The following is a 55,608-nucleotide window of genomic DNA, read 5'->3' on the forward strand; positions in this document are numbered from 1 at the left end:
TTGTCGCCTGCCTGACCCTGGTCGAGCAGCTTGCGGAACATTTCCACGCCGGTGACGGTGGTCTTCTGGACCGGACGAATACCGACGATTTCGATTTCTTCGCCGACCTTGATCACGCCGCGTTCGATACGACCGGTCACCACGGTGCCGCGGCCGGAGATCGAGAACACGTCTTCCACCGGCATCAGGAACGGCTTGTCGATATCGCGCTCCGGGGTCGGGATCCAGCTGTCGAGAGCCTCGACCAGCTTGATCACGGCCGGCACGCCGATTTCGCTCTGGTCGCCTTCCAGCGCCAGACGGGCCGAGCCCGAGATGATCGGGGTGTCATCGCCCGGGAAGTCGTACTTGCTGAGCAGCTCGCGGACTTCCATCTCCACCAGCTCGAGCAGCTCGGCATCGTCCACCATGTCGGCCTTGTTCAGGAACACAACGATGTACGGCACGCCGACCTGACGCGACAGCAGGATGTGCTCGCGGGTCTGCGGCATCGGGCCGTCAGCAGCCGAACAGACCAGGATCGCGCCATCCATCTGCGCGGCACCGGTGATCATGTTCTTGACGTAGTCGGCATGGCCCGGGCAATCGACGTGGGCGTAATGACGGTTCTCGGATTCGTATTCGACGTGCGCGGTCGAGATCGTGATGCCACGAGCCTTCTCTTCCGGCGCGGCGTCGATCGCCGAGTAATCCTTGAACTCGCCACCAAAGCGCTCGGCACCGATCTTGGTCAGTGCGGCGGTCAGCGTGGTCTTGCCGTGGTCGACGTGACCGATGGTGCCGACGTTGACGTGCGGCTTGGTGCGCTCGAACTTACCCTTGGCCATGGCTGCTTATCTCGAATCGTCTGAAGTGTGGTGCACTAGATGGTGCTCACGAAAGGAATCGAACCTTCGACCTCCTCCTTACCAAGGAGGTGCTCTACCGACTGAGCTACGTGAGCGAGTTTTGAATTATGGCATGAATTTGAATATATTCAAACTCATTCAATGGAGCGGGAGACGGGGATCGAACCCGCACCATCAGCTTGGAAGGCTGAGGTTCTACCATTGAACTACTCCCGCATCGGAAGCCTTGCCACAATCTGAAACTGGTGGAGGGAGGTGGATTCGAACCACCGAAGGCGTAAGCCAGCAGATTTACAGTCTGCCCCCGTTGGCCGCTTGGGTATCCCTCCTTACCACCCTGTCCCGTCGTGCCGAAGCGTTTTCGGTCTGGGGTGGAAGAGCCGTGAATTTTGGGGGTGAACGCGGGTTCTGTCAACAGCCTTTTTGAAATATTTCACGTCGGCCGGCAATTGCCCCGCAGCGACGGGCTATTGGCCGGGCAACGGCAGGGGTTCGTCGGCGAAGATCGCCAGGTGCGGCACGCCATCGGCACCGATCCAGCCGCGATACATGCCCTGGGTGTTGAATGGCGTGGCCGCGCGGCCATCGGCGGACAGCACGATCGCTCCGCCATTGCCGCCCAGTGCCGGGATGCGCTCGTTGATCACCGCGCGCCCGGCCTGTTCGGGCCCCTGCCGCAGGTACTGCATGCGCGCGCAGATGTCGTGGGCCGCCGCGGTGCGGATGTAGAACTCGCCCCATCCTGTGCCGGACACCGCGCAGCTGGCGTTGGCGTAGGTGCCCGCCCCGATGATCGGCGAATCGCCCACCCGCCCGTAGCGCTTGTTGGTCATGCCGCCGGTGGAGGTGCCGGCGGCGAGGCGACCCTGCGCATCCAGCGCGACCGCGCCGACGGTGCCGAAGTGGCGCGCGGTCTCCAGGTCGGCATGGGCCTGGCCGGCGGCCTCTTCCTTCAGCGCCTTCTGCAGCTGCTGCCAGCGCTTTTCGGTACGGAAATAGCCAGGATCGACCAGCGCGATGCCCTGGCTGGCGGCGAAGCTCTCCGCCCCCTGCCCCACCATCATCACGTGCGGCGAATGCTGCATCACCGCCTGTGCCAGCAGGATCGGATTGCGTACCCGCTGCACACCGGCCACCGCGCCGGCGGCCAGCGTGGAACCATCCATCAGCGAGGCGTCCAGCTCGTTGCGCCCGTCATGGGTGAACACCGCGCCCTTGCCGGCGTTGAAGCTGGGATCGTCCTCCAGCACGGTGATCGCCGTGGTCACCGCCTCCAGCGCCGGCTTGCCCGCGGCCAGTGCCTGGTGGCCCTTCAGCAGGGCCTGGCGCAGGGCGGCGCGCGCGGCCTTTTCCTCGGCCGCGGACAGATCCCCGCGCTCGACCCCGGCACCGCCATGGATGACCAGCACCGGGTCGGCCGCCTGGGCCAGCGGGATGGACAGGCACAGCGACAGCAGCAACGCAGCGGATCGGGACATCGACGGGCTCCAGCATGAACGGCCCCCCATCATGCCGCGAAAGGCGGGCAGCGGCAGGCCACGCTGTCCACTGCCGGAGGGCCCCCGCCCAAGGAATGCGCGCCGCCGGGCTGCCAGATACTGCCCTTGGCGGACCCTACTACCGGGGGGGGGTGGAATCGATTTCACGCCCTGCCAGAGAACCTGCCAGTGGTCAACCCTGTAAAAAAGGCGTTAAATGCGCGCCGACCATTCACGAAAAGTGAATGGGGGACGGGCCTCCCCTGAGGCCGACTCTTTCTTCTTGAGAATTCTCATGCGTAAACAGGCGATGGCGTGGTCGATCCAGCTGGCGTTGATGGGTGTGGCCGCAGCAGCGGGCGCGCAAACCCCGGCAACGACAGGTGTGCAGCAGCTGGACACGGTCCAGGTCACCGGCTCGCGCATTCCGCGCGCCCAGGTCGAGGGGCCGGCCCCGGTCACGGTGATCACCGCCGAGCAGATCCAGGCCAGCGGCTTCACCAGCGTGCCCGACGTACTGCGCTCGATGACCCAGAACGGCGGTGAGACCCAGAGCCAGCAGTCCGCCGGCGGCGCCGACTTCTCGCCCGGTGCTCAGCAGGTGGACCTGCGCGGGCTGGGCCCGAACCACACCCTGGTGCTGGTCAACGGCCGCCGCATCGCCGACTTCCCCATGCCGTTCCAGGGCCGCAGCAACTTCAGCGACGTGTCCAACATCCCGATCGGGATGATCGAGCGGATCGAAGTACTGACCGGCAGCGCCTCGGCGATCTACGGCTCGGACGCGATCGCCGGGGTGGTCAACTTCATCCTCAAGAAGCGCGTCGATGGCACCACCGTCGATGTGCGCATGGGTACCACCAGCGAAGGCGGCGGCGAGTCGTTCAATGCGAGCATCGCCAGTGGCGTTGACGCCGGCCGCTTCAGTGCGGTGTACAGCCTGGAGCTGCAGTCGCAGACACCGCTGTGGGCCTACCAGCGCGGCCAGCAGGACTCCACCCTGGACGCACCGACCGAAGGCGCCCGCGCCGCCAGGCGCGCCTACCTGCGCACCGACTACAACGACGACTACCTGGACCCGGGCCAGCAGACCTGCGACGCACTGGCCGACCAGAACCGCGGCAGCACCGGCTATGCCGAGCGCCCGCGCTATGGCTTCTACTGCGGCAGCGACCGCTCGATCGGCTATGGCACGATCCTGGGCAAGCGTCGTGGCGTGAACGGCTACGCCTCGCTGAACTACGCCTTCGACAACGGCACCAGCTGGTTCGCCGACGTGCAGATGGGCTACCACGACATCGCGCTGATGCGCGATGTGACCCAGTGGGGGCGGATGGCCGCCGATGGCAACGAAGACGGCTATTTCTACAACCAGGCCACCGACCAGGTCGAGTTCTGGCAGCGCCAGTTCTCGCCGGAGGAAATGGGCGGGCTGCGCAACGGCATGATCCGCAGCACCCAGAAGACCTTCAGCGTCACCACCGGTTTCAAGGGCAGCCTGGACGCGAACTGGGACTACGAGGCCTCGTTGAGCCACTCGCAGTACCAGTCCTCGATCCGCTGGCCGCAGATCATCGCCTCCAGGGCCAACGCGCTGTTCCTGGGCGAGCAGCTGGGCGAGTACACCGATGACGACGACAACGTGTTCCCGGTCTTCAATGCCGACCCGGCGCGCCTGTACCGGCCGCTGAGCCGCAGCGAGTACGATTCGATCGCCGCCCGGACCACCTACACCCCGAAATCGCGCACCGACACCGCCGCGCTGACCCTGACCAATGGCGAGCTGTTCGAGCTGCCCGGCGGCAAGGCCGGTTTCGCCGCCACCGCCGAGTTCGGCAACCAGTCCTACGCGCTCAACCCCGATCCGCTGGCGACCGGGTACTACTACTACAGCTGGAAGGATTCCAATGGCCACGGCAGCCGCAACCGCTGGGCCACCGCCGCCGAGCTGCGCCTGCCGCTGCACGACACCCTGAACGTCAGCGTGGCCGGCCGCTACGACCAGTACCGCTATTCGGGCAACACCATCGGCAAGGCGACCTGGAGCGGCGGCATCGAATGGCGCCCGATCGACACCCTGCTGGTGCGTGGCTCCTACGGCACCGCGTTCCGCGCCCCGGACCTGCACTACGTCTATGCCGGCCCCGGCAATGACGAGACCAGCGCCAACGACTATTACGCCTGCGCCGTGGATGGCGCCGAGGATTGCTCGGATTACGAGGAGAACCTGATCCGCACCCGCGAGGGCAACCGCAGGCTGGATCCGGAAACCAGCACCTCCTGGAGTGCCGGCCTGGTGTGGTCGCCGGCGATCGGGCTGGACCTGTCGGTGGACTGGTTCGACATCGACATGCGCGACCAGGTGCAGGACATGGACGTGGGCACCATCCTGCGCGATGAGGCCGCCTGCCGCCTGGGCGGCGCCGATGCGGGCTCGCCGACCTGCATGGATGCGATCAGCCGGGTCACCCGCACCAGCGATGGCCGCCTCTATGGCGTGCATGTGAGCCCGATCAACATCGCGCGCGAGACCACCCGCGGCATCGACGTGGGCCTGCGCTACCGGCTGGCCACCGGGATCGGCGACTTCATCCTCAGCGGCAACCACACCTGGGTGAAAACGCACGACTTCCAGCAGTTCGACGGCGACGTGATGGAGGACAAGTTCGCGGTCAACAGCGGCTTCGACATTCCGCGCACCAAGACCAGCGCCAGCATCACCTGGGAGAACGCCGCCTGGTCGGCCACCGTGTACGGCTCGCGCCTGGGCAGGCTGCCCACCTACGACAGCTACGACCAGAGCTTCGATCCGGACAGCGGCGACAGCCCGTGGATCGGCGCCACCTACCGTTACAACGTGTCGCTGCAGTATCGCTTCGACGATCATTCGCGGCTGTCGCTGTCGGTGGTCAACGTGGGCAACAAGATGCCGCCGAAGGACGTGACCTACACCGCCTACCCGTACTACGACGTGTCCTGGTTCGATACGGTAGGCCGGACGATCAACCTGCAGTACACGCACAAGTTTGGCGGTTCGGCGCTGTAAGCGTCGCTCCGTGGGTCCCGGTGGGGCCGGCCACTGGCCGGCTCCTCATGTCCCGGTAGTGCCGGCCGCTGGCCGGCTCCTCGCGTTGCGGGTGCGCCCCTCTTGTTTTCCACACGCCCCGTGGAAACCCATGGGGGTTTGGTGTGGACAAGTGCGTGCAAGCTATGCAGCGCAACGCTTTCAGTGCGTGGCGATATTTTGCCCAGCCGTGGATCGCGGTTTTCCACACACACCGTGGAAAGCGATGGGGGTTTGCTGTGGACAACCTATGGTGAGCGATGCACTGCAACGGACTTCAGTGGTGGTCATAAATTGACCACGCCGCTTGCGGGCGGGTGCGTCGGGGTGCCGGCCAGCGGCCGGCACTACCGCGCAGGGGTTTTCCACACGGTGCGTGGAGAGGCGTGGGGGTTTGCTGTGGACAAGTGAGGCGGAGACATACCAGGCAAGGGTTTCGATGCCTGGTCATTTTTTATCCAGCCCACTCCGGTATGGAATGTGCGCGGCACAAACGCAAACGCCCCGCGCGAGGCGGGGCGTTCGGGCATCAACGCTCGCTGCAATCAGACGTTGAAGCGGAAGTGCAGGATGTCGCCTTCCTGCACGCGGTATTCCTTGCCTTCCAGGCGCAGGCGCCCGGCTTCCTTGGCCCCGGCTTCGCCCTTGTACTTGATGAAGTCGTCATAGGCGATGGTTTCAGCGCGGATGAAGCCCTTCTCGAAATCGGTGTGGATCACTGCGGCCGCCTGCGGGGCGGTGGCGCCCTTGCGCACGGTCCAGGCGCGGACTTCCTTCACCCCGGCGGTGAAGTAGGTCTGCAGGCCCAGCAGCTGGTAGGCCGCGTAGATCACCCGGTTCAAGCCCGGCTCGGACAGGCCCAGGTCGGCCAGGAAGGTGTCGCGGTCTTCGTCGTCGAGCTGGGACAGCTCTTCTTCGATCGCCGCCGACACCGGCACCACCTGCGCGCCTTCGGTGGCGGCGCGGGCGCGCACGGCGTCCAGGTGCGGGTTGTTCTCGAAGCCGTCTTCCAGCACGTTGGCGATGTACATCACCGGCTTGAGGGTGAGCAGGAACAGGTCGCGGACCAGCGCCTTCTCTTCCTCGTCCAGGCCGACCGAACGCCCGGCCTTGCCGTCGGCCAGCGCGGCCTGCAGCCTGGCCAGCACCGGCTTGCGTGCGGCCGCGTCCTTGTCGCCGCCCTTGGCGGCGCGCTCGGCGCGGTTCAACGCCTTCTCGACGCTGTCCAGGTCGGCCAGGGCCAGTTCGGTATCGATGGTGTCGATGTCCGACAGCGGGTCGACCTTGTTGTTGACGTGGATGACGTCGGCGTTCTCGAAGCAGCGCACTACGTGGGTGATCGCATCCACTTCGCGGATGTGGGCCAGGAACTTGTTGCCCAGGCCTTCACCGCTGGCCGCGCCGGCAACCAGGCCGGCGATGTCGACGAACTCGACCGCGGTCGGGATGACCTTCTGCGGGTTGATGATCGCCGCCAGCTCGTTCAGGCGCGGATCGGGCACCGGCACGATGCCGACGTTCGGTTCGATCGTGCAGAACGGGAAGTTGGCCGCAGCGATGCCCGCCTTGGTCAGCGCATTGAACAGGGTCGACTTGCCGACGTTGGGCAGGCCGACGATGCCGCATTTGATACCCATCTTTGACAACCTCTGGGGTGAAAGTGATTGGAGAAGCAGCGGCGTTGGGGCTGCTTTTCCAATCAATCTCCGTATCCACCAACGGTGGGTGCCTACCGGTCGTTTTCCGTATCCACCAACGGTGGATACCTACCGATCGTTTTCCGTATCCACCAACGGTGGATACCTGCCGGTCGTTTTCCGTATCCACCAACGGTGGATACCTACCGGTCGTTTTCCGTACCCACCAATGGTGGATACCCGCCGATCGTTTTCCGTATCCACCAACGGTGGATACCTACCGTCGTGCCGGGTCATTTCGGAGTGTGCAACCGCTTCATCGCCTCGCTGAAATCGCCCTGCACTGCCAGCGGCAGGATGTCGATCGCATCGTCGATGGCGTGGCCGATCAGTACATCGTCGTCCTTGTTGGCGCGGCCCAGCACCCAGCCCACCACGCGGTCCTTGTGACCGGGATGGCCGATGCCGATGCGCAGGCGGTGGAACCTGCCATGCCCCAGCAGGGCGATGGTGTCGCGCAGGCCGTTCTGGCCGCCATGGCCACCGTCGAACTTGAGCCGTGCCACGCCGGGCGGCAGGTCCAGTTCGTCGTGCGCCAACAGGGTCTGTTCCGGTTCGATCTTCCAGAAACGCTGCGCGGCGGTGACCGACTTGCCGCTGAGGTTCATGAAAGTGGCCGGCTTGAGCAGCCATACCGGTTGCCCGGCGATGTCGACCTTGGCGGTCTGCCCGAACAGCTTGCTGTCCACGCTCCAGCGCGCGCCGGCCTGTTCGGCCAGGGCGTCAATGAAACGAAACCCGGCATTGTGCCGGGTCTGGGCGTGCTCGGGCCCGGGATTGCCCAGACCAACGATCAATCGCAATCCTGTCATCACTCTTCTTCGTCGGTACCGGCGCTGTGCCGGCACATACAGAAGCGGCGCCTGCCCCGAGGGACAGGCGCCGCAAACACTTACTCGGCAGCCGCGGCTTCGCCGGCAACGTCTTCCTTGCCGTGCTTGGCGGTCACGATGGCGTCATCGTGGTCCTTGCCCTGGGCCAGGGCCGGGATCTCCACGCCCTTGGGCAGCTTGATGTCCGACAGGTAGATCACGTCGCCAGCCTTCAGCTCGCCCAGGTCGACGTCGATCGACTCCGGCAGGTCGCCCGGCAGGCACGACACGGTCACTTCCTTCAGTTCGTGGGTGACCACGACGTCGGCAGCCTTGCCGGCCGGCGAGGTGTCTTCGTTGATGAAGTGCAGCGGGACGTTGGCGGTCAGGGCCTCGTTCTCGTTCACGCGCAGGAAATCCAGGTGCAGGATCAGCTGCTTGAACGGGTGGCGCTGCATGTCACGCAGCAGCACCTTGGTGACCTGGCCGTCCAGGTTCAGGTCCAGGATGGACGAGTAGAACCACTCGTTCTGCTGGGCCAGCCAGATTTCGTTGTGGTTGAGCTGGATCACGCTCGGCTCGGCGTCGCCGCCGTAGACGATCGCCGGGATCTGGCCAGCACCACGCAGGCGGCGGCTCGCACCCTTGCCTTGCAGTTCGCGCTGGACGACCTTGATTTCATGACTCTTGGCCATTGCTGTTTACTACCTTCGTTGGTTGCCCCGCCCTGCGGCGAAGCGATGAGGGGAACCCCGCGACCAGAGCCCCCCGGGAAACCGCCTGCCGTTGCCGGCGGGCGGGAAAAATCAATCCACGTACAGCGAGCTGACCGATTCGCCGAAGGCGATGCGGCGCATCGTTTCGGCCAGCATTTCCGCCACGCTGAGCTGGCGGATCTTGCTGCACACCCGCGCTTCTTCACGCAGCGGGATGGTGTCGGTCACCACCAGCTCATCGAGCTGGGAGTTGTTGATGTTGTCCACCGCCGGGCCGGAAAGCACGGCGTGGGTGCAGTACGCGGCCACCTTGAGGGCGCCGCGCGCCTTCAGCGCCGCGGCGGCCGCACACAGGGTGCCGGCGGTATCGACGATGTCATCGACCATCACGCAGGTCTTGCCTTCGACGTCACCGATGATGTTCATCACGGTGGAGACGTTGGCGCGCGGGCGGCGCTTGTCGATGATCGCCAGGTCGGCATCGTCCAGGCGCTTGGCGACGGCGCGCGCGCGCACCACACCACCCACGTCCGGGGACACCACGATCAGGTTCTCCGTGCCGTAGGCGCGCCAGATATCGGCGAGCAGCAGCGGCGAGGCGTACACGTTGTCCACCGGCATGTCGAAGAAGCCCTGGATCTGGTCGGCATGCAGGTCCACCGTCAGTACCCGGTCGGCGCCGACGGCGCTGAACATCTTGGCGGCCACCTTGGCGGTGATCGGCACGCGCGAGGAGCGCATGCGGCGATCCTGGCGCGAGTAGCCGAAGTACGGCACCACCGCGGTGACGCTGTTGACCGAGGCGCGCTTGAGCGCATCGATCAGCACCAGCAGTTCCATCAGGTTCTCGGCGCTGGGCGCGCAGGTCGGCTGGATCACGAACACGTCCTGCTTGCGGACGTTCTCCTCGATTTCCACCTGCACTTCGCCATCGGAGAAGCGCGACACCAATGCCTTGCCCGGCCGCACCCCCAATTCCTTGCAGATGCTCTGCGCAAGGCGCTTGTTGGCGTTGCCGGAAAATACCAGCAGGTTGGGGTGTTCTTGCATCATGACGGTCTCGGGCGGGAGCGATTGGCGGAGAACTCTGCCGCCGGCACCCTGGAGTGTCTGCGGTGACAACACCGCGGAACATCGGCCGGGCCCGCGCAGGAATGCGCATGGGAACGCGGCTGAAATCCGCTAGTGGCAGGGGCGGGAGGATTCGAACCTCCGAATGCCAGGATCAAAACCTGGTGCCTTGGGCCTCTTGGCGACGCCCCTGCATCAAAATCAATAACGCTCGAGTACATCAAGCAGTGGCGAGCACTCCACGCCCGCTGCCACCCATGCCCGCAGTTCCTTCGGCAACCGCGCCAGGCCCTGCTGTGCGGCAGTGCGCGTGGCGAACTCGACAAAGCAACCGCTTCCCGACCCGGTGAGTCGTGCCCGGCCGATACTGCTCAACGCTGCAAGCACCGCCTCGACGGCAGGCTCGCGGCGGCGCAGGACCGGCTCGAACGCATTCCCGAGCAAAGACCCGGAAGCGAAGTCCGCTATTTTCGCCTTTGGGGCGTCGCGCGTCAAATCGGGGCCGGCAAAAAGTGCAGCGGTGGGTACGTGCACGCCCGGATCGGCCAGCACGTACCAGGCCGGCGGCAGCGCCAGCGCGGTGAGCTGCTCGCCCACCCCCTCGGCCCAGGCACTGTGGCCACGCACGAACACCGGCACGTCCGCGCCCAGCTGCAGACCCAGCGCGGCCAACGCGTCCACGTCCAGGCCGGCCTTCCAGAGCCGGTTCAGGGCGACCAGCACGGTCGCCGCGTCGGACGAGCCGCCGCCGAACCCGCCCCCGGCAGGAATACTCTTTTCGACGCCGATGTCGGCACCTTGGGCGATCTTTGCCGTATTTTTGAGCAATACCGCAGCGCGCACGGCCAGGTCGTCGGCCTCGGCCACGCCGGCCACCGAGGCACCGTCACGGCGGATCCGGCCGTCCTGGCGCACCCGCAGGCGGATCGTATCGCCCCAGTCCAGCAGCCGGAACACGGTCTGCAGCTGGTGGTAACCATCGTCGCGACGGCCGGTGATGTGCAGGAACAGATTCAACTTGGCCGGTGCCGGCCAGTGCGACCAGCCGCCGTTCAGCTCCGGCGCGCTCATGGCCCGCCCAGCACCCAGCTGTCGACCACCAGGCGCACCTTGGCGTCGCCATTGACCGCTTCGATCCGGCGCGGCAGCACCGGACGGCCGCCTTCGGCCGGGTACCAGTCCAGGTACTGGATGTCCCAGCCCATCTGCCGGACCCGGCGCGGGCGGCCCTCGCCGTCGCGCTCGACCTGCTCGGCCGGTGCCGCATCGTCGGCCACCAGGCCACGCACCCAGGCCGGCAACTGGTTGACCGGGATGTCCCAACCGGTGGCTTCCAGCAGCACCTGCTGGGCGTCCTCGCCCTCGCGCGGCCCGCCGTCCAGCCCTTCCAGGCGCCCGCCTTCATGGTGGCTGTCGCCGGTCAGCTTCCAGCTCTGGCGGGTAACCGGCGCGCTCAGTTCGACCACGTACTGGCGCGACTGCTGCTGCCAGTCGATGCGGCCGTTGCCGCCGTTGCGGCCCTTGTTGATCGCCACCCGGCCCTGGAAGGACCACTGCGGCTGCGCCTGCAGGGCCGCCACGCGGGCGGCTTCGGCCTGCTGCGCGGCAGCCGACACCGTGCTCACCACCACCGGCGCCGCCGGCGCCTTGCGCTCGCCCAGCGATACGCAGGCCGACAACGACAGCGCCATGGCCAGCGCGCCGGCGGTTTTCAGGGACAACATGTTCATACGCCGAAGGTCTCGATCACGCGCTGCAGGGCGCGGTTTTCAGGGTCCAGCTTGCGCGCCTCGTCGAAGAAGCGGCGCGCCTCGTCCTTGCGCCCCAGTACCCACAGCACCTCGCCGACGTGGGCGGCGATCTCCGGATCCCGGGCCAGGGTCCAGGCGCGGCGCAGCTGCACCAGGGCTTCTTCGTTGCGGCCCAGGCGATACAGCACCCAGCCATAACTGTCGACGATGGCCGCATTGTCCGGCTCGGCCACGCGCGCGCGGTCGATCAGCTCCAGGGCCTCCTGGTAACGCTGGGTGCGGTCGGCCAGGGTATAGCCCAGCGCATTGAGTGCGGCCACGTTCTCCGGTTCGGTAACCAGGATCTTGCGCAGGTCGGCCTCGGCGCGGGCGACGTCGTCGCGGCGTTCCCAGGCCAGCGCGCGCGCATACAGCAGCGCGTTCTCGTCCGGGTAGGCGGCCAGGCCCCGGGCCAGCGCATCCAGTTCACCGGGCAGGTCGTTGCCGCGCTGGCGCAGCTCGGCCTCCAGCAGGTAGGCGTCGCGGCGGGCCTCGTCATCGACGCTGGCGTCGGACTGGATCGCATGCACCTCGGCGAACGCCTTGTCGGCGCGGCCGGCCTCGTATTGCGCATTGGCCGCGCGCAGGCGCGCCTCGTCCAGCTCTTCGCCGCCGGGCACGCTGTGGTACCAGTCCACGGCCTCGGCCGGGCGCTTGAGGAATTCGGCGATCTTGCCCAGCAACAGCCGCTGCGCCGGGTCCGGCTTGGCTGCCTGCTTGGACAGTTCGGTGTACAGCGCCAGCAGCGCGGCCTCGTCCTTCTGCTTGGCCAGCAGCGAGGCGCGCATGCCATAGGTCTGCACGTCCTGCGGGCCCACCGCCAGCACGCGCGCGGCCGAGCGCGCATCGCCCATGGCGTCGTAGGCGATCGCCAGCGCATTGCGCAGTTCCGGGTCCTGGCGGCTCTTGGGTTCGATCCCGCGCAGCAACGCCACCGCCTGTTCGGGCTTGCCGGCCTGGTTGAGCTGGCTGGCGTTCAACAGCGCCACCCGCGGCTCGTCGGGGAAGCGCCTGACCACCTCATCGACCATGCGCCGGGCCAGTTCGGGCCGGTCCATGCGCATGGCCAGGCGGCCCAGCTCCTGCCAGACCTCCAACTGGTTGGGGATGGCATCGTCATCGACCAGCCCGCCCAGCACCTGCGCCGGCACCGCCGGGTCGCGCCCGCCGCCGATCAGCGCGGCGATGGCGAACTTCCAGCCGCGCGGGTCGGGGTCCTTGAGCAGGGCGGCCAGTTCGCTGCGGGCGGCCTTCACATCGTTCTGGCGCATGTCCAGTGCCGCCGCGCTGCTGCGCATGGCCAGCGAACGCGGCGCGCGCGCCTGCCACAGCGCCAGCGCGCGGGCCGCGCGCGGGTCGTCGTCGGCCAGCATGGCGATGCGGGTGGCGCGTTCGGCCAGTCCGGCGTCGTCGCTGCCGGCCTCGGCCGCCTCCAGGTACCAGCGCGCGGCATCGCCGAGCTTGCCGGCCTGCAAGGCGAATTCCCCGGCCATGACCGGGGTCAGCGGCGCGGTGGGGGCCGCCTTTTCCTTGCCGGCCGGGGCTGCCGCCGGCGCGGCCGGGGCATTGGCGGTGAGCAAAGACAGCAGCAGAACGCTGGAGATGCGAATCAATGCGGGCATCGGGGGCTTCTGGCCTTAAAATGACGACTTGAATGGCCAGCAGCTTATCGCAAGCAACTGAACAATGACCCTGTGGGTGCTCGGACTGAATCACCAGACCGCGCCAGTGGAACTGCGCGAACGCGCCTCCTTTGGCGGCGACGCCCTGCCCCAGGCATTGGCGTCGCTGCGCGATACCCCGCAGGTGGCCGAAGCGGTGCTGCTGTCCACCTGCAACCGCACCGAGCTGTACGCGGTGGCCGAATCGGGCGACGCGCTGGCGCAGTGGCTGGAAAGCCATGCCGGCCAGCTGCACGGCTACCTGTACCGGCACGCCGACGCCGACGCGGTGCGCCACCTGTTCCGGGTGGCCACCGGGCTGGACTCGATGGTGCTGGGCGAGCCGCAGATCCTGGGCCAGGTCAAGGACGCCTGGGCGATGGCACGCGACCACGGCCTGCTCGGCCAGCGCCTGGACCGGCTGTTCCAGCAGACCTTCTCGGTGGCCAAGCGGGCCCGCACCGATACCCGGGTGGGCGCCAACCCGGTGTCGGTGGCCTCCACTGCGGTGCGCCTGGCGCAGAACTCGTTCGCGCGGCTGGAAGATTCCACCGTGCTGCTGGTCGGCGCCGGCGAGACCATCGAACTGGCCGCGCGCCACCTGAGCGAAGGCAAGGTGCGGCGGCTGCTGATCGCCAACCGTACCCTCGCCCACGCCCAGGACCTGGCCAGCCGCCACGGCGGCGTGGCGCTGCCGCTGAGCGAACTGGAACGCCATCTGGGCGAGGCCGACGTGGTGTTCTCGGCCACCGCCGCACGGGAGCCGGTGATTGCCCGGGCGCATGTCGCCGCCGCACTGAAAGCGCGCAGGCACAAGCCGATGCTGCTGTTCGACCTGGCCGTGCCGCGCGATATCGAGGCCGGCGTGGGCGAGCTGCGCGACGCTTTCCTGTACACCGTGGACGACCTGGAACGGGCGGTAGAAGACAACCGCCGCAGCCGCCGCGAAGCGGCCGCCGAAGCCGAGGCGATCATCGAGCTGCAGGTCGCCCGTTTCGTGGAGACCCTGCAGGCCAGCGCCCACCAGGCCCCGCTGCGGCAACTGCGCGCCTATGGCGAGGCGACCCGGGTGGAAATGCTGGACAAGGCGCGCCAGCAACTGGCCCACGGCAAGCCGGCCGAGGAAGTGCTGGAACTGCTGGCCCATGGCCTGACCAACCGCCTGCTGCACCCGCCCACCGCCGCGCTGCGCGCGGCCGCGTTGAGCGGCGATACTGAACTGACCCGCGCCGCCGAGCGCCTGTTCCCGGCCAAGCCGGGTTATCAACATCCTCCTGTGAAGCACGATGACGCCGACCCTGCGCCGTAAGCTGGAAGCGCTGGCCGAACGCCGCGAAGAACTCGAACGCCTGCTGTCCGACCCGGACGTGGTCGGCGACAACGACCGTTTCCGCGCCTTGTCGCGCGAGTTCGCGCAATTGCAGCCGATCGCCACCGCCCTGGCCGACGAGGCCCGGGCCAAGGCCGACCTGGCGGCGGCCGAAGCGATGCGCAGCGACCCGGACCTGCGCGAACTGGCCGAAGAGGAAATCGGCGCCGCCCAGCAGCGCCTGCAGCAGCTGGACCACGACCTGGCCCTGCTGCTGGTGCCGCGCGACCCGCGCGACGACGGCAACCTGTTCCTGGAAGTGCGCGCCGGCACCGGCGGCGACGAGGCGGCGATCTTCGCCGGCGACCTGTTCCGCATGTATGCCCGCTATGCCGAACGCCAGGGCTGGAAGGTGGAAATCGAGTCCGACAGCCCCGGCGAACACGGCGGCTACAAGGAAGTGGTGGCCCGGGTAGTCGGCCGCGGCGCCTATTCCAGGCTGAAGTTCGAATCGGGCACCCACCGTGTGCAGCGCGTGCCGGCCACCGAATCGCAGGGCCGCATCCACACCTCGGCGGCCACCGTGGCGATCATTCCCGAAGCCGACGAAGTCGATGAGGTGGTGATCAACCCGGCCGACCTGCGCGTGGACACCTTCCGCTCTTCCGGCGCCGGCGGCCAGCACGTCAACAAGACCGAATCGGCCATCCGCATCACCCATCTACCCACCGGGGTGGTGGTGGAATGCCAGACCGAGCGCAGCCAGCACGCCAACCGTGACAAGGCGATGAAGCGCCTGAAGGCGCAGCTGCTGGATGCCGAGCGCAGCCGGCAGGCGGCGGCCACCGCCGCCAGCCGCCGCCTGCAGGTGGGCAGCGGCGACCGCAGCCAGCGCATCCGCACCTACAGCTTCCCGCAGGGCCGCATCACCGACCATCGGGTCGAAGGCCTGACCCTGTACGACCTGCCCAACATCATCGCCGGTGAACTGGATGCGCTGGTCGAGCGCCTGATCCAGGAACACCAGGCCGACGAACTGGCGCAGTTGGCGGCAGGCAACTGAGCATGGAACCGGGCCGCCAGCAGCTGCGCCAGGCGGTGCAGCGCCAACCGGCCGATTTCATCGCCTGGGTGATGCTGGCCGATGCCGAACTGGAAGCCGGCGACGTACTGGCCGGCGAACAGGCAGCCACGCGCGCGCTGCAGCTGCGCCCGGCGCATCCCGAAGCCCTGGCCCGGCTGGGCCGGGCACGCTGGATGCAGGGCCGGCATGCCGAGGCCGCCAGCGTGCTGCGCCAGGCCGGCGCGCTCGCCCCGCAGCACCCGGGCATCGCGCTGTGGCTGGGCCACGCGCTGGAAGATGCCAGCCAGCCTGAAGCGGCCGCCGACGCCTACCGGCATGCCCACACATTGCTGCCCGGCGAGCCCTACATCACCGCCCAGCTGCTCAACTGGCAGCGCCGCCTGTGCGACTGGCGCGACCTGGAACGGCTGTCGGCGCAGGTACGGCAGGCCGTGGCGCAGGGCCAGGCACTGGTCGAACCGTTCGCGTTCCTGAGCGAGGACGGCACCGCCGCCGAACAACTGGCCTGCGCGCGGCAACGGGCCGCGGTGGTCGGCGCCGAAGTGCACCCGCTGCCTGCCGCCAGCGTGCGCGCCCGGGGCGTGCTGCGCGCGGGCTTTTTGTCCAACGGCTTCGGCGCGCACCCGACCGGGCTGCTGACCGTGGCCCTGTTCGAACAGCTGCGCGCGCTGGGCACGCTGGAACTGCATCTGTTCGCGCTCAACCCCGCCGACGGCAGCGATATCCGCCAGCGCCTGCAGGCGGCCGCGCATACCCTGCACGAGGTCGGCGCGCAGCCGCACCGGCGCATCGCCGAGACCATCCGCGCCGCCGGCATCGACGTGTTGTTCGACCTGCGTGGCTGGGGCGGTGGCGGTACCCCGCAGGTGCTGGCAATGCGCCCGGCCCCGGTGCAGGTCAACTGGCTGGCCTACCCGGGTACCTCCGGCGCGCCGTGGATCGACCACGTGCTGGCCGATGCCTTCGTCCTGCCCGACGCCCTGGCGGCGGCCTTCAGCGAAAACGTGCGGCGCCTGCCGCGCGCGTTCCAGCCCTCCGACACCACCCGCACGCTGCAGCCCGCTCCCACCCGCCAGGACTGCGGGCTGCCGGCGCAGGGCGTGGTGCTGTGCTGCTTCAACAACAGCTACAAGCTCAACCCGCGCAGCATGCAGCGCCTGATGGCGGTGCTGCACGGCGTGCCGGGCAGCGTGCTGTGGCTGCTGTCCGGGCCGGGCAATGCCGATGCGCGGCTGCGCAACGCCGCGCGCCAGGCGCAACTGGACCCGGCGCGGCTGGTGTTCATGCCGCGCCTGCCGCACCCGCAGTACCTGGCCCGCTACGCACTGGCCGACCTGTTCCTGGATACCCACCCCTACAACGCCCACACCACCGCCTCCGATGCGCTGTGGGCCGGCTGCCCGGTGCTGACCTGCCCGGGGACCACCTTTGCCGCGCGCGTGGCCGGCAGCCTCAACCACCACCTGGGCCTGGCGCGGATGAACGTGGCCGACGACCGCGCCTTCATCGCTACCGCCATCGCGCTGGGCAACGATCGGGCCGCGCTGCGGCAGCTGCGCGCCGAGCTGGCGCTGCGCCGCGCCGACAGCGGGCTGTTCGACATGGCCGGTTTCGCCAGGGATTTCAACGTGGCCGTGCAGGACATGGCGCGCGAGCGCGGCTGGCAGGGCGCACACGCCAGCTGAGCCACCGCTGCGCTAGGCTCGGCATTCTCCCGTGGATGACCGAGGCACGCCGATGGGCAAGCTCAAGCGCAAGGACTACCAGGCCCTGCTGGAACCGATGCAACTGGAACTGGCCGCAATGGCGCGCTGGGTACAGCACATCGGGCAACGCGTACTGGTGTTGTTCGAAGGCCGCGATACCGCCGGCAAGGGCGGTGCGATCCAGGCCATCGCCGAACACCTCAACCCGCGCCAGTGCAGGGTGGTGGCGCTGCCCAAGCCGACCGAGCGCGAGAGCAGCCAATGGTATTTCCAACGCTATGCCGCCCACCTGCCGGCCGCCGGCGAGATCGTGCTGATGGACCGCAGCTGGTACAACCGCGCCGGGGTCGAACAGGTGATGGGCTACTGCACGCCGGACGAATACCACGCCTTTCTGGCGCAGGCGCCGGTGTTCGAGAAGCTGCTGGTCGACGACGGCATCTTGTTGTTCAAGTACTGGCTCAGCGTGGACCAGGCGCAGCAGGAAAAGCGTTTCGCCGAACGCCACCTGGACCCGCTCAAGGGCTGGAAGCTGTCGCCGGTCGACCTGCAATCACGCAGCAAGTACAGCGCCTACACCCAGGCGCGCGAGGCGATGTTGCGCGCCACCCACAACGACACCGCGCCGTGGACGCTGGTCGATTTCAACGACCAGAAGCGCGGCCGGCTGGGATTGATCCGCAACCTGCTCGACCGCCTGCCCGACACCCGCGTGGACGAACCGGTGCTGGCGCTGCCGCCGCTGAAGGGCAAGCTGCACAAGGAGCATTTCGGCGTGTTGAAGCCGATCCAGGCCTTCGATACACCGTAGATCCACGCCATGCGTGGATGCTCTCCGTGGCGGCGTCATGGCGCCTGCAATGTCGGTTTTCCACCGGACGGCAGCGCCGTTCCGGTGGGTGTATCGGTGTAGGGATACCCGCGCGCCAGGTTACCGGTCATTGGCGGGCACGCCCGGCGCCGCTCAGCCCTGCTTGATCCGCGCCTCGATGTCGGCGGCGGTCACCGGCCCAAGGAACTGCTTGGCGACCTTGCCGTCCGGTGCGATCAGATAGGTCAGCGGCAGGCCGCGCGGGATGGCGAAATCCTCCGGCGGGCTGTAGGTGTCCACGATCACGATCGGATAGGTCACCGGGCGCTTTTCCAGGAACGCCTTCATCTCTGCCGGCTCGATATCCTCGTAGGCCAGACCGACCACTTCGATCTCGCTGCGCATCGCATGCAGGGCCGACAGCTCCGGCATTTCCTTGCGGCACGGCGCGCACCAGGTGGCCCAGAAATTGACCACCACCCATTTGCCGCGGTGGGCGGCCAGGTCGTAACTGCTGCCATCCAGCGCCGGCAGCACCAGGCGCGGGCGCTCGGCGGTCTTGCGCTCGAGCGCGGCGGCGGTTGCATCGACCGGGGCCGCCGGTTCGGGCGCTTCGGCCACCGCCGCCGGTGGCGCGGCCGGAGCGGCCGGTTCGGGGGTGGCCGCCGGCTTGTTGCAGGCGGCCAGGGTCAGCAGGCCCAGGGCCATCAGCAGGGGCTTGGCACTCATCGTTTGTCTCCGAGGGTCGTATAGATATCGCTGACGCGTCGCTTGAGCAGCTCGCGCAGCGGCAACCGCAACGCATCCAGCGCGGCCATCGAGGCATCGCCCAGGCTGTCGTCGCGGTACGGCAGGTAGGCTTCCTTGACCGGAATGCGCATCTGCGTGGTTTCGTACAGATCGGCCAGGGTGAGCTTGTCCAGGTCGCGCGCCAGCAGCCAGTCCCCCCGCTCATCGCGGCGTACCACCCGGATCGCCTCCAGGTCGCACAGCATGGTCTGCAGCAGCGAGTCGGTCAGCATCGGCTCCAGCCGCAGGATTTCGTCATCGTCCAGGCTGTGGCCCTCGCTGCGGGCCTGCGCGAAGCGCCCGATCAGGCGCAGCAGGCCATAGATCTCATAGCCGGTGGGCAGGCGCAGATCGGCCGGCTGGTAGCGGAACGCGGCGATCGACGAGGCCAGCGACGCGCCCAGCAACACCGACACCCAGCACAGGTAGATCCACAGCAGCAGGATGGGCACGAACGCCACCGTGCCGTACAGCTTCTGGTAGGACTGAAAACTGCCCAGGTAGGCGCCCATGCCCCACTTCACCAGCTCCAGCATCACCGCCGCCAGGATCGCGCCGGGCACCGCATGCCGCCATTTGACCGTGTGGTGCGGCACTACCCGGTAGACCAGGGTGATGCACACGAACTCGATCAGGATCGGCGCCACGGTCAAGGACAGATCGGCCAGCCAGCGGCCCTCGCTGGTACCGAACAGCGGCAGCGCGAACACCCGCGCCGATACCGCCAGCGAGGCGGCGGCCAGCATCGCGCCCAGGGTCAGCACGGTCCAGTAGACCAGGAACCGGGTCAGCTGCGGCCGGCCCGAGCTGACCCGCCAGATCTGGTTGAAGGTCTGCTCGACGCTGTTGAGGGTGATCAGCAGCGACACCACCAGCGCGATGAAGCCGGCGGCGGTGAGCTGGCCGGCGCTGGCCGAGAACTGGCGCAGGTAGCCTTCGGCCGCACGCGCGGCATTGGGCACGAAGTTGGAGAACACATAGTCGCTGAGCTGGTCGCTCCAGCGGTCGAACACCGGGAACGCCGACAGTACCCCGAACACCACGATCGCCAGCGGCACCAGGGCGAACACGGTGGTATAGGCCAGCGACGCGGCAGCCTGGAACAGGCGGTCGTCCAGGAAGCGCCGCCACAGGAAGCGGCCGAAGCTGGCGGCCCGGGCGCGGTCGCGCACGCGCTCCATCCACAGGTTGAGGGTGTCCAGAGGTTCCATCGGCGCAAGGGTACCTGATGAGGGGTGTGCGGGACCGCATCGCATCGCCATACTGGCCACTGGTCCCGATCATGAGATGAAGGCGCGATGGCGGAAATCCTGGTGCTGTACTACAGCCGCGGCGGTTCGGTGGCCCGGCTTGCCCGCCAGATCGCGCGCGGCATCGGCGAGGTGCCGGGCATGAGCGCCCGGTTGCGCACGGTGCCGCCGGTGGCGGCGGTGACGCAGACCGCGCGGCCGCCGGTGCCCGACGACGGTGCGCCGTACGTGGAAATCAGCGACCTGGCCGACTGCGACGGCCTGATCCTGGGCAGCCCGACCCGCTTCGGCAACATGGCCGCGCCGGTCAAGCATTTCCTCGACGGGCTGGGCGCCGAATGGGTCAACGGCACCCTGGCCGGCAAGCCGGCGGCGGTGTTCACCTCCACCGCCTCGCTGCATGGCGGCCAGGAATCGACCCTGCTGTCGATGCAGGTGCCGCTGCTGCACCACGGCTGCCTGATCGTCGGCATTCCGTTCACCGAGCCGGCCCTGAGCCACACCACCACCGGCGGCACCCCGTATGGCGCCAGCCATGTGGCCGGCGCCGACGACAACCCGGTGCCCAGCGAGGACGAGGCGATCCTGGCCCGGGCGCTGGGCCGGCGCGTGGCCGATATCGCCCGGCGGCTGGCATGAGCGCGCGCGCGCACGACGCCCTGCTGGCGCTGCTGCTGGTGGCGCTGGCGGCGCTGTATGCGCTGTGGTTCGCCCACGACAAGCACTGGCTGGCCACCCAACTGGTGTTCACCGCCCCGCCGCTGCTGCTGGCGGCCGGGGTGTGGTGGCGCCGTGGCAAGGCGGCGTTCTGGGCGGGGGTACTGGCGCTGTTCTGGTTCAGCCACGCGGTGATGAGCGCCTGGAGCTACCCGCAAAGCGCCGGCTGGGCCTGGGCCGAGCTGCTGCTGGCGCTGGCGGTGATCGGGGTGGCCAGCGGGCCGGGCCTGCGCCGCCGCTTCGGGAAGCGCTGAACCGGCGCGTCGCCGCGGCTGCGAGGCGGCGCCGGCGGTCGTATCATCTGCATCCCGGCGCGGGTTGCCCGCGCGGTTCTGACCGCTATCCAGGATGCCCGCAATGGAAGAACTACTGATCATCACCACCGGTGGCACGATCGACAAGATCTACTTCGACGACAAGTCGGACTACCAGATCGGCGATCCGCAGATCGGGATGATCCTGCGCGAGCTGGGCGTGACCTTCCGCTTCAACGTGATTCCGATCCTGCGCAAGGATTCGCTGCACATCACCGACGAGGACCGCGAGCTGATCCGCGCCACCATCGCCGCGCAGCCGACCCGCCACGTGCTGATCACCCACGGCACCGATTCGATGGTGCAGACCGGCAAGGTGCTCAAGTCGATCACCGACAAGACCATCGTGATGACCGGCGCGCTGAGCCCGGCCCGCTTCCGCGGCTCGGACGCCGAGTTCAACATCGGCTGCGCGATCGGTGCGGTGCAATCGCTGCCGACCGGCATCTACATCGCCATGAACGGCCGCATCTGGAACCCGGAGCACGTGCGCAAGAACGTGGCGGCGAACCGGTTCGAAGAAGCCTGAGAAGAAGCCTGATCGGCTGGCGCCTCTAAATGCTGCAGCCCCCAGCCGCACTTGGCTGGGCGGGGGTGTGTGGGTTCGCGGGACACGCCGCCCCACCCGTACCAAGCCAAGCCAGAGCAGACACAAACTTGCGGCTGTTGATCTTGATCCTGCTTCGGCTTCGGCTTCGGCTTTTTTAGAAAAACGCCCCAAAAAAAGGTTCTTCGCCGATTTATGGGGAGTCAGATGCGAACTGCCGCGTCAGATCAAAGGCAGTGACCGACGCATGCGCTGATTGGGTTGGCGCGGGTGGGTTGGCGGGACACGCCGTGAACCCATCCGTGGGGGCTTGGCGAAAACATCCATGTTTTCGACAGTCCCGCCAACCCACCCACGCCAACCCTTCATACATTGCTGGCACTCACAGAAAACGGCAGATCCGAGTTACGGTCAAACAGCCCGGCTGTCCAAAGAATGCTGTCCGACCGCGGGTCGGAACTACCTGCGATGGTACGGCCGCTGTTGCTGTTGCTGTTGCTGTTGCCCGCGATCTTGATCTACCTCCCCCTTGGAGCGAGCCGAGCATCGCAATCCCATGCGTCCGGAAACGGACGCGTTGCGACGCGTTCTTCACTACGGGGTTCGTTGTTACGGAGGCGCGGGCGTGTTCTTTGGTTACTTTCTTGCACGAGCACCAGCGCCGCAGGAGCGGCGCGGAACAGCGTAGCTGGCCCGTAGGGTGGCGCACAGGGATGTGCGCCATCAGAAAGTAACTCGCGCCCCGCAGGGGCACGAAACGCTTTTGAAGTTATTTGCGAAGCGGAAACAGCAACGCCAATGCATCCGGACAATGGCTGGCTGTAGTCCCGCACATAGGCGAAGAATCCCAAAAAAACGCCCCGGCCGAAGCCGGGGCGTGCCCAGTGGAGAGGGATCCGGGCTCAGTACTGCGCGGTCAGGGTGACCCCGGAGAAGGTCGAGTACGCCTTCACCCGCACGTACCAGGTACCGGCCGTCGGTGAAGTGACCGTGCAGGTCTCGTTGTTGCCGCTCAGGTACGGGCGGCAGGTGTAGGCGCTGTCGGTCGGGGCGCTGCCCGAGCGCAGGTACAGGTCGGCATCGCCGCTGCCGCCGGCGATGGTCACCTTGAGCTGCGAACTGCCCGCCGGCACGGCGACGGTATAGGACAGCGATGCACCGCTGGCCGCGCCCAGGCCGGTGACCGGCACGTTGTTCTGCAGGACCGTGCCGCCCGGGTTCGGGTTGGTCCCGCCCAGCGCCGCGGTGACCGCCGCATCGGCATCGACAATGCCCGCACCGCAACCGCCGGAGCAGGCGCCCGGCAAGGCGCGCGCGGTGTTCTTCAGCAGCGTTTCGACCGCCGCCGGAGTGAGCGCGGTCGGCGCCACCGACTGCACCAGCGCAACCACGCCGGCCACATGCGGCGCCGCCATCGAGGTGCCGTTGTAGGACGCATACGAGGCGCTGCCCGGCACCGTGGTGCCGCTGTTGAGCGTGGACAGGATCGCCTGGCCCGGAGCCGAGACATCGATACCGGTACCGTAGTTGGAGAAGCTGGCGCGGGCGCCGGCCGACGTGGTCGCCGCTACCGCGATCACGTTGGCGCAGTTGGCCGGTACCGACGAGGACACATTGGTGTTGCTGTTGCCGGCCGCCACCACCACCGTGGTGCCGCGCGAGACCGCGCCGTTGATCGCGTTCTGGTAGGTGGCCGAGCAGCTGCCGCCGCCGCCCAGCGACATGTTGATCACCTCGGCCGGGTTGGCATTGGCCGGCACCCCGCTCACCGTGCCGCCGGACGCCCACACGATCGCATCGGCGATGTCGGAGGTGTAACCGCCGCACTTGCCCAGTACGCGTACCGGTACCACCTTGGCGTTGAAGGCGGTGCCGGCCACGCCGGTGCTGTTGTTGGTGACCGCCGCGACGGTGCCGGCCACGTGGGTACCGTGCCAGCTGGAGTTGGACGCAGGGATGCCCGAACCGCACTCGTTGGCCGCGTACCAGTCGCCCTCGTCATTGGGGTTGCTGTCGCGGCCGCCGCCATCGCGCGCCATCGCCGCGTCGTTGATGAAGTCATAGCCGGGCAGGATGTTGGCATTGAGGTCGGCATGGTTGGTGATGCCGGTATCGATCACCGCCACCACCACGCCGGTGCCGGTGGCCTTGTCCCAGGCCGGGCGCACGTTGATCGAAGCGTTGCTGGTGCCAAAGCCCCACTGCTCGGACAGCCGCGTGTCGTTGGGCACCAGGGTGGCGTGCATCAGCTGATCCACTTCCACGTAGTCCACGTTCGGGTCGGCGGCCAGCCGGCGCATCAGCAGTTCGGACTCGGCCACATCCAGGTCGCGGTCGGTGCGCAGCACGGTCGGGCCGATCGCCAGCTGGCGCAGCTTCTGCACGCCCAGCGCGCGCCCCTGCTGCGCCGGTACTGCCGCAGCGGCGGCCTTGAGCGAACTGGCCAGCGCGCTGGGGCTCAGCGGCGCGCTGGGGGTCTGCTTGTACTTGACGATGAACTGCCGGTGCACCGGCGCAGACGCCAGGCCACTGAGCTGCACATCGCCGGCGTACGCCGGGGCGGCCAACAGCAGGGTGGAGAGTACGGACGCGCCCAGCACAACCAATGCACGCTGACGCAAACGGGGTTGCGGATCATGAGACATCGGATTTCCCTTTCAGACAGTGGATGCCGCGATCGCGGCTGAGAATCCGGCCCCGATCCGTGGGCTGCTGAAACGATGGCGCGAATCGGAACCGGTGGTTGGATCGGTTCCCCTGAGTCAAACCGCCCACACCGACGCTAGTGCTTCGGGTCGCAATCAACAACGTTTCAGCCGCACTTCAGCGAGATGAAATGTCCGATCTGAGACTTTCCGGGTCTACGGTTTGTGAAAGTGAAGGAACTTAGGGCCTTTCGAATGGTCGCAAGACGTCACGTGGTGTCTGCTTGAACCCGAATTTGTCTCCAAAGTCGGACAAGCCTTGCGCGCCGGGGCCTGCGCGCTGTTGCCACCGCTGGACAATCGCTTCGCCGGCATGAAAAAACCCGCCTGTCGCCAGGCGGGTTCGTCTTTCCACGGCAGGGGCCTGCGACGCTTACGCGTCCAGGCGCACCAGCCAGCCGTGACGGTCGGGCAGGCGGCCGTACTGGATGTCGGTCAGTTCCTTGCGCAGCGACATGGTCACTTCGCCAGCCGGGGCGTTGATGTCGCCCACCGAGAAGCCCTCGCCCTTGAGCTGGCCGATCGGGGTGACCACTGCGGCGGTACCGCAGGCGAACACTTCGGCGATCTCGCCGGAGGCCACGCCCTGCTTCCACTCATCGATGGTGACCTTGCGCTCTTCGACCTTCATGCCGCGGTCGCGGGCCAGCTGCAGGATGCTCTCGCGGGTGATGCCCTCCAGGATGCTGCCCGACAGCTGCGGGGTCACCAGGGTGCCATCCTTATAGACCAGGAACACGTTCATGCCGCCCAGTTCTTCCAGGTACTTGCCTTCCACCGGGTCCAGGAACAGCACCTGCGAGCAGCCCTGCGCCTGCGCCTTCTGCTGCGGCAGCAGCGAGGCGGCGTAGTTGCCACCGCACTTGGCCGCGCCGGTGCCGCCCTTGGCTGCGCGCGCGTATTCGGTGGACAGCCAGATCGACACCGGCGCCACGCCCTTGGCGAAGTACGGGCCGGCGGGGCTTGCGATCACGTAGTAGCCGGCTTTGTGCGCGCCGCGCACGCCGAGGAAGGCTTCATCGCCGATCATGAAGGGACGGAAATACAGGCTGGATTCGTCGGCTGACGGCACCCAGCTGGCGTCCACGGCGATCAGCTGCCTGAGCGATTCGACGAAGATGTCCACCGGCAGTTCGGGCAGCGCCAGGCGCTGGGCCGAGCGCTGCAGGCGGCGGCCGTTGGCATCGGGGCGGAAGGTCCAGATCGAACCGTCGGCATGCCGGTAGGCCTTGATGCCCTCGAAGATTTCCTGGCCGTAATGCAACACCGCCGCGGCCGGGTCCAGCTGCAGCGGGCCGTACGGACGCACTACCGCATCGTGCCAGCCGGTGTCCTTGTCCCAGCGCACTTCCACCATGTGGTCGGTGAAGTGCAGACCAAAACCGGGGGCGGCCAGGATGCGCTCACGCTCCTCGCTGCTGCGCGGCTGGGCGGAACGGGTGGTGTTGAAGCTCACGGAAGACTGGGACACCGGATATTTCCTGTTCTGGTTACGGGGAACACCATCACCACCGCGGCGCGGCAGCGGGCGGTTACAGCATGCCGGTTTCGAGCCGGGCGGCCTCGGACATCATATGGCGGCCCCACGGCGGATCGAACACCAGCTCGACGTCGGCTTCGGCCACCGTCGGAATCATCTCCAGCTTGCTGCGCACATCGTCGACCAGGATCTCGCCCATGCCGCAGCCGGGCGCGGTCAGGGTCATCTTGATCTCGACTTCGCGCTGGCCGTTGTCCAGGTGCTTGAGGTCCACTTCGTAGACCAGGCCCAGGTCGACGATGTTGAACGGGATCTCCGGGTCGAAGCAGGTGCGCAGCTGCTGCCACACCAGCTTCTCGACTTCCTCGTCGGAGGCATCGGCAGGCAGTTCCAGCGCCGGTGGCGGCTCTTTGCCGATGGCATCGCCGTCCTTGCCGGCGATGCGGAACAGATTGCCTTCGACAAACACGGTATAGCTGCCACCCAGGGCCTGGGTGATATACCCATAGCTGCCGGCCGGCAGGGTGACCGTTTCGCCCTGCGGGACCATGACGGCCTCGCAGTCGCGTTCGAAGTGGACGGGTTCGCTGCTACGGGAGTACATGTGGATCGATATGGGGGTCGCGGCCAATTCCCGCAAGACGGCCATTTTAGCCCAGCCGCCGCCCACGCGCCGGTCACCCCGCAAGCCGGTATCCTGTGGCCACTCACAGGAAGATTGCATGTCGCCCACGTCCGTGCCTGTCCACAGCCGCCATTGGCTCTGGCCCCCGATGTTGTTGCTTGGTGTCGTCACGGCCACGCTGGCCTGGTTGTTCATCGCCCTGCTCAGTGGCCGCCAGGCCGGCTGGATGGCGGTTCTGGCCGCGCTGGACATCGCCTTCATGCTGCGCCTGGGCACCTTCCGCGCCGGCCCGGGCCGGGTCGCGCTGACCCTGGCGGCGACCGTGCTGGTGGCCGTGGCGGCCAACTGGGGCATCGCGTCGGCTTACCTGGGCGGGTCGATGGGACTCAATCCATGGGATTCTGCGTTGCGGATGGGACCGTTCATGGCCTGGACCCTGGTCCAGCTGGCCAACGGCGCCGCCGAGCTGCTGTGGCTGGCGGTGGCGCTGGTGATTGGTTGGTGGGTGGCGAAGTAATGGCCGCCACCGCTTCGCGGTCGTGTTGTCGGTAGTGCCGGCCGCTGGCCGGCCCCTCATGCCTCTCGGACCGCACCGGCGCGCTGCCTGACATCGCGTGGAGCCGGCCAGCGGCCGGCACTACCTCGCGGCCCTGCGGCCGCTCTTCAATGCCCGCCGTCGAGCGCCTTCAATTCGCTGACCAGTGCGCTGGCCGCGCCGGCGCCATCGCCGTAGAGCATGCGCGCGTTGTCGGCGTAGAACAGCGCATTCTCGATCCCGGCAAAGCCGGTGCCCTTGCCGCGCTTGATCACCACCACGTTGCGCGCGTTGACCACGTCCAGGATCGGCATGCCGTAGATCGGGCTGGCCGGGTCGGTGCGCGCGACCGGGTTGACCACGTCGTTGGCGCCGATCACCAGCACCACGTCGGTGTTGGGGAACTCGGGGTTGATGTCGTCCATGTCGGCGATCAGGTCGTACGGCACGCCGGCTTCGGCCAGCAGCACGTTCATGTGCCCGGGCATGCGCCCGGCCACCGGGTGGATGGCGAACTTCACCTTGATGCCGCGCTCGATCAGCCGCTGCGCCAGTTCCCAGACCTTGTGCTGGGCCTGGGCCACGGCCATGCCGTAGCCGGGCACGATCACCACCCGCTCGGCGAAGGCCAGCATGGCCGCCACGTCGCTGGCTTCGATCGGCTTCTGCGCGCCACTGATTTCCTGCGCCACGCCACCACCGCCGAAGTTGGAGAACAGCACCCCGCTGATCGGCCGATTCATCGCCTTGGCCATCAGCCGGGTCAGCAGGATGCCGGCCGCGCCGACCATCATGCCGGCGATGATCAAGGCCTCGTTGCCCAGCACATAGCCTTCGAAGGCCACCGCCAGGCCGGTGAAGGCGTTGTACAGCGAGATCACCACCGGCATGTCGGCGCCGCCGATCGGCAGCGTCATCAGCACGCCCAGCGCCAGCGCCACCACGAAGAAGCTGATGATCGCCACCGGGCTGAGGCTGATCGCCGCCCAGATGCCCAGCACCACCATCGCCAGCGCCACCAGCAGGTTGAACGCCTGCTGGCCGGGGAAGGTGACGCGCCGGTCCAGCCGCCCGTCCAGCTTGGCCCAGGCGATGATCGAACCCGACAGCGACACCGCGCCGATCGCCGAGCCGATGATCGCCAGCGCCAGCACCGTGGCCGACGGCTGGCGTGCGGCCAGGTCGGCCAGCGCCTGCGAGCTCCAGTGGCTGGTATCGCGGTTGGCCAGGAACGAGAAGCGCAGCAGTTCGACCGCACCGATCGCCGCCGCCGAGCCACCGCCCATGCCGTTGTAGAGCGCCACCATCTGCGGCATGTCGGTGATCGCCACGCGCTTGGCCGACCACCACGCCACGCCGGTGCCGATCGCCACCGCCGCCAGGATCAGCGGGATGTTGTGCAGCTCGGGCAGGAAGAAGGTGGCCACCGTGGCGATCAGCATGCCCAGGCCGGCCCAGCGGATGCCGCTGCGCGCGGTCATCGGCGAGGCCATGCGCTGCAGGCCAAGCAGGAACAGGGTCGCGGCAACCAGATAGCTCACCTGGACCAGCCACTGCAGCAGTTGCGCGGTGGTCACGTTCAAGGCGCCTTCTCCCCGCTGCCGCGCTTGGCGCTGGGCTTGAACATGTCCAGCATGCGCTCGGTGACCACATAGCCGCCGGCGGCGTTGCCGGCGCCCAGCACCACCGCGATGAAGCCGATGATCTTCTCCAGCGGGGTCTGCGCGTGGCCCAGCACCACCATCGCCCCGATCAGCACGATGCCGTGGATGAAGTTGGAGCCGGACATCAGCGGGGTATGCAGGATCACCGGCACCCGTGAAATGATCACATGGCCGGCAATGGCGGCCAGCATGAAGATATACAACGCCACGAACCCATCGTTCATTGCAGTCTGTCTCCCAGGCGGTGATCCCGTCCCGCCCATCATAACCATCCGCTGAACCGTTCTGCAGGCCGGTCAACCGATGCCGCGCTGGCGCGTTGTCACCGTATCCCCCTGCGCGAGCGTTACCCTGTGCTGGTGAGCCCTTCACTGCCGCCCCCGCCCACCCCGGCCGATGCCACGCTGCCGGCGTCGCTGGACGCGTTCCTGGCCGGCATCGGCCCGCGCGCGTTCCGGTTCGCCGAAGCCGGCCTGCGCCAGCGCGACGACGCGCTGGACGCCGTACAGGACAGCATGTTGCGGATGCTGTCCTACCGCGACAAGCCGGCCGCCGACTGGGCGCCGCTGTTCTGGAGCATCCTGCGCCGACGGGTAGTGGACCTGCAGCGCCGCCGCGGCTTCCGCCTGCGCTTCTGGCGCAGCAGCGACGAGGCCGGCAGCGACCATGACATCGACTGGGCCGACCGCGCGCCCGGCCCGGCGCAGGCCCACGAGCAGCGCCAGCAGTACACCCAGCTGGTGCTGGCCCTGCGCCAACTACCGGCGCGCCAGCGCGAAGCGTTCACCCTGCGCGTGCTGCAGCAGCTGGACGGCGCCAGCACCGCCCAGGCCATGGGCTGCAGCGAAGGCGCGGTCAAGACCCATCTTTCACGCGCCCGGCAGGCGCTGCAGCAACACCTGGAGATCGAACTGTGAGCCGCCCCGTCGCCCCTCCCCTGCACGATGACCACGCCCTGCATGCCCTGCATGCGCAGGCCCTGCAGCAGTTGTCGCCGGCCACCCTGCTGCGGCTGCGCAGCGCCCGCCAGGCCGCCCCCGCCGCGCGCGGCCGCGCCCATGGCTGGTGGATGGCCACCGCCTGCTCGGCGGTGGCCGCACTGGCCCTGGGCTACAGCTTCACCGCCAATCCCCCCGCCAGGCCGGCCACGCTCGCGGTGGCGGCCACGGTGGATGACAGCAGCGACGTGCTCGACGAAAATCCCGACCTGTACGTGTGGCTGGGCACGACCGACCTGGCAATGGAGTGAACATGAAACCGCGACTGATCCTGGCGCTGGCCCTGCTGTCGGCAAGCGCGACCGGCTGGGCGCAGAGCGCCACGCTGCCCGACTGGGAGCGGCTCACCCCGCAGCAGCGCGAGGCACTGATCGCGCCGGTCCGCGACCGTTGGAACGATGCCGCCCCGCCGCAGCGCGAACGCATGCTGCAACATGGCCAACGCTGGCAGAGCATGACCCCCGAACAGCGCGAGCTGGCCCGGCGCGGCCGCCATCGTTTCGAAAACATGAGCCCGGAACAGCGCGAGCAGGCCCGCGCCCTGTTCGCGCAGATGCGCCAGTTGGGCCCGGCCCAGCGCGACGAACTGCGCGCGCGCTGGGAGAAGATGACCCCGGAGCAGCGCCAGGAGTGGCTCAAGGCCAACCCGGCCAAGGACCTGCCGCCGCCGAAGCGCTAACGGCCGCAAGAAAAGGGGACGGGTGTAGTTAAGCGCGCTTAACTACACCCGTCCCCTTTTCTGCACATGGGGTGGCTCTACCGGGCGCGGGGTAGAGCCACCCCATGGGTGGCTGCCTGGATCAAGCGGCGGCCACCCAGCGGGTTTTCGCCAGCAGTTCGTCGTCCCAGTCGAAGCCGATCGCCCCGTCCTTGAGGAACAGCGCCACGAAGTTGTACAGGTTGCGCGCGTACATCTCGCTGGCATGCACCGCGCCCAGGCTGGCCAGGTTGAGCGGGCCATCGATGGTGACCCCGTTGAACTCGATGGTGCGGCCCGGCTCGGTGGCCTCGCAGTTGCCGCCGGTCTCGGCGGCCAGATCGACGATCACGCTGCCCGGCTTCATGCCCGCCACCATCGCGCTGCTGAGGATCCTGGGCGCCGGGCGCCCGGGCACGGCGGCGGTGCAGACCACCACATCGACCAGGCGCAGGTGCTCGCCGAGGCGGCGCTGCTGTTCGGCGCGCTCGTCGTCGGTCAGTGGGCGCGCATAACCGCCCTCGCCGACCGCACTCACCCCCAGGTCGAGGAATTTACCGCCCAGCGATTCGATCTGCTCGCGGGTTTCCGGGCGCACATCGAAGCCTTCCACCTGCGCGCCCAGGCGGCGGGCGGTGGCGATGGCCTGCAGGCCGGCCACGCCGGCGCCCACCACCAGCACCCGCGAGGGGCGGATGGTGCCGGCGGCGGTGGTCAGCATCGGGAAGAAGCGTGGCGCCAGCTGCGCGGCGATCAGCATGGCCTTGTAGCCGGCCATGCCGGCCTGCGAACTGAGCACGTCCATCGACTGGGCGCGGGTGGTACGCGGCAGGCGTTCCAGCGGGAAGGCCTGCAGCCCGCGCGACTGGATCAACCCGGCGCGGGTCGCATCGGCCTGCGGGTACAGCATGCCGACCAGGCTGGCACCGGACTTGAGCTGGCCCAGCCGCGCATGGTCCGGCGGTTGCACGCACAGCACGATGTCGGCCTGGGCCAGGCGCGTGTCGTCGGCCAGTTGCGCACCGACCTCCAGGTAGGCTGAATCGGGAAAACCGGCCGCCTGCCCGGCACCGGGTTCGAACCATGCCGTCGCGCCGAGCGCGGCCAGCTTGCGCGCCGTTTCCGGCGTCATCGCCACGCGCCGTTCGCCCGGCGCGTGTTCCTTTACCACCAGTACCTCGACAGCCATGCCCGTCCCCGCCGATCAGCCGATTGTGGGGGGATCGTAACCTACCGATTCGGTTTGGGCAGAACCCATGCCTGCGCCGGGTCAGTGGACGGTGGCGTTCTTGTTGTCCAGCCGGTCGATCACGCCCTGCATGGCACTGTCGAAGGCACCGTCGTCGATATGCGCGCGCAGGCGGCCCAACCGCACCATCACCGCCAGTTCTTCCGGCGAGGCCACGCAGAAGCGCACGCCACGGCGGTTGACGAACAGCAGGCGCGAGGAAATCGGGCTGACCCAGGACAGCTTGCCGGCCTGGACCTTGCCGTCCTTGTCGACGAAATCCAGCCAGCTGCCGATCTCCAGGCCGCGGAAACGGTCGGCGTCGGCATTGTCGAAGTCGCTGACATCGACCTTGCTGCCCAGTTCCACCGCCGCGCTTTCCTGCGCCGGCGGGGCCGGCAGCACCACCTGCGGCAGTTCGGGCAGCGCGCGCTCCAGTTCCGGGCGCGATTCGGCGATCGCCTGCAGGGTGTCGTGCAGCGCATCGATCGCCCCGGTGGCGGCGTCGGCATGCACCCCGACACTGGCAAACACCTTGCGCAGCCCCGGATGCCAGGCCTGCAGCCAGGGCTTGCCGACGATCTGCCGGCGCGCCTCGGCCACTTCCTCCAGCATGCCGTCGGCCAGCGCCAAGGCCTCGCCCACCGACGCGCCGTCTTCGCCTTCGCGCAGCACGGTCAGGGTCAGGTGGTGCTGCCAGGGCTGGCGCAGGAACTCGCCGATCGCCTGCGGCAGGGTCGCATCGGCGATCCGGCGGTCCAGTTCGGCCGCGGCCCGGATCCGCGCCATCTCCAGCTTTTCCTGGCCACGCTGGGTCTCGGCGGCACGGCGCTCGGCGATTTCGATGCGGCGGCGGTGCTGGGCGAGGAAGTCGCGGAACTCTTCTTCCAGGGTCAGGAAGATCGCCAGGTTCTCGTTGAACTCGGCCACCAGGCGTTCGATGATTTCCTCGACCTTGCCCATCAGCACGCGCTCGGCCTGGCTTTCGCCGGTATTGCCTTCGCAGGCCTCGGCCAGCGAGTTGAGCAGCTTGCGCGCCGGGTGGGTCTTCTGCACGAACATGCGGCGGTCGAGCATGGCCACCTTGACGAACGGCACCACCAGCCGGCCGATCAGTTCGCGCGAGCGTCCTTCCAGGTCGCGCTCGTCGAGCATCACGTCAAACAGCATGCCGACCAGGTCGATCGCGTCCTCGTCCTGCGGGTCCAGCCGCGCCTGGGCCGGGTCCACGCCCAGCCGGGTGGCGCCGGACAGCACTTCGCTCTTCAGGCGCTGGGCCAGCGATTCGCCATCCTCGCCGATCGCCGCGCGCAGGGTCGCACTCGGGGTGGCCTGCAGCAGCGACAGCACCGACATCATCTCGCGCTGGCTGAGCGGGCGCTGCTGGCCGACCGCCACGCTGGCCGCCGAAGTTGCATCCTCGCGCACGTGCCGGGTCTGCTGCAGCAACTCGTGCAGCGCCTCCAGCAACATGCCCTGGTTGCCCTGCAGCGCCTCGCCGGCGTCGCCGCCGTCCTGGCCGGCATGCGCGGACTGCATGCGCCCGCGGCTTTGCGCCCAGCGATCGGCAAAGCGCCGTGCCCAGGCCGGTGCGGCGGCATCGTCGGCCGCGCTGGCGTGCGGTTCCGGGTCGAGCGCATCGACCAGTTCATCCAGCTCATGCCGCGGCGCCGGCGGGCGCGGTGGCGCACGGCGCGGCGCGGCCATCTGCGGCATCACCCCGGCCGCGGCCAGTTGTTCGTCCAGTTTTTCGTAGTGCTTGCCGATCGGCGCGTGCAGGTCGCGCTCGCACAGCTTGATCAGCACCAGGCGCACTTCCGGGGCCAGTTCGCAGCCGGCGAAGGCCTCATGGATGGCCACGCCCAGGTGCTCGGGGCTGATCGGGTTGCTGTCGGCGTTGAGCTCCAGGCTGCCGGCGATCAGGCCCAGGCGGCGGTCCAGCCGCCCCAGCACCGCTTTCCAGTCGCGCAGCAGCACCGTGGCGAAATTGCGTACGGCCAGCCGGGATTCCAGCACATGCTCGGGCACCAGGCTCAGGCCGTCTTCGATGTGCCCGGCCAGGGTCGCCTCGGCCGACAGCGGCTGCGCCTGTTCCAGGGCCGCCCAAGCCTGGCCCAGGTGGCCGCCGAAGCCGGCCACGATCTCCTCGCGGCGGCGGCGCAGTTCACGCATACCGTCCAGGAACAGCAGCTGCGACGCACCGGCAGTGCCGGCACGGTCGAACAATACGTCGTCGAAACGGGCCAGCACGGTCGCGAACGACGCGGTCAATGCCGGCAGCACCGCCTCCCGGGCAAGCTTCAACAACGCCGGGTCACGGCCCGGCAATCCCAATGGATTGGGCGTGGCGATCATGCGAAAAGGCTCCCCACCCTCGCAGGCACAGAATGCAGCATGGAAACGATGAACGCCGGTGCCCCCCAGGCACCAATGTCCGAATGGTAGGCCGGCCGGCCGGTCAGGGACAGTGAAACAGTCCGCACTTTGAACCTCATGGCCGGGTACCGGCAGGCCTTGTATCGTACGGCCAGCGCACACTGGAAGCGAGTACAGGCACGTGAAGGAATGCCGCTAATTAGGTGATGTTCATCACGGCTTGTCGCAAATCGTGCAGAGATCGCGAAAAGGCGCGTCACAAACTGCCGTAACCACGCCGCGCCTATACTTGGCCCTCCGTGAAACCGACCGAGAGACCATGCCCGATTCCCCCGCGCTGCACGCCCTGGACGCCCGCCGTTCGGTCCCCGCCCTGCAACTGGGCGAGCCCGGGCCGGACCCGGCGGCCCTGCAGCGGATGCTGGCCGCGGCGGTGCGGGTGCCCGACCACGGCAAGCTGGTGCCGTTCCGTTTCCTGCGCATCGCCGGTGATGCCCGTCACAGTCTGGGCGCCTTCCTGGCCCGGCGCAGCCGCCAGCGCGACCCGCAGGCGTCCGACGCCCAGGTCGAGAAGGACCGGCTGCGCTTTTCACATGCCCCGCTGATCATCACCGTCGTCGCCCGGCTCACCCCCACCCCCAAGGTGCCCGAGCAGGAACAGCTGATGACCGCCGGCTGCGTCTGTTTCGCCCTGCTCCAGGCCGCCCAGGCACTGGGTTTCGGCGCGCAGTGGCTGACCGCCTGGATGGCCTTCGACCCGGCCGTGCACGCCCACCTGGGCCTGGCCGACAACGAGCGCATCGCCGGTTTCATCCATGTCGGCACACCCAGGACCGCCGTGCCCGAGCGCGAGCGCCCGGATCCGGCCGCCCTGCTGCAGGACTGGGTGGGCTGAGATGTCCAGCCTGCCCGACGCCGGCGCGCCGCGCCCACCGCTGTACCTGGTCGATGCCAGCCTGTACGTGTTCCGCGCCTGGCATTCGATGCCCGACGAGTTCCAGGACCAGCAGGGCTGGCCGACCAACGCGGTGCACGGCTTCGCCCGCTTCCTGCTCGACCTGCTCGAACGCGAGCGCCCGCGGCATATCGTGGTGGCCTTCGACGAGGCGCTGGACGGCTGCTTCCGGCACCGCCTGTACGCGGCCTACAAGGCCAACCGCGAGCCGGCCCCGGACGCCCTGCGCCGCCAGTTCGCGCACTGCAAGGCCCTGTGCATGGCCCTGGGGCTGGCGGTGCTGGCCCATCACCAGTACGAGGCCGACGACCTGATCGGCAGCGCCCTGCATGCGCGCCGCGACGCCGGCATGCGCGGGGTGATCGTGTCGGCCGACAAGGACCTGTCGCAGCTGCTGCTGGAGCATGACGAGCAGTGGGACTACGCGCGCAACCAGCGCTGGGGCATGGCCGGGGTCAAGGCGCGCCATGGCGTGCATGCCCACCAGATCGCCGACTACCTGGCCCTGTGCGGCGACGCGGTGGACAATATTCCCGGCGTGACCGGGGTGGGCGCCAAATCGGCGGCGGTACTGCTGGCCCATTTCGGCAGCCTGGACATTCTTTATGCGCGCCTGGACGAAGTGCCGTTCCTGCGCCTGCGCGGGGCGGCACAGATGGCGGTGCGGCTGCGCGAACAGCGCGAGCATGCGCTGCTGTGGCGGCAGCTGACCACCATCGCCCTGGATGCGCCGCTCGACGGCGCACCGGGCGATTTCAGCCGGATCAGCGCCGATCCGCAGATGCTGCAGGGATTGTGCGATGCGCTGCGGTTCGGGCCGTTGACCCGCCGTCGCCTGTTCAGCGCCGCCGGCCTGACCGATACCTCTTCCATTGCCAGCGAGTTCGCATGAGTCCCAATAACCAAGCCCCCAAGGTCGTCTACGAAGGCAAATACCAGCGCATGGTGGTGCGCGGCACGTGGGAATACAGCGAGCGCACCCATCCGGGCGGGCTGGCGGCGATCATCATCGCGGTCACCCCCGAGGACAAGGTGCTGTTCGTCGAGCAGTTCCGGGTACCGGTGCAGGCGCCCACCATCGAGATGCCGGCCGGCCTGGTCGGTGATATCGATGCCGGTGAGTCGATCGAAGTCTCGGCGGTGCGCGAACTGGAAGAAGAAACCGGCTGGACCGCCGCGCATGCCGAGGTGCTGATGATCGGCCCGACCTCCTCCGGCGCCAGCAGCGAGAAGATCGCCTTCGTGCGCGCCACCGGCCTGCGCAAGGTGGGCGAGGGCGGCGGCGATGCCAGCGAGGACATCACCGTGCACGAGATCCCGCGCGCGCGCGCGGCGGCATGGCTGGTGGAGAAAATGGGCCAGGGCTACGAGCTGGATGCCAAGCTCTGGGCCGGCCTGTGGATGATCGAACACCATCTGGACGGCACTCCGCGTGGCTGATTCGTTCGCCCATCCGGACACCGCCACGGCCCTGCTCGGGCCGACCGACCCGGCGCCGTTCACCGTGCACCAGGCGCAGGGCCGCTCACCGTTCCTGCTGATCGCCGACCATGCCGGGCAGCAGGTGCCGGCGTCACTGGCGGGCCTCGGCCTGCCGCAGGCCGAGCTGGACCGCCACATCGGCTGGGACATCGGTATCGCCGGGGTCACCGTGGAACTGGCGCGCCTGCTGGATGCCTGGGCGATCACGCAGACGTACTCGCGGCTGGTGATCGACTGCAACCGGCCGTTGGCCTCGCCCACGCTGATGCCGGCGGTCAGCGACCGCACCGTGGTTCCCGGCAACCAGGGCCTGTCGGCGCTGCAGCGGCAACAGCGCATCGAGGCGATCCATGCGCCCTACCATGCGCGCATCGATGCCGAGCTGGACACGCGCCAGGCGCAGCTCCGGCCGACGTTGCTGGTGATGATGCACAGCTTCACCCCGGTGATGGATGACGCTGCGCGGCCGTGGCATGCCGGCGTGCTGTACCACCGCGACACGCGGTTGGCACATCGCCTGCTGGATGCGCTGCGCGATGAAGGCGACCTGGTGGTGGGCGACAACCAGCCCTACGCGGTCAGCAGTACCAGCGACTATGCCGTGCCAGTGCATGGCGAAGGCCGCGGGCTGCTGCACGTGGAGCTGGAGATCCGCCAGAACCTGATTGCCGATGCCGCCGGGCAGTTGGCCTGGGCGCAGCGGCTGGCGCGGGTGTTGCAGCAGCTGCAAAACACGCTCCCGTAGAGCCGGGCTCTGCCCGGCTGCGCAGCCACGCCCCTGCACGCTACCGTACCCCCCACCAACGGTGGGGACCTACCGTTCGGTGGCGCAGGCCGGCTGCAGCGTTGCATCATCTTCCTGCGACCGCAGCCACAGCGCGACGCCCACGCCCAGCAGCGCGAACAGCGCCGCGCCGTACTGCGCATGGATCATGCCCTGCAGGGCCGCGTCACTGCTGGCACCCGCGCTGCCACGACCGGCATTGGCCAGCATCACCAGCAGCGCCAGGCCCAGCGCGCCACCGATCTGCTGCGCCGTGGCGGCCATGCCGGAGGCCACGCCCTGCTGCGCGGCCGGCACGCCCTGCCCGGCCACGATCCACATCGCCGTCCAGGTGATGCCCTGGCCCAGGCTGAGCACCACGATGCCCGGCAGCAGCGCCCAGTAGGTCGCGCCATAGGGCAGCGCGACGGCGACCGCGGCGATGCCGACCGCGCCGGCCAGCATGCCCACCGTCAGCACCTGCCGCGGCGAGCGCCGGGCGAGCATGCGCTCGGCGATGCGGATGCCGAACGTGCACACCAGGGTCGGCGGCAGGAACGCCAGGCCCGCCTGCAGCGCGCTCCAGCCGTAGCCATCCTGGTAGTACAGCGCCAGGAAGTAGTACTGCACGCCGTAGCTGCTCATGAACAGCATCGTCAGCAGCATCGCCGCGCGCAGGCTGCGCAGGCGCAGCAGAGAGAACTGCATCAGCGGGTCGCGGCTGCGGCGTTCGATCTGCACGAAGGCCGCCAGCATCACTGCCGAGATGACCAGGCAGATCAGCGTGCGTGGCGCCAGCCAGCCCCACTCCGGGCCTTGGACCAGGGTGGTCACCAGCAGGCTGCCGCCGAGGGTCACGGTGACGCAGCCGGCCAGATCGAACGAGCGGCCCGCCAGCGGCGCGGGGTCGCGCGGCAGCCACCAGCCACCGAGCAGTGCACAGCCACCGGCGAACGGCACGATCACCAGCAGGACCGAGGCCCAGCCGAAGCTCTGGGTCAGTACGCCACCGAGCAGCGTGCCCAGGGCCAGGCCACCGGCGCTGGCCATCGACCAGATCGCCAGCGCGCGGTTGCGCGGCGCGCCTTCGGCGTAGAGGGTGTTGATCAGCGCCAGCGTGGCCGGGAACAGCAACGCCGCGCCGATGCCCTGCACCGCGCGGGCGGCGATCAGCAGCCAGGCGCTGTTGCTGAACCCGCCGATCAGCGAGGCCAGCGCGAACAGCGCCATGCCCAGCCGATAGATGCGGCGGCGCCCCAGCAGATCGGCCGCGCGGCCGCCGAGCAGCAGGCAGCCGCCGAACGCCACCGTGTAGCCGCTGACGATCCACTGCAGCTGCTGGGCATTGATGTGCAGCTGCGCGCCCATCTCGTGCAGGGCAACGAAGATGATGGTGGAATCCAACGCGATGATCAGCTGGGCGGTGGCGAGCAGGGCCAGGGCCAGGCGGGGAAACGCCGGCGCCGGCGCGCCAGCGGGAGACAGGGGGGAGGTCATGCCGACTCGAGGGTACGTAAGAAGGTGGGCAGTCTCATTGATGAAGTTGCATAGATAAACCCGGATACTTCGATATCTGTCATGCATATCCGCATGAATCGGAGGAGCGATGGACCTCAACGCCGTGCGCATGCTGGTGCAGGTGGCCGAAACGCGCAGCTTCACGGTCGCCGCCGGCCAGCTGGGAATCAGCCAGTCCGGGCTGTCGCGGGCGATCGGGCGGCTGGAGAGCGCGCTCGGCGTGCGCCTGCTCCACCGCAACACCCGCAATGTCAGCCTGACCCCGGACGGGCGCCAGTTCGTCGAACACTGCGCGCCGCTGCTGGGCGGGCTGGAGGATGCCGAGCGGCGCCTGGGCGATCGGCCGTCCACCCCGTCGGGCGTGTTGAAGCTGACGGCGCCGTCGATGTTCGGGCGCAAGGTGCTGGTGCCGTTGGCCGGGCAGTTGATGGCGGCCCATCCGCTGCTGCAGTTCGAGCTGGTGCTCAATGACCGGCTGGTCGACCTGGTCGAAGAAGGTTTCGATGCGGCGCTGCGCACCGGACCGATCAGCGATGTGCGCATGGTGGCGCGACCGCTGCGGCCGTTGAACTGGGTCACGGTCGCCTCGCCGGCCTACATCGCGCGGCAGGGCGAACCGGCCAGCGTCGATGCGCTGCGCGACCACGCCTGCCTGGCGGTGCGCAATCTGCGCAGCGGACGGCTGGTGGATTGGCAGTTCCGCGAGACCGACGGCCAGCTTCGCGAGTTCACCCCACCGGCGCGGATGGTGTTCGACGGCGGCGACCCGCTGGTGGAAGGCGCGCTGGCCGGGATCGGGATCGTGCAGGTGATGGATTTCGCGGTGGCCGACGCGCTCGCCGATGGCCGGCTGCAGCGCGTGCTGCAGCCGTTCGAGGGCCGCAGCCGCGCGTTGTCGCTGGTCTACCCGCCCTCGCGGCAGGCATCGCCAAAGCTGAAAGTGTTGGCCGACGCATTGCTGGCCGGGAACTGGTAACCGGGCGTTCGGCGCTCCGGTAGTGCCGGCCGCTGGCCGGCTGCGCTCCGATCAGGGGCAGCGTTGTGCCCGTGCCCTGCCTGCCCGTGCATCGCGTGGAGCCGGCCAGCGGCCGGCACTACCCGGGTGGCATTACCTTGCCGCCGGCCTCTCCCCCGGTGATGCCGATCACGACCAACGGTCGTGATCTACCGCGCGGTGCCACGGGGCGGGAGGCATCCACCGCGCCGTGGGAGACAACGCGGGTAGGTGCCGACCGTTGGTCGGCACATCGGATCATCCGGCGAAGCGATCCGTCGCGCGCACCAGCGCATCCACGTTCTCCGCTTCAAACGCCGAATGGCCCGAGGCCGGGCTGATTTCCAGCGTGGATGCCGGCCAGGCCTTATGCAGTTCCCAGGCGCTCTGCAGCGGGCACACCACGTCGTAGCGGCCGTGCACGATCACCCCGGGAATGTCGGCGATGCGGTGCACGTCGCGCAGCAGCTGCTCTTCCACCTCGAAGAAGCCGCCGTTGACGAAGTAGTGATTTTCGATGCGGGCAAACGCCAGCGCGAACTGCGGGTCCTGGTGGCTGTCGATGAAGTCCTCGTCAACGTGCAGGAAACTGGTCGCCCCTTCCCACACGCTCCAGGCGCGGGCGGCGGCCAGCCGGGTGGCTTCGTCGTCGCTGGTCAGGCGCCGGTGGAAGGCCGAGATCAGGTCGTGCCGCTCCACCTCGGGAATCGGCTTGAGATAGTGCTCCCACGCATCCGGGAACAGGCGGTTGGCGCCTTCCTGGTAAAACCATTCCAGTTCCCAGCGGCGCAGCATGAAGATGCCGCGCAGCACCAGCTCGGTGACCCGGGCCGGATGGGTCTGCGCATAGGCCAGCGCCAGGGTGGAGCCCCAGCTGCCGCCGAACACCTGCCAACGGTCCAGCTGGAGGTGCGCGCGCAGTTTTTCGATGTCGGCCACCAGGTCCCAAGTGGTGTTGTCGACCAGGTCCGCATGCGGGGTGGAACGCCCGGCGCCACGCTGGTCGAACAGGATGATGCGGTACCTGGCCGGGTCGTGGAACTGACGCATCTTCTCGCTGCAACCACCACCGGGGCCGCCGTGCAGCATCACCACCGGCTTGCCGTCGGGGTTGCCGCATTGCTCGAAGTACAGCGTATGGCGGTCGTCGACCTTGAGCGTGCCGACGTCGTATGGGGTGATGGCCGGATACAGCGTACGCATGATGGAACTCCGTGGTTGGGGACAGGCGCGGGCGGGCGAATTCACCACTCGCGCGGGCTGATCAGTTCTTCGACGTCCACATCGTAACCATAGCTGCGCGCGACCAGCTCGAAATCGGCGGCGATGTTCTCGCGCGCGGCGGTTTCCAGTTCGCTGTCCTGCGCTTCGAAGGCTTCACCGAGCACGTTGAACTCCAGCGTCGCCGCATGGGTCAGCGCCAGCAGCGCGGCGCCATCGGCCGGACGTTCGCGCTCGATGCGCGCGCACAGGCGCAGCAGGATCTGCTGGCCCTGCCGGACCAGGGCCGGAGGGAAATAGGCGTCGTCGAGCATGTCCGCCAGGAACGCATGCCCCTGCAGGTGCGCGTTGGAAACGGTCGGGCTGGTGGTGGGCATGGCGCATCCTTTCGATTGGACCGCCATTCTACCCACGGCGTGTTTCAGCCAGAGTCAGGCTGCGCCGGGCAGACAGCCACAGGTCACCCGTTCGCGCTGTTCCAGATCGCGCATGGTGCCGATTTGGGTAAAGCCAGCCTGCGCGAACCGCGCGCGGATCGCCGCGCCCTGGTCCCAGCCGTGCTCGATCAGCAACCAGCCGCCGGGCAACAGGTGCGCCGACGCGCCGGCGACGATCCGGCCGATGTCGTCGAGCCCATCGTGGCCGGAAGCCAGCGCGCCCGGCGGCTCATAACGCAGGTCGCCCTGCTGCAGATGCGGATCGCCGCTGGCGATGTAGGGCGGATTGCTGGCGATCAGGTCAAAGCGCAGGCCTTGCAGCGGCTCGAACCACGAACCGTGGCGGAACTGGACATTGCCCAGCCCGTGGCGCTCGGCATTGCCACGCGCCACCGCCAGCGCGTCCGCGCTGGCATCGGTGGCGGTCACCCGGGCCTGCGGGCGTTCGCTGGCCAGGGCCAGCGCGATCGCGCCGCTGCCGGTGCCCAGGTCGGCCACGGCCAGCGGGCGGTCGGCAGGCAGGCGGGCCAGGGCCAGCTCCACCAGCAGTTCGGTCTCCGGGCGCGGGATCAGCGTGGCCGGGCTGACCGCCAGGTCCAGGGTCCAGAAGCCACGCCGCCCGAGCAGGTAGGCCACCGGTTCGCCGGCCGCGCGCCGTTCCAGCAGGGCGGCAAAGGCCGCTGCCTCGGCGTCGCCGACCGTATCGGTGGCGTGGGCGAACAACCAGCTGCGTTCACGGCCCAGTACCTGCAGCAGCAACAGTTCGGCTTCATGCCGGCCTTCCACGCCCGGCAGGGCGGCGGCGGCATCGACAAGCAGCTGGCGGACCTCACGCGGGGCGGCAGTCATGGCGGTTCGGGCAGGACAGGGGCGCGCAGTGTAGTGCAGCGGGCCGGCCCGGTCCCCGCCGCAAACGGGGCGACCGCGACGTGGCTGGCGATTCGGCACCCGGCTCCGCCATTGCTTTCGTGCATTAAAGAACACACATCAATTTGCCTGAACTATGAGTTTTCCGGCGTCGTCCGCCCGGCGCAGTGCGTTTGGTCCGGGTTTGGTTCAGGTAACTGCGGCTACGGATAAGCGGGGGCTATCGCCACATGCTGCCGGGCCGGCATGCAATGTCATTGCCCTGCAAGGCTTCTGGCCGATACAGGCGAGGACGTTCATCGTCCGATCAGAGCATTTCGATAGACTATATCTATCACATAGATGCAATCAATGGATTGTCCTTATCGCAAAGGAGCCGCTAACCTGTCATGGCTGCTTCAACCCACCCCCTTTCACCAAGAGGAACAACGATGTCGCTCATCAATACGCAGATCAAGCCGTTCGAAGCCAACGCCTACCAGAACGGCGAGTTCATCAAGGTCTCCGACAGCACCCTGAAGGGCCAGTGGTCGGTGCTGATCTTCATGCCGGCCGCGTTCACCTTCAACTGCCCGACCGAGATCGAAGACGCCGCCGACCATTACGCCGAGTTCCAGAAGGCCGGTGCCGAGGTGTACATCGTTACCACCGACACCCACTTCTCGCACAAGGTATGGCATGAGACCTCGCCGGCCGTCGGCAAGGCCCAGTTCCCGCTGGTCGGCGACCCGACCCACCAGCTGACCCGCGCCTTCGGCGTGCACATCGAAGAAGAAGGCCTGGCCCTGCGCGGCACCTTCATCGTCAATCCGGAAGGCGTGATCAAGACCCTGGAGATCCATTCCAACGAGATCGCCCGCGACGTCTCCGAAACCCTGCGCAAGCTCAAGGCTGCCCAGTTCACCGCCGCCAACCCGAACCAGGTGTGCCCGGCCAAGTGGAAGGAAGGCGAAAAGACCCTGACCCCGTCGCTGGACCTGGTCGGCAAGATCTAAACCGCCGCCCCCATCCCCATTCCCGCCTGTCGGGAATGGGGGTGAACCGAAGCCCGTGCCACGCCGGCGCAGCGCCCTCCAAGGGCCTCGCGCGCGGGTTTCGGTTCACCCCCATGCCGCGCAGATGCACCCTTGGGGTACGTCGACGCCACCCCCTTGCCTGAACCAAGGAGTTTTTCGATGTTGGATGCCAACCTCCAGTCCCAGCTGAAGACCTACCTGGAACGCGTCACCCGCCCGATCCAGATCACCGCGCACGTCGATGACGGTGCCAAGTCGCAGGAAATGCTGGAACTGCTCAACACCCTGGTCTCGCTGTCGGCGCAGATCTCCCTGGAGGTGCGCCGCGACAGCGCCGAGCGCACCCCGTCCTTCGCGCTGACCACGCCGGGCCAGGACATCCACCTGGCCTTCGCCGGCCTGCCGATGGGCCATGAGTTCACCTCGCTGGTACTGGCCCTGCTGCAGGTCGGCGGGCATCCGTCCAAGGCCACCGCCGAGCTGATCGAGCAGGTGCAGAACCTGGAAGGCGACTACAGGTTCGAAACCTATTTCTCGCTGTCCTGCCAGAACTGCCCAGACGTGGTGCAGGCACTGAACCTGGCCGCAGTGCTCAACCCGCGCATCCAGCACGTGGCCATCGACGGCGGCCTGTTCCCGGCCGAAGTGGAGGCGCGCCAGATCATGTCGGTGCCCACCGTGTACCTCAACGGTGAGATGTTCGATCAGGGCCGCATGGGCCTGGAGCAGATCGTGGCCAAGCTCGATACCGGCAGCGCCAAGCGCGAGGCGGCGAAGATCGCCACCAAGGCCGCCTTCGACGTGCTGGTGGTCGGCGGTGGCCCGGCCGGCGCGGCCGCGGCGATCTATGCCGCGCGCAAGGGCATCCGCACCGGCGTGGCGGCCGAGCGTTTCGGTGGCCAGGTGCTGGACACCCTGGCGATCGAGAACTTCATCTCGGTCAAGCACACCGAAGGCCCGCAGTTGGCCACCGCGCTGGAACAGCATGTGCGCGAGTACGAGGTGGACATCATGAACCTGCAGCGCGCCACCGCGCTCAAGCCGGCCGGCGCTGACGGGCTGGTCGAAATCGTGCTGGAGAACGGCGCGTCGCTGAAGTCGCGCACGGTGGTCGTGTCCACCGGCGCACGCTGGCGTCAGATGAACGTGCCCGGCGAAGAGCAGTACCGCAACAAGGGCGTGGCGTACTGCCCGCACTGCGATGGCCCGTTGTTCAAGGGCAAGCGCGTGGCGGTGGTTGGCGGCGGCAACTCCGGCGTCGAAGCGGCCATCGACCTGGCCGGCATCGTGACGCATGTGACCCTTCTGGAATTTGATGACAAACTGCGTGCCGACGAGGTTCTGCAAAAGAAACTGCGCAGCCTGGCCAACGTCACCATCATCACCAGCGCCCTGACCCAGGAGGTCCTCGGCGATGGCCAGAAGGTGAACGGCCTGGTCTACCAGGATCGCATCGGTGGCGATGCGCACCGGGTCGAGCTCGAAGGCATCTTCGTGCAGATCGGGTTGCTGCCCAATACCGAGTGGTTGAAGGATTCGGTGGCGCTGTCGCCGCGTGGCGAAGTGATCATCGATGACCGCGGCCAGACCAGCATCCCGGGCGTGTTTGCCGCAGGCGATTGCACTACCGTTCCGTACAAGCAGATCATCATTGCGATGGGCGCCGGTTCGACCGCCGCACTGAGTGCTTTTGATCACCTGATCCGTACATCCGTTCCCAAGAGCAGCGGTTCTGTCGCCGAAGCTGCCTGAAACGTTCCGGTCCCGGTTTTCCGGGACCCACCTGCTGGGTAAGCCACGCCGTCACCCGGTCCATTACCGCTGAGAGGTCAAAGGAAATGAACCTACGTGATCTGAAATACCTGGTGGCGCTGGCCGACCATCGCCACTTCGGCCGGGCGGCGGCGGCATGCTTCGTCAGCCAACCCACGCTGTCCACCCAGATCCGCAAGCTGGAGGACGAGCTGGGGTTGCCGCTGGTCGAGCGTGCACCACGCAAGGTGATGCTGACCCCGGCGGGGGTGGAAGCGGCAGCGCGCGCGCGCAGCATCGTGGCCGAAGTGGAACAGATGAAGGAAGCGGCCCGACGCAGCCGCGACCCCGAAGCAGGCACCGTGCGGCTGGGCATCTTCCCCACCCTGGGGCCGTACCTGCTGCCGCATGTGATCCCCAATATCCGCGAACGCTTCCCGCAGCTGGAACTGCTGCTGGTCGAGGAAAAGAGCGACGAGCTGCTGGGCCGGTTGCGCGAAGGCAGGCTGGATGCCGCGCTGCTGGCGCTGCCGCTGGACGATGACCAGCTGCACGCCGAGTTCCTGTTCGAGGAACCGTTCCTGCTGGCGGTGTCCGGCCAGCACCCGCTGGCCGAGCGCCAGCAGCTGGACGTGCAGGAACTGTCTTCGCAGAAGCTGCTGCTGCTCGAGGACGGGCATTGCCTGCGCGACCAGGCACTGGCGGTATGCCGCCTGTTCGGTGCCAATGAAAAATCCGAATTCCGCGCCACCAGCCTGGAAACCCTGCGCCAGATGGTCGCCGCCGACGTCGGCATCACCCTGTTGCCGACCCTGTCGGTGAAGCCGCCGGTGCCGCGCTCGGACAATATCCGGCTGCTGGACTTCAGCGGCGACAACCGCCCCAGCCGCCGCATCGCGATGGTCTGGCGGCGCAGTTCGGCGATGAACGGTTTCCTGGAGCAGTTGGCCCAGCAGTTCAAACGCCTGCCGCAGCGGCTGTTCACGCTGGAGAACAGCGATTTCGCCACCAACGCAGGCAGCGCGCCGCGCCGCGCCAGCTGAGCGGCACGCTGAACCGGCCACATCGGCGCCGGCAGCAGGCGGGTCGCATCCGCCCTCGATAGGCAGCACAATAGAACCCAGGCGGCGCCAGCAGGCGCCGCCTTTTGCATGGGCCTTCAACAATCGCAAGGAGCTTCACAATGTCCACTTCCAGCGGACTGCCCCCTTCAATCATCGTTTCCAGCCACGACATGGATCGCCTGGATGCCATGCTCGAATCCCCCGCCGTCAGCCAGACCCCGGCCGCGGTGGCCTTGGCCCAGGAACTGAACCGGGCTACCGTGGTGCCGCCCGAGCAGATGCCCGAGGGCATCGTCATGATGCATTCGCGGGTGGAATGCGAAGATGAGCTGCAGAACGAAAAACACGTGCTGACGCTGGTCTACCCGCGCGAAGCCGATGTCGAACAGGGCAAGGTTTCCATCCTTGCACCGGTGGGCACCGCCCTGCTGGGCCTGTCGGTCGGCCAGACCATGGAGTGGGACGCCCCGGGCGGCCGCAAGTTGCGCCTGCGCGTCACCGCGGTCCACAACCAGCCCCACGCCTGACCTTGCTGCCGCGCTTGAGCGCTGCGTCCACGTCCCGTACCAGGAGTTGCAATGAGCACCGTTTCGCCGTCCAAACTCACCCAGTTGCGTGACCTGTCCATCGTGGTGGCCGATACCGGCGACGTGGAGGCGATCAAACGCCTGCAGCCGGTGGACTGCACCACCAATCCGACCCTGGTGAAGAAGGCGCTGGACCTGCCGGTGTATGCCGACCTGATCGAACGCGAACTGGCCTGGGGCCGCGCGCAGCAGGGCGAGCGCGAGGCCATCGTAGAGGCCGTGGCCGACCGCCTGACCGTCGGGGTGGGCACGCTGCTCAGCAGCCTGGTGCCGGGCCGGGTCTCCACCGAGGTGGACGCCGACCTGGCCCACGATACCGCCGCCACCGTGGCCAAGGCGCGGCAGTTCATCGCCATGTACGCCGCCGCCGGCGTGCCGCGCAGCAAGGTGCTGATCAAGATCGCCGCGACCTGGGAAGGCGTGGAAGCGGCGCGCCAGCTGCAGGCCGAGGGCATCGACTGCAACCTGACGCTGATCTTCAACCCGACCCAGGCGCTGGCCTGCAGCGAAGCCGGCGCGTTCCTGATCTCGCCGTTCGTCGGCCGCATCCTGGACTGGTACGTGGCCAACGACCAGGCCCCGGCCAGCATCGATGAAGATCCGGGCGTGGTGTTCGTGCGCGGGGTCTATGCCGAATTCAAGCGCCGCGGTTCGCCGACGGTAGTGATGGGCGCCTCGTTCCGCTCGACCGCGCAGATCGAAGCCCTGGCCGGTTGCGACCGCCTGACCATTTCGCCGGACCTGCTGGAGAAGCTGGACGCCGAGCAGGGCGAGCTGCCGCGCAGGTTGGTGGCCGTCGCGCCGGAAACCGTGCAGGCCACGCCGGTCGACGCGGCGCGTTTTGCCGCCGACCTGGCCGCCGACCCGATGGCCACCGAGAAGCTGGCCACCGGCATCGACGCCTTCGCCAAGGACCTGGACGCCCTGCGCCAGACCATCCGCACGCGGTTGTAAGCGCGCCGGATGGCTGGACGACAAAGGCCCCGCATTGCGGGGCCTTTTGGTTTGCAGCGGTGGCCGCGCGGTAACGGCATGGCCGTGGTCGAGGGGCTTCTCCGGCCGAGGTCATGCCTTCGCTGCGCTGATCGACGGTATCGGTAGTCGATCCGGATGCGACCCTACCAGGGCGCTGGTAGGGTCGGGTCCCAACCGACTGCCGATGCGGTGTCCGCGCCCGGTAACGCATGGCAATGATCGACAGCGCTCTCCGGCCGAGATCATGCCTTCGCCGCGCTGATCGACGGTACCGGTAGTCGATCCGGATGCGACCCTACCTTTCGGGTCTGGCCCGGTCAGGCGTCCACGCCGATCGGGCAGCTCACCCCGGTGCCGCCGATGCCGCAGTAGCCGTTCGGGTTCTTGGCCAGGTACTGCTGGTGGTAGTCCTCGGCGTAATAGTAGGCCGGCGCCGGGAATTCGATCTCGGTGGTGATCGCGCCATGGCCGGCCTCGGTCAGGCGCTGCTGGTAGGCCTGGCGGCTGGCCAGCGCGGCGTCGTATTGGGCCTGGTCGGTGGCATGGATAGCCGAGCGGTACTGGGTGCCGGTGTCGTTGCCCTGGCGCATGCCCTGGGTCGGGTCATGGCTCTCCCAGAACACCTGCAGGACCTGGGCCACGGAAATGATCGCCGGGTCGAACACCACCTCGACGATCTCGGTATGCCCGGTCATGCCCGAACAGACTTCCTCGTAGGTCGGGTTCGGGGTCGAGCCGCCGGCGTAGCCCACCGAGGTCGAATAGACCCCCGGCAGCGTCCAGAACTTGCGCTCGGCCCCCCAGAAACAGCCCATCGCCACGCGGATGCGCTGCAGGCCGGTGAAATCGCCCTGCAGCGGGTGGCCGTTGACGTAATGCTGGTTGTGCAGCGGCAGCGCCTGTTCACGGCCCGGCAACGCCTCGTCCGGGCGCGGCAGGCGCTGCTTGAACGCACCGATGCCCAACAGGCCCTTGGCAATTCCCAACATGGCGGTCTCCTAGGCCGGCAACGGGCCGGCGCTTTCGTCTCCGTCGAATATGGGGTCGTCCGGGGCGCCACCCAAGTCGAGTCCGGCCACGATGCCCTCGGCCTCCGGCCGGACCAGGTCCGGCACGCAGACCCGCAACACCCCGAACAACGGCAGCTCGCCCATGCCCCCCAGCAGCGACTCGCCGAACACGAACGCCGGGATCCCGGCATCCTCCAGCGCATGCTTGACCAGGTGGGCATCGAACAGGTTGTCGGCCTGGTAGATCACGTGCATGGGCAGGCTCCGGCGGGTGTTGGTCCAGCATACCCCCGGGGGCTGAAGGCGTGCCGACCAGCGCCGGGGTCCGGTAGTGCCGGCCGCTGGCCGGCTCCTGGTGTAGCCGGCAATGTGCAGAGCCGGCCAGCGGCCGGCACTACCGGGCGTACCGACCAACGGTCGGTACCTACCGTTTAGCCTGTCGCCTTGCGACAGGCTAAACTGTTGGTCTTTCTGCCTTTTAGACTGCGACCGCGCATCATGTCCGAGCCTACCGCCGCCCCCACCGACGCCCTTCCGGAAACCCATGAAAAGCGGGATTTCATCCGTCAGATCGTGCGCGAGGACTTGGCCAGCGGCAAGCATGCTGCGATCAAGACCCGCTTCCCGCCCGAGCCCAACGGCTACCTGCACATCGGCCATGCCAAGTCGATCTGCCTGAACTTCGGCATCGCCGGCGAGTTCAGCGGCGTGTGCAACCTGCGCTTCGACGACACCAACCCGGCCAAGGAAGACCCCGAGTACGTCGCCGCCATCCAGGACGACGTGCGCTGGCTGGGCTTTGAGTGGAACGAACTGCGCCATGCGTCGGACTACTTCGACGCCTACTACCTGGCCGCCCAGAAGCTGATCCGCGACGGCAAGGCCTATGTCTGCGACCTGTCGGCCGAGGAAGTGCGCGCCTACCGCGGCACCCTGACCGAGCCGGGCCGGCCCTCGCCGTACCGCGAACGCAGCGTCGAGGAAAACCTGGACCTGTTCGGCCGCATGCGCGCCGGCGAGTTCCCCGATGGCGCGCGTACCGTGCGCGCCAAGATCGACATGGCCAGCGGCAACATCAACCTGCGCGACCCGGCGCTGTACCGGATCAAGCACGTCGAGCACCAGAACACCGGCAATGCCTGGCCGATCTACCCGATGTACGACTTCGCCCATGCGCTGGGCGATTCCATCGAAGGCATCACCCATTCGCTGTGCACGCTGGAGTTCGAAGACCACCGCCCGCTGTACGACTGGTGCGTGGACAACGTCGACTTCGCCCACGATGATGCGTTGACCGCGCCGCTGGTCGAACGCGGGCTGCCGCGCGAGGCGGCCAAGCCACGCCAGATCGAGTTCTCGCGGCTGAACATCAACTACACGGTGATGAGCAAGCGCAAGCTGATGGCGCTGGTCACCGAACAGCTGGTGGACGGCTGGGAAGATCCGCGCATGCCGACCCTGCAGGGCCTGCGCCGGCGCGGCTATACCCCGGCGGCGATGCGCCTGTTCGCCGAGCGCGTGGGCATCAGCAAGCAGAATTCGGTGATCGATTTCAGCGTGCTCGAAGGCGCGCTGCGCGAAGACCTGGACAGCGCCGCGCCGCGCCGCATGGCGGTGATCGACCCGGTCAAGCTGGTGCTGACCAACCTGCCCGAGGGCCACGAAGAAACCCTGAGCTTCTCCAACCATCCCAAGGACGAGGCCTTCGGTACCCGCGAGGTGCCGTTCGCACGCGAACTGTGGATCGAGCGCGAGGACTTCGCCGAAGTGCCGCCGAAGGGCTTCAAGCGCCTGCTGCCGGGCGGCGAAGTACGCCTGCGCGGGGCCGGCATCATCCGCTGCGATGAAGTGATCAAGGACGCCGACGGCACCATCACCGAACTGCGCGGCTGGCTGGACCCCGAATCGCGTCCGGGCATGGAAGGGGCCAACCGCAAGGTCAAGGGCACCATCCACTGGGTCAGCGCGGTGCACGGCGTGCCGGCGCAGATCCGTCTGTACGACCGCCTGTTCTCGGTGCCCAACCCGGACGACGAGACCGACGGCAAGACCTACCGCGACTACCTCAACCCCGAGTCGCGCCGCACCGTCACCGGCTATGTCGAGCCGGCCGCGGCCAGCGCCGCCCCGGAACAGTCGTTCCAGTTCGAGCGCACCGGCTATTTCGTTGCCGACCGCCGCGACCACGCCGCCGCCACGCCGGTGTTCAACCGCAGCGTGACCCTGCGCGATACCTGGTCGGCGTAAGCCTGCAGGCCGGTGCCAGGCACCGGCCACCCTGCTGCGCGGCCCCGCAACGGCGGTGCCGCGCAGCCACTCCCCACGCCAGCGGCGCACCCCCTGCGCCCCAGCACCGTGGCCGCGTTCAGCGCGGACACGGCATCCCTACGCGCCGCCCGATACACTGCCGCTGCTCCATATTTGAAGAGGCCCACGCCCCGATGCTGTACGCGCAAGTCCACCTCACCCTGCCCGCCTGGATCCACGACCAGATCGATCTGGCCCGTGTATATCCCGACGATGCCGCCAAGGTCGCCCTGGCGATCGAGCTGTCGCGCCTGAATGTCGAGGCGGAAACCGGCGGCCCGTTCGGCGCGGTGGTGTTCGGCCCGGACCACCGCGTGATCGCCGCCGGCGTCAACCGCGTAGTGCCGCACAGCACCTCGCTGGCGCATGCCGAGAACATGGCCTACATGCTGGCCCAGCAGCGCCTGCAGACCCCGCGCCTGAACGATGTACTGCGCCCGATCACCCTGGCCACCTCCTCCCAGCCGTGCTGCCAGTGCTATGGCGCCACCATCTGGGCCGGCATCGACCGCCTGCTGATCGGGGCCAGTGCGCAGGACGTGGAAGAACTGACGCCGTTCGATGAAGGCCCGCTGCCCGCCGACTGGATCGGTGAACTCAACAAGCGTGGCATCGAGGTCGTGCGCGACATCGAGCGCGACGCAGCGCGCGCGGTACTGCGCCAGTACGGAGAGACCAACGGTGCCCATTATTGATCCCCGCGCCGCTGGCGGCGCGCGATGAGCGGCCTGCTGTGCCTGTGCCGGCAGGGCTTCGAGCCGGAGCTGGCCGGCGAACTGTCCGAACGGGCGGCCTATGCCGGCATCGCCGGCTATGCCCGCACCCAGCGCAACGACGGCTATGTGCTGTTTGCCACCGAGGAAGGCGCGGCGCTGTCCAAGGCATTGCCGTGGCGCTCGCTGATTTTCGCCCGGCAGAAGATGGTGGTGCTGGCCGAGCTGCCCCAGCTCGATGCGGCCGACCGCATCACCCCGATCATGGCCGCCCTGCAGGGCCAGCAACGCTTCGGCGACATGTGGGTGGAACATCCCGATTCGGATGAAGGCAAGCCACTGGCCGGCCTGGCCCGCGCGTTCGGCAATGCGCTGCGCCCGGCGCTGCGCAAGGCGGGGCTGCTCACCGACAAGCCCAACACCGGGCTGCCGCGCCTGCATATCGTGTTCGTCGACGGCCGCCACGCCTTTGTCTGCGTGGCCGATACCCGCGACAGCGCGCCGTGGGCGCTGGGCATCCCGCGCTTGAAGCTGCTGCCCGACGCGCCTTCGCGTTCTGCGTTGAAGCTGGACGAGGCGCTGCTCACCCTGATGACTCCCGAAGAGCGCGAGCTGCTGGTCAAGCCGGGCATGCGCGCGGCCGACCTGGGCGCCGCACCGGGCGGCTGGACCTGGGTGTTGACCCGCCAGCACGTCAGGGTGATCAGCGTGGACAACGGCCCGCTGCGCGAGCACGTGCTGGAGACCGGCCTGGTCGAGCATCTGCGCGCCGACGGTTTCCACTGGCAGCCGGAGACCCCGCTGGACTGGATGGTCTGCGACATGGTCGAACAGCCGCGCCGGGTTGCCGAGCGCATGGCCACCTGGTTCCGCGAGGGCTGGTGCAAGCATGCGATCTTCAATCTCAAGCTGCCGATGAAGAAGCGCTGGGACGAAACCCGGATGTGCCTGGACCTGTTCCAGGAACAGGCCGGCAAGCCGCTGGTGGTACGCGCCAAGCAGCTGTACCACGACCGCGAGGAAATCACCGTGCTGGCTTCGCCGTTGCGGTGATGGCATACCGGGGCGTCCGCGCCGGGCGGTGCCCGGCCGACGCCTCGATCATGGCCGCGCGTTGCGCGGCCGGCCGGGCATGGTCCGGCGCTACCCACGTCATGTACGGAGGCTTCCATGCGAGGTCGTTCTGCCCTGGTTCTGCTGCTGACCCTGCTGCCCTCGCTTGCCCTGGCCCGGGCCTACACGCCGCCGCCAGCGATCAGCGAACCGCTGCGCGAGGTGCCGGCCGGCGTGCGCACGCAGTCGTTGTCCGAAGGCCGGGTGACCCACCAGGTCACGTTGTCGGCGCCGGCCGGCGAAGCGGCCGTGACCGTGCGCTCGGTACAGCCGGTGAACGTGGTCGGCCAGTACCGGTTCGCGTTCGCGGCGCTGGACGTGGACGGCGACGGCTTCCTCAGCCGGGCCGAAGCGCAGGCCAACCCCGCCCTGGCCGATGAGTTCGGCGCGCTGGACGTGAAGCGGCGCGGGAAGCTGGATCGCAGCGACCTGGCCGGTTGGCTGGTGGATTGAAGCGCAGCCGGGCATGGCCCGGCTTCTACCGGGCGCCATCCATGCCATGGATACCGGTTTCGGGTGAATGCCATCCACGCATGGCGTGGATTTAACGGCTTCGGGTGGGTTCCAATCCGTGGCGTGGATTTGCCGGTTTCCGGCGTAGATCCACGCCATGCGTGGATGCTTCTACACCCCGGCCGCGCGCTTCCAGAGCATCGATACCAGCGGCGGCAGCTTGCCGGCGCAGCCCAGCACGCGGCCGCGGGCCAGGGTCAGGTGCATCTGGTCGTTGGAGAACACCGTGTTGATCGCATCGAAGCTGTAGGCGGCAATCGTGTTCTCGCTGCGCCGCTCGCGCGCCCAGCGTTGCAGGCGGTGCGCCGACATCCAGTCCTGGCGGCGCTGCTGCGCCTGCAGGACCAGCGCACGCAGCGCGGCCACATCGCGCAGGCCGAGGTTGACGCCCTGCCCGGCCAACGGGTGCACCACATGCGCGGCATCACCCAGCGCCAGCACGCGGCCGGCCACATACCCAGTCGCCAGTTGCCGCCGCAGCGGGAAGGCGGCACGCTGGGACGCCAGCCCCATCGCGCCCAGCCGCCCACCAAAGGCGCTGGTCAGTTCGCGTCCGAACGCGGCCTCGTCCAGGGCCAGCACGCGCTCGGCCTGCGCATCGGGCAGGGTCCAGACGATCGAACTGCGGTGCGCGCCGACCGGCAATACCGCCAGCGGACCGGTCACCAGGAAACGCTGCCAGGCGGTGGCTTCATTGTTCCGCTCGGTATCGACATAGGCGACCACGCCACGCTGGCCGTAATCCTGGCCGCTCACCTCCAGCCCGGCCAGACGGCGCAGGGTGGAGTTGGCGCCATCGGCGGCGATCGCCAGCGAGGCGTCCAGCCGGCGCCCGTCCTCCAGCCGCAGGCGCACGCCGTCGGCGTCCTGCTCCAACGCGTCCACCCGCGCCGGGCAACACAACTGCACGCCGGCCGCCGGCAATGCCGCCCACAAGCGGTCGACCAGCAGGTCGTTCTCCACGATCCAGCCCAGCTGCTCGCGGCCCAGGGTGTCGGCGTCGAACCGCAGTTCATCGCCGCCGGCGGCGTCCCAGACCCGCATGCGCCGGTAGGCGCAGGCGCGCGCGGCGGTCACCGCCGGCCATACCCCCAGCGCGGCCAGCAGCTGGGCATTGTCCGGCGCGAACGCATAGACACGCAGGTCCGCTGCCTGCCGCTGCCACGCCGGCGGCTCGCGGCCTTCGACCAGGGTCACCTCGAGCCCGGCCCCGGCCAGCGCCAGCGCGCAGGCCGCACCGACCACGCCGCCACCGACCACGATCACATCGCGCGCGCGCCGGCTCATGCGCCCGCTCCCCGGCACAGGTCCGGTACTTCGCCACGGAAACCCATCGCGCCGCCGACCAGCATCGACTGCAGCGGCGTGGCCTGCGCGGCCAGCAAGCCCAGGCTGCGCAACGGCCGCATCAGCGGCGCCGGGTTGCTGGTCAGCCGGGCCAATCCGCCGGAGAAGGCGATGGTCTGCCGGCGGTCCTCCTCGCGGCGCGCCACATGGGCGTGCAACAGCGTATCGCTGCCCGGGTCATCGGCCCCCGCCACCAGTTCGGCCAGGGTCAGCGCATCGCGCAGGCCCAGGTTGAAGCCCTGTGCGCCGAGCGGGTGGATGGTCTGTGCGGCGTTGCCGAGCAGCACCGCGCGTTCGCCGACCAGCGCCCGGGCCAGCACCTGGACCAGCGGGTAGGCACTGCGCGGGCCGCTGTCGAGCAAGCGCCCGGCGCGCCAGCCGATCGCCGCCTGCAGCCGCTGCAGCCATGCTGCGTCGTCCAGCGCCAGCACCGTATCGGCCTGGTCGCGGGCCACCCCGTGCACCGCGCCGTAGTGGCGGTCGCCGCGCGGCAGCAGCGCGGTCGGGCCGGTATCGGTGAAACGCTCATAGGCGGTGCCGTCCGGCGCGCGCGCACTGCGCACCCGCGCCACGAACAGGCTCTGCTGGAAATCGTGTTCGTCCACGCCGATGCCCAGCGCCTGCCGCACCGCGCTGCTGGTGCCGTCGGCGCCGACCACCAGCCGCGCCAGCAGGCAACGCTCGCCATCGGCGTCGGCGATGAACACCTGCCGGTAGCCGTCGATGGTGCCGCCCAGCCGCACAAAGCGCGCCGGGCGGTAACGGGACAGCCCGGACAGCGCGGACAGCCGGGTTTCCAGCGCATGGCCGAAATCGCGCGCCACCACCACCTGGCCGAACCACGGCCGCTGGTACTGCGCGGCGTCCATCTGCACGCGGCCGAAATCGCCGGCGCGGCTGACATGGATGCGGGTGATCGCACCGGGGGCCGTGCCCAGCAGCTGCATCACGCCCAGCGCGGTCAAGGCGTTGACGGTGGCGGCGGCGAAGCTGAGGTTGCGC

Annotated in this window: 52 protein-coding genes and 4 tRNA genes (1 of these 56 only partly in view); 26 read left to right on the forward strand and 30 right to left on the reverse strand. The window is 68.3% G+C overall.

Translation table 11 applies throughout. From position 1 onward, the window contains the following. The 5 genes from IC535_RS15405 to IC535_RS15425 form a co-directional block, all read right to left on the reverse strand. Positions 1 to 827, reverse strand: an 827-nt coding sequence (locus IC535_RS15405) for an elongation factor Tu (protein ID WP_228958694.1), incomplete at its 3' end; no start/stop codon positions are given. A gap of 40 nt (positions 828 to 867) precedes the next feature. Continuing rightward, positions 868 to 943: transfer RNA gene (locus tag IC535_RS15410), tRNA-Thr, on the reverse strand. Positions 944 to 990: 47 nt separating this feature from the next. Further along, positions 991 to 1,064 (reverse strand) — tRNA-Gly (locus IC535_RS15415). Positions 1,065 to 1,091: 27 nt separating this feature from the next. Further along, positions 1,092 to 1,177: transfer RNA gene (locus IC535_RS15420), tRNA-Tyr, on the reverse strand. 138 nt (positions 1,178 to 1,315) lie between these two features. Beyond that, positions 1,316 to 2,326, reverse strand: coding sequence for an isoaspartyl peptidase/L-asparaginase family protein (locus tag IC535_RS15425; RefSeq protein ID WP_228886373.1), 1,011 nt, complete (start codon positions 2,324 to 2,326; stop codon positions 1,316 to 1,318). A 295-nt stretch (positions 2,327 to 2,621) separates the two neighbouring features. Here IC535_RS15425 and IC535_RS15430 point away from each other — a divergent pair, with 295 nt between their 5' ends. After that, positions 2,622 to 5,372 (forward strand): TonB-dependent receptor plug domain-containing protein, encoded by a 2,751-nt coding sequence (locus tag IC535_RS15430; protein WP_228886372.1) that lies wholly within the window; start codon positions 2,622 to 2,624, stop codon positions 5,370 to 5,372. 563 nt (positions 5,373 to 5,935) lie between these two features. Here the strand turns inward: IC535_RS15430 and ychF are convergent. The 8 genes from ychF to IC535_RS15470 all read right to left on the reverse strand — a co-directional run bounded on the left by ychF (position 5,936) and on the right by IC535_RS15470 (position 13,098). After that, on the reverse strand, positions 5,936 to 7,027 hold the full coding sequence (gene ychF / locus IC535_RS15435) for a redox-regulated ATPase YchF (protein ID WP_228886370.1): 1,092 nt from the start codon (positions 7,025 to 7,027) through the stop codon (positions 5,936 to 5,938). Between the two features lie 293 nt (positions 7,028 to 7,320). Further along, entirely contained in the window at positions 7,321 to 7,899 is a 579-nt protein-coding gene (gene pth, locus IC535_RS15440) for an aminoacyl-tRNA hydrolase (RefSeq protein ID WP_228886369.1), read from the reverse strand. Positions 7,900 to 7,979: 80 nt separating this feature from the next. Beyond that, entirely contained in the window at positions 7,980 to 8,594 is a 615-nt protein-coding gene (locus IC535_RS15445) for a 50S ribosomal protein L25/general stress protein Ctc (protein WP_228886368.1), read from the reverse strand. A 111-nt stretch (positions 8,595 to 8,705) separates the two neighbouring features. Continuing rightward, complete coding sequence (locus IC535_RS15450; protein WP_026070235.1) at positions 8,706 to 9,665, reverse strand: ribose-phosphate diphosphokinase; 960 nt, start codon at positions 9,663 to 9,665, stop codon at positions 8,706 to 8,708. A gap of 136 nt (positions 9,666 to 9,801) precedes the next feature. Continuing rightward, positions 9,802 to 9,878: transfer RNA gene (locus IC535_RS15455), tRNA-Gln, on the reverse strand. A 9-nt stretch (positions 9,879 to 9,887) separates the two neighbouring features. Continuing rightward, on the reverse strand, positions 9,888 to 10,757 hold the full coding sequence (gene ispE / locus IC535_RS15460; RefSeq protein WP_228886367.1) for a 4-(cytidine 5'-diphospho)-2-C-methyl-D-erythritol kinase: 870 nt from the start codon (positions 10,755 to 10,757) through the stop codon (positions 9,888 to 9,890). Then, positions 10,754 to 11,416, reverse strand: a complete 663-nt coding sequence (gene lolB, locus IC535_RS15465; RefSeq protein WP_228886366.1) for a lipoprotein insertase outer membrane protein LolB — start codon at positions 11,414 to 11,416, stop codon at positions 10,754 to 10,756. Before lolB ends, ispE begins: the two co-directional genes overlap by 4 nt. Continuing rightward, positions 11,413 to 13,098, reverse strand: a complete 1,686-nt coding sequence (locus IC535_RS15470; RefSeq protein ID WP_228886365.1) for a tetratricopeptide repeat protein — start codon at positions 13,096 to 13,098, stop codon at positions 11,413 to 11,415. Before IC535_RS15470 ends, lolB begins: the two co-directional genes overlap by 4 nt. Before the next feature lie 64 nt (positions 13,099 to 13,162). Here IC535_RS15470 and hemA point away from each other — a divergent pair, with 64 nt between their 5' ends. Genes hemA through ppk2 form a run of 4 tightly spaced genes read left to right on the forward strand, consistent with a single transcriptional unit; the run spans position 13,163 to position 18,047 of the window. After that, complete coding sequence (hemA, locus tag IC535_RS15475) at positions 13,163 to 14,446, forward strand: glutamyl-tRNA reductase (protein WP_228886364.1); 1,284 nt, start codon at positions 13,163 to 13,165, stop codon at positions 14,444 to 14,446. Beyond that, positions 14,424 to 15,509, forward strand: a complete 1,086-nt coding sequence (prfA, locus tag IC535_RS15480) for a peptide chain release factor 1 (RefSeq protein WP_228886363.1) — start codon at positions 14,424 to 14,426, stop codon at positions 15,507 to 15,509. Before hemA ends, prfA begins: the two co-directional genes overlap by 23 nt. A 2-nt stretch (positions 15,510 to 15,511) precedes the next feature. Continuing rightward, entirely contained in the window at positions 15,512 to 17,215 is a 1,704-nt protein-coding gene (locus IC535_RS15485; protein WP_228886362.1) for a tetratricopeptide repeat protein, read from the forward strand. A gap of 52 nt (positions 17,216 to 17,267) precedes the next feature. Beyond that, on the forward strand, positions 17,268 to 18,047 hold the full coding sequence (gene ppk2, locus IC535_RS15490) for a polyphosphate kinase 2 (protein ID WP_228886426.1): 780 nt from the start codon (positions 17,268 to 17,270) through the stop codon (positions 18,045 to 18,047). A 153-nt stretch (positions 18,048 to 18,200) separates the two neighbouring features. Here the strand turns inward: ppk2 and IC535_RS15495 are convergent, their stop codons facing one another. Further along, positions 18,201 to 18,776: a TlpA family protein disulfide reductase gene (locus tag IC535_RS15495; RefSeq protein ID WP_228886361.1), complete on the reverse strand. Its 576-nt coding sequence runs from the start codon at positions 18,774 to 18,776 to the stop codon at positions 18,201 to 18,203. Continuing rightward, positions 18,773 to 20,047, reverse strand: a complete 1,275-nt coding sequence (locus IC535_RS15500; protein WP_228886360.1) for a YihY family inner membrane protein — start codon at positions 20,045 to 20,047, stop codon at positions 18,773 to 18,775. The genes IC535_RS15495 and IC535_RS15500 overlap by 4 nt, the downstream gene beginning before the upstream one ends. Before the next feature lie 87 nt (positions 20,048 to 20,134). On the opposite strand from IC535_RS15500, the gene wrbA reads away from it, so the two are divergent. From wrbA to IC535_RS15515, 3 genes are all read left to right on the forward strand, one after another. Continuing rightward, positions 20,135 to 20,725, forward strand: coding sequence for an NAD(P)H:quinone oxidoreductase (gene wrbA, locus IC535_RS15505; RefSeq protein WP_228886359.1), 591 nt, complete (start codon positions 20,135 to 20,137; stop codon positions 20,723 to 20,725). Next, the gene (locus IC535_RS15510) at positions 20,722 to 21,057 is read left to right on the forward strand and encodes a DUF2069 domain-containing protein (RefSeq protein ID WP_228886358.1); all 336 of its coding nucleotides are present in this window, start codon (positions 20,722 to 20,724) and stop codon (positions 21,055 to 21,057) included. Before wrbA ends, IC535_RS15510 begins: the two co-directional genes overlap by 4 nt. Positions 21,058 to 21,160: 103 nt before the next feature. Continuing rightward, positions 21,161 to 21,646, forward strand: a complete 486-nt coding sequence (locus IC535_RS15515; protein WP_228886357.1) for an asparaginase domain-containing protein — start codon at positions 21,161 to 21,163, stop codon at positions 21,644 to 21,646. A gap of 920 nt (positions 21,647 to 22,566) precedes the next feature. On the opposite strand, the gene IC535_RS15520 is transcribed toward IC535_RS15515, so the two are convergent. From IC535_RS15520 to sufT, 3 genes are all read right to left on the reverse strand, one after another. After that, positions 22,567 to 24,309 carry a S8 family peptidase gene (locus IC535_RS15520; protein WP_228886356.1) on the reverse strand — a complete coding sequence of 581 codons (1,743 nt, stop codon included), beginning with the start codon at positions 24,307 to 24,309 and terminating at the stop codon, positions 22,567 to 22,569. 433 nt (positions 24,310 to 24,742) lie between these two features. After that, positions 24,743 to 25,840 (reverse strand): branched-chain amino acid aminotransferase, encoded by a 1,098-nt coding sequence (locus tag IC535_RS15525; protein WP_228886355.1) that lies wholly within the window; start codon positions 25,838 to 25,840, stop codon positions 24,743 to 24,745. A 61-nt stretch (positions 25,841 to 25,901) separates the two neighbouring features. Further along, entirely contained in the window at positions 25,902 to 26,453 is a 552-nt protein-coding gene (gene sufT / locus IC535_RS15530; protein ID WP_228886354.1) for a putative Fe-S cluster assembly protein SufT, read from the reverse strand. A 118-nt stretch (positions 26,454 to 26,571) separates the two neighbouring features. Here sufT and IC535_RS15535 point away from each other — a divergent pair, with 118 nt between their 5' ends. Continuing rightward, positions 26,572 to 26,991: a hypothetical protein gene (locus IC535_RS15535; RefSeq protein ID WP_228886353.1), complete on the forward strand. Its 420-nt coding sequence runs from the start codon at positions 26,572 to 26,574 to the stop codon at positions 26,989 to 26,991. Between the two features lie 146 nt (positions 26,992 to 27,137). Here the strand turns inward: IC535_RS15535 and IC535_RS15540 are convergent, their stop codons facing one another. Next, on the reverse strand, positions 27,138 to 28,592 hold the full coding sequence (locus IC535_RS15540; protein WP_228886352.1) for an NAD(P)(+) transhydrogenase (Re/Si-specific) subunit beta: 1,455 nt from the start codon (positions 28,590 to 28,592) through the stop codon (positions 27,138 to 27,140). Continuing rightward, complete coding sequence (locus IC535_RS15545) at positions 28,589 to 28,897, reverse strand: NAD(P) transhydrogenase subunit alpha (RefSeq protein ID WP_228886351.1); 309 nt, start codon at positions 28,895 to 28,897, stop codon at positions 28,589 to 28,591. Before IC535_RS15545 ends, IC535_RS15540 begins: the two co-directional genes overlap by 4 nt. A 129-nt stretch (positions 28,898 to 29,026) precedes the next feature. Between IC535_RS15545 and IC535_RS15550 the strand changes: the two genes are divergently transcribed. Genes IC535_RS15550 through IC535_RS15560 form a run of 3 tightly spaced genes read left to right on the forward strand, consistent with a single transcriptional unit; the run spans position 29,027 to position 30,350 of the window. After that, positions 29,027 to 29,590, forward strand: coding sequence for an RNA polymerase sigma factor (locus IC535_RS15550; RefSeq protein ID WP_228886350.1), 564 nt, complete (start codon positions 29,027 to 29,029; stop codon positions 29,588 to 29,590). Continuing rightward, positions 29,587 to 29,922: a hypothetical protein gene (locus IC535_RS15555; RefSeq protein WP_228886349.1), complete on the forward strand. Its 336-nt coding sequence runs from the start codon at positions 29,587 to 29,589 to the stop codon at positions 29,920 to 29,922. Before IC535_RS15550 ends, IC535_RS15555 begins: the two co-directional genes overlap by 4 nt. Before the next feature lie 2 nt (positions 29,923 to 29,924). Next, complete coding sequence (locus IC535_RS15560) at positions 29,925 to 30,350, forward strand: DUF3106 domain-containing protein (RefSeq protein WP_228886348.1); 426 nt, start codon at positions 29,925 to 29,927, stop codon at positions 30,348 to 30,350. Positions 30,351 to 30,471: 121 nt separating this feature from the next. Here the strand turns inward: IC535_RS15560 and IC535_RS15565 are convergent, their stop codons facing one another. Together IC535_RS15565 and IC535_RS15570 are read right to left on the reverse strand one after the other, a co-directional pair. After that, the gene (locus IC535_RS15565; RefSeq protein ID WP_228886347.1) at positions 30,472 to 31,557 is read right to left on the reverse strand and encodes an NAD(P) transhydrogenase subunit alpha; all 1,086 of its coding nucleotides are present in this window, start codon (positions 31,555 to 31,557) and stop codon (positions 30,472 to 30,474) included. Between the two features lie 81 nt (positions 31,558 to 31,638). Beyond that, on the reverse strand, positions 31,639 to 33,951 hold the full coding sequence (locus IC535_RS15570; protein WP_228886346.1) for a DUF1631 domain-containing protein: 2,313 nt from the start codon (positions 33,949 to 33,951) through the stop codon (positions 31,639 to 31,641). Between the two features lie 340 nt (positions 33,952 to 34,291). On the opposite strand from IC535_RS15570, the gene IC535_RS15575 reads away from it, so the two are divergent. The 4 genes from IC535_RS15575 to IC535_RS15590 are packed head-to-tail and all read left to right on the forward strand — an operon-like array spanning position 34,292 to position 37,154. Next, a complete protein-coding gene (locus IC535_RS15575; protein WP_228886345.1) occupies positions 34,292 to 34,867 on the forward strand; it encodes a nitroreductase family protein in 576 nt (191 codons plus the stop codon). A 1-nt stretch (position 34,868) separates the two neighbouring features. Then, entirely contained in the window at positions 34,869 to 35,819 is a 951-nt protein-coding gene (locus tag IC535_RS15580) for a 5'-3' exonuclease (protein WP_228886344.1), read from the forward strand. Continuing rightward, the gene (locus IC535_RS15585) at positions 35,816 to 36,367 is read left to right on the forward strand and encodes an NUDIX hydrolase (RefSeq protein ID WP_228886343.1); all 552 of its coding nucleotides are present in this window, start codon (positions 35,816 to 35,818) and stop codon (positions 36,365 to 36,367) included. The genes IC535_RS15580 and IC535_RS15585 overlap by 4 nt, the downstream gene beginning before the upstream one ends. Continuing rightward, positions 36,360 to 37,154: an N-formylglutamate amidohydrolase gene (locus IC535_RS15590; RefSeq protein WP_228886342.1), complete on the forward strand. Its 795-nt coding sequence runs from the start codon at positions 36,360 to 36,362 to the stop codon at positions 37,152 to 37,154. The genes IC535_RS15585 and IC535_RS15590 overlap by 8 nt, the downstream gene beginning before the upstream one ends. Positions 37,155 to 37,223: 69 nt before the next feature. On the opposite strand, the gene IC535_RS15595 is transcribed toward IC535_RS15590, so the two are convergent. Then, positions 37,224 to 38,669 (reverse strand): MFS transporter, encoded by a 1,446-nt coding sequence (locus tag IC535_RS15595; protein WP_228886341.1) that lies wholly within the window; start codon positions 38,667 to 38,669, stop codon positions 37,224 to 37,226. A gap of 109 nt (positions 38,670 to 38,778) precedes the next feature. On the opposite strand from IC535_RS15595, the gene IC535_RS15600 reads away from it, so the two are divergent. Then, positions 38,779 to 39,666, forward strand: coding sequence for a LysR family transcriptional regulator (locus IC535_RS15600; protein WP_228886340.1), 888 nt, complete (start codon positions 38,779 to 38,781; stop codon positions 39,664 to 39,666). A gap of 276 nt (positions 39,667 to 39,942) precedes the next feature. Here the strand turns inward: IC535_RS15600 and pip are convergent, their stop codons facing one another. The 3 genes from pip to prmC are packed head-to-tail and all read right to left on the reverse strand — an operon-like array spanning position 39,943 to position 42,191. Next, positions 39,943 to 40,887, reverse strand: coding sequence for a prolyl aminopeptidase (gene pip, locus IC535_RS15605; protein ID WP_228886339.1), 945 nt, complete (start codon positions 40,885 to 40,887; stop codon positions 39,943 to 39,945). A 41-nt stretch (positions 40,888 to 40,928) separates the two neighbouring features. Beyond that, a complete protein-coding gene (locus tag IC535_RS15610; RefSeq protein ID WP_228886338.1) occupies positions 40,929 to 41,282 on the reverse strand; it encodes a DUF5713 family protein in 354 nt (117 codons plus the stop codon). 54 nt (positions 41,283 to 41,336) lie between these two features. After that, a complete protein-coding gene (gene prmC, locus IC535_RS15615; RefSeq protein ID WP_228886337.1) occupies positions 41,337 to 42,191 on the reverse strand; it encodes a peptide chain release factor N(5)-glutamine methyltransferase in 855 nt (284 codons plus the stop codon). Positions 42,192 to 42,640: 449 nt separating this feature from the next. Here prmC and ahpC point away from each other — a divergent pair, with 449 nt between their 5' ends. The 5 genes from ahpC (at position 42,641) to IC535_RS15640 (ending at position 47,582) form a co-directional block, all read left to right on the forward strand. Further along, entirely contained in the window at positions 42,641 to 43,204 is a 564-nt protein-coding gene (gene ahpC / locus IC535_RS15620) for an alkyl hydroperoxide reductase subunit C (RefSeq protein WP_228886336.1), read from the forward strand. Positions 43,205 to 43,384: 180 nt separating this feature from the next. Beyond that, entirely contained in the window at positions 43,385 to 44,977 is a 1,593-nt protein-coding gene (gene ahpF / locus IC535_RS15625) for an alkyl hydroperoxide reductase subunit F (RefSeq protein ID WP_228886335.1), read from the forward strand. Between the two features lie 86 nt (positions 44,978 to 45,063). After that, positions 45,064 to 46,020 (forward strand): DNA-binding transcriptional regulator OxyR, encoded by a 957-nt coding sequence (oxyR, locus tag IC535_RS15630; RefSeq protein ID WP_228886334.1) that lies wholly within the window; start codon positions 45,064 to 45,066, stop codon positions 46,018 to 46,020. 140 nt (positions 46,021 to 46,160) lie between these two features. After that, positions 46,161 to 46,568: a nucleoside diphosphate kinase regulator gene (gene rnk / locus IC535_RS15635; RefSeq protein WP_228886333.1), complete on the forward strand. Its 408-nt coding sequence runs from the start codon at positions 46,161 to 46,163 to the stop codon at positions 46,566 to 46,568. Positions 46,569 to 46,619: 51 nt separating this feature from the next. Next, complete coding sequence (locus IC535_RS15640) at positions 46,620 to 47,582, forward strand: transaldolase (protein WP_228886332.1); 963 nt, start codon at positions 46,620 to 46,622, stop codon at positions 47,580 to 47,582. Positions 47,583 to 47,920: 338 nt separating this feature from the next. On the opposite strand, the gene msrA is transcribed toward IC535_RS15640, so the two are convergent. Together msrA and IC535_RS15650 are read right to left on the reverse strand one after the other, a co-directional pair. Then, positions 47,921 to 48,571 carry a peptide-methionine (S)-S-oxide reductase MsrA gene (msrA, locus tag IC535_RS15645; RefSeq protein ID WP_228886425.1) on the reverse strand — a complete coding sequence of 217 codons (651 nt, stop codon included), beginning with the start codon at positions 48,569 to 48,571 and terminating at the stop codon, positions 47,921 to 47,923. Between the two features lie 30 nt (positions 48,572 to 48,601). Then, a complete protein-coding gene (locus IC535_RS15650) occupies positions 48,602 to 48,868 on the reverse strand; it encodes a DUF2007 domain-containing protein (RefSeq protein ID WP_228886331.1) in 267 nt (88 codons plus the stop codon). A gap of 243 nt (positions 48,869 to 49,111) precedes the next feature. Between IC535_RS15650 and IC535_RS15655 the strand changes: the two genes are divergently transcribed. The 4 genes from IC535_RS15655 to IC535_RS15670 all read left to right on the forward strand — a co-directional run bounded on the left by IC535_RS15655 (position 49,112) and on the right by IC535_RS15670 (position 53,199). Then, positions 49,112 to 50,860, forward strand: a complete 1,749-nt coding sequence (locus IC535_RS15655; RefSeq protein WP_228886330.1) for a glutamine--tRNA ligase/YqeY domain fusion protein — start codon at positions 49,112 to 49,114, stop codon at positions 50,858 to 50,860. Positions 50,861 to 51,054: 194 nt separating this feature from the next. Continuing rightward, complete coding sequence (locus tag IC535_RS15660) at positions 51,055 to 51,615, forward strand: nucleoside deaminase (protein ID WP_228886329.1); 561 nt, start codon at positions 51,055 to 51,057, stop codon at positions 51,613 to 51,615. 24 nt (positions 51,616 to 51,639) lie between these two features. Continuing rightward, positions 51,640 to 52,686 (forward strand): 23S rRNA (cytidine(2498)-2'-O)-methyltransferase RlmM, encoded by a 1,047-nt coding sequence (gene rlmM, locus IC535_RS15665; RefSeq protein ID WP_228886328.1) that lies wholly within the window; start codon positions 51,640 to 51,642, stop codon positions 52,684 to 52,686. 117 nt (positions 52,687 to 52,803) lie between these two features. Next, positions 52,804 to 53,199 carry an EF-hand domain-containing protein gene (locus IC535_RS15670; protein ID WP_228886327.1) on the forward strand — a complete coding sequence of 132 codons (396 nt, stop codon included), beginning with the start codon at positions 52,804 to 52,806 and terminating at the stop codon, positions 53,197 to 53,199. Positions 53,200 to 53,370: 171 nt separating this feature from the next. On the opposite strand, the gene IC535_RS15675 is transcribed toward IC535_RS15670, so the two are convergent. Both IC535_RS15675 and ubiH read right to left on the reverse strand, forming a co-directional pair. Beyond that, the gene (locus IC535_RS15675; RefSeq protein ID WP_228886326.1) at positions 53,371 to 54,546 is read right to left on the reverse strand and encodes a UbiH/UbiF family hydroxylase; all 1,176 of its coding nucleotides are present in this window, start codon (positions 54,544 to 54,546) and stop codon (positions 53,371 to 53,373) included. Continuing rightward, positions 54,543 to 55,608 carry the 3' portion of a 2-octaprenyl-6-methoxyphenyl hydroxylase gene (ubiH, locus tag IC535_RS15680; RefSeq protein ID WP_228886325.1) on the reverse strand. 140 nt of this gene lie beyond the right edge of the window, so the window shows 1,066 of its 1,206 coding nt (coding positions 141-1,206); its start codon lies beyond the right edge, outside the window; the stop codon is at positions 54,543 to 54,545. Before ubiH ends, IC535_RS15675 begins: the two co-directional genes overlap by 4 nt.

This window comes from Stenotrophomonas rhizophila, from assembly GCF_020857975.1.
Lineage (GTDB): Bacteria > Pseudomonadota > Gammaproteobacteria > Xanthomonadales > Xanthomonadaceae > Stenotrophomonas > Stenotrophomonas rhizophila_C.

Excerpts from the sequence above, each read along its gene's own strand:
- IC535_RS15425 (WP_228886373.1), bottom strand. The coding sequence starts at position 2,326 with ATGTCCCGATCCGCTGCGTTGCTGCTGTCGCTGTGCCTGTCCATCCCG.
- IC535_RS15430 (WP_228886372.1), top strand. The coding sequence starts at position 2,622 with ATGCGTAAACAGGCGATGGCGTGGTCGATCCAGCTGGCGTTGATGGGT.
- ychF (WP_228886370.1), bottom strand. The coding sequence starts at position 7,027 with ATGGGTATCAAATGCGGCATCGTCGGCCTGCCCAACGTCGGCAAGTCG.
- pth (WP_228886369.1), bottom strand. The coding sequence starts at position 7,899 with ATGACAGGATTGCGATTGATCGTTGGTCTGGGCAATCCCGGGCCCGAG.
- IC535_RS15445 (WP_228886368.1), bottom strand. The coding sequence starts at position 8,594 with ATGGCCAAGAGTCATGAAATCAAGGTCGTCCAGCGCGAACTGCAAGGC.
- IC535_RS15450 (WP_026070235.1), bottom strand. The coding sequence starts at position 9,665 with ATGCAAGAACACCCCAACCTGCTGGTATTTTCCGGCAACGCCAACAAG.
- ispE (WP_228886367.1), bottom strand. The coding sequence starts at position 10,757 with ATGAGCGCGCCGGAGCTGAACGGCGGCTGGTCGCACTGGCCGGCACCG.
- lolB (WP_228886366.1), bottom strand. The coding sequence starts at position 11,416 with ATGAACATGTTGTCCCTGAAAACCGCCGGCGCGCTGGCCATGGCGCTG.
- IC535_RS15470 (WP_228886365.1), bottom strand. The coding sequence starts at position 13,098 with ATGCCCGCATTGATTCGCATCTCCAGCGTTCTGCTGCTGTCTTTGCTC.
- hemA (WP_228886364.1), top strand. The coding sequence starts at position 13,163 with ATGACCCTGTGGGTGCTCGGACTGAATCACCAGACCGCGCCAGTGGAA.
- prfA (WP_228886363.1), top strand. The coding sequence starts at position 14,424 with ATGACGCCGACCCTGCGCCGTAAGCTGGAAGCGCTGGCCGAACGCCGC.
- IC535_RS15485 (WP_228886362.1), top strand. The coding sequence starts at position 15,512 with ATGGAACCGGGCCGCCAGCAGCTGCGCCAGGCGGTGCAGCGCCAACCG.
- ppk2 (WP_228886426.1), top strand. The coding sequence starts at position 17,268 with ATGGGCAAGCTCAAGCGCAAGGACTACCAGGCCCTGCTGGAACCGATG.
- IC535_RS15495 (WP_228886361.1), bottom strand. The coding sequence starts at position 18,776 with ATGAGTGCCAAGCCCCTGCTGATGGCCCTGGGCCTGCTGACCCTGGCC.
- IC535_RS15500 (WP_228886360.1), bottom strand. The coding sequence starts at position 20,047 with ATGGAACCTCTGGACACCCTCAACCTGTGGATGGAGCGCGTGCGCGAC.
- wrbA (WP_228886359.1), top strand. The coding sequence starts at position 20,135 with ATGGCGGAAATCCTGGTGCTGTACTACAGCCGCGGCGGTTCGGTGGCC.
- IC535_RS15510 (WP_228886358.1), top strand. The coding sequence starts at position 20,722 with ATGAGCGCGCGCGCGCACGACGCCCTGCTGGCGCTGCTGCTGGTGGCG.
- IC535_RS15515 (WP_228886357.1), top strand. The coding sequence starts at position 21,161 with ATGGAAGAACTACTGATCATCACCACCGGTGGCACGATCGACAAGATC.
- IC535_RS15520 (WP_228886356.1), bottom strand. The coding sequence starts at position 24,309 with ATGTCTCATGATCCGCAACCCCGTTTGCGTCAGCGTGCATTGGTTGTG.
- sufT (WP_228886354.1), bottom strand. The coding sequence starts at position 26,453 with ATGTACTCCCGTAGCAGCGAACCCGTCCACTTCGAACGCGACTGCGAG.
- IC535_RS15535 (WP_228886353.1), top strand. The coding sequence starts at position 26,572 with ATGTCGCCCACGTCCGTGCCTGTCCACAGCCGCCATTGGCTCTGGCCC.
- IC535_RS15545 (WP_228886351.1), bottom strand. The coding sequence starts at position 28,897 with ATGAACGATGGGTTCGTGGCGTTGTATATCTTCATGCTGGCCGCCATT.
- IC535_RS15560 (WP_228886348.1), top strand. The coding sequence starts at position 29,925 with ATGAAACCGCGACTGATCCTGGCGCTGGCCCTGCTGTCGGCAAGCGCG.
- IC535_RS15565 (WP_228886347.1), bottom strand. The coding sequence starts at position 31,557 with ATGGCTGTCGAGGTACTGGTGGTAAAGGAACACGCGCCGGGCGAACGG.
- IC535_RS15570 (WP_228886346.1), bottom strand. The coding sequence starts at position 33,951 with ATGATCGCCACGCCCAATCCATTGGGATTGCCGGGCCGTGACCCGGCG.
- IC535_RS15575 (WP_228886345.1), top strand. The coding sequence starts at position 34,292 with ATGCCCGATTCCCCCGCGCTGCACGCCCTGGACGCCCGCCGTTCGGTC.
- IC535_RS15580 (WP_228886344.1), top strand. The coding sequence starts at position 34,869 with ATGTCCAGCCTGCCCGACGCCGGCGCGCCGCGCCCACCGCTGTACCTG.
- IC535_RS15585 (WP_228886343.1), top strand. The coding sequence starts at position 35,816 with ATGAGTCCCAATAACCAAGCCCCCAAGGTCGTCTACGAAGGCAAATAC.
- IC535_RS15595 (WP_228886341.1), bottom strand. The coding sequence starts at position 38,669 with ATGACCTCCCCCCTGTCTCCCGCTGGCGCGCCGGCGCCGGCGTTTCCC.
- IC535_RS15600 (WP_228886340.1), top strand. The coding sequence starts at position 38,779 with ATGGACCTCAACGCCGTGCGCATGCTGGTGCAGGTGGCCGAAACGCGC.
- pip (WP_228886339.1), bottom strand. The coding sequence starts at position 40,887 with ATGCGTACGCTGTATCCGGCCATCACCCCATACGACGTCGGCACGCTC.
- IC535_RS15610 (WP_228886338.1), bottom strand. The coding sequence starts at position 41,282 with ATGCCCACCACCAGCCCGACCGTTTCCAACGCGCACCTGCAGGGGCAT.
- prmC (WP_228886337.1), bottom strand. The coding sequence starts at position 42,191 with ATGACTGCCGCCCCGCGTGAGGTCCGCCAGCTGCTTGTCGATGCCGCC.
- ahpC (WP_228886336.1), top strand. The coding sequence starts at position 42,641 with ATGTCGCTCATCAATACGCAGATCAAGCCGTTCGAAGCCAACGCCTAC.
- ahpF (WP_228886335.1), top strand. The coding sequence starts at position 43,385 with ATGTTGGATGCCAACCTCCAGTCCCAGCTGAAGACCTACCTGGAACGC.
- oxyR (WP_228886334.1), top strand. The coding sequence starts at position 45,064 with ATGAACCTACGTGATCTGAAATACCTGGTGGCGCTGGCCGACCATCGC.
- rnk (WP_228886333.1), top strand. The coding sequence starts at position 46,161 with ATGTCCACTTCCAGCGGACTGCCCCCTTCAATCATCGTTTCCAGCCAC.
- IC535_RS15640 (WP_228886332.1), top strand. The coding sequence starts at position 46,620 with ATGAGCACCGTTTCGCCGTCCAAACTCACCCAGTTGCGTGACCTGTCC.
- IC535_RS15650 (WP_228886331.1), bottom strand. The coding sequence starts at position 48,868 with ATGCACGTGATCTACCAGGCCGACAACCTGTTCGATGCCCACCTGGTC.
- IC535_RS15655 (WP_228886330.1), top strand. The coding sequence starts at position 49,112 with ATGTCCGAGCCTACCGCCGCCCCCACCGACGCCCTTCCGGAAACCCAT.
- IC535_RS15660 (WP_228886329.1), top strand. The coding sequence starts at position 51,055 with ATGCTGTACGCGCAAGTCCACCTCACCCTGCCCGCCTGGATCCACGAC.
- rlmM (WP_228886328.1), top strand. The coding sequence starts at position 51,640 with ATGAGCGGCCTGCTGTGCCTGTGCCGGCAGGGCTTCGAGCCGGAGCTG.
- IC535_RS15670 (WP_228886327.1), top strand. The coding sequence starts at position 52,804 with ATGCGAGGTCGTTCTGCCCTGGTTCTGCTGCTGACCCTGCTGCCCTCG.
- IC535_RS15675 (WP_228886326.1), bottom strand. The coding sequence starts at position 54,546 with ATGAGCCGGCGCGCGCGCGATGTGATCGTGGTCGGTGGCGGCGTGGTC.